General features: G+C 70.2%; 56 protein-coding genes, 1 tRNA gene and 1 riboswitch (2 of these 58 cut by a window edge). Of the genes, 31 read left to right on the top strand and 26 right to left on the bottom strand.

Annotated features, from left to right (window positions below):
* Nucleotides 1-124, bottom strand: a riboswitch (FMN riboswitch) (it extends 26 nt beyond the left edge of the window).
* A gap of 40 nt (nucleotides 125-164) precedes the next feature.
* The 3 genes from IEY14_RS14725 to IEY14_RS14715 all read right to left on the bottom strand — a co-directional run bounded on the left by IEY14_RS14725 (nucleotide 165) and on the right by IEY14_RS14715 (nucleotide 5237).
* Nucleotides 165-1826 (bottom strand): flavin monoamine oxidase family protein, encoded by a 1662-nt coding sequence (locus IEY14_RS14725; RefSeq protein ID WP_188909733.1) that lies wholly within the window; start codon nucleotides 1824-1826, stop codon nucleotides 165-167.
* A 215-nt stretch (nucleotides 1827-2041) separates the two neighbouring features.
* Nucleotides 2042-4186, bottom strand: coding sequence for a methyl-accepting chemotaxis protein (locus IEY14_RS14720; protein WP_188909731.1), 2145 nt, complete (start codon nucleotides 4184-4186; stop codon nucleotides 2042-2044).
* A 40-nt stretch (nucleotides 4187-4226) separates the two neighbouring features.
* Nucleotides 4227-5237, bottom strand: a complete 1011-nt coding sequence (locus IEY14_RS14715; protein ID WP_188909729.1) for a substrate-binding domain-containing protein — start codon at nucleotides 5235-5237, stop codon at nucleotides 4227-4229.
* Nucleotides 5238-5429: 192 nt separating this feature from the next.
* Between IEY14_RS14715 and IEY14_RS14710 the strand changes: the two genes are divergently transcribed.
* Both IEY14_RS14710 and ppa read left to right on the top strand, forming a co-directional pair.
* A complete protein-coding gene (locus IEY14_RS14710) occupies nucleotides 5430-5936 on the top strand; it encodes a GNAT family N-acetyltransferase (protein ID WP_188909727.1) in 507 nt (168 codons plus the stop codon).
* 134 nt (nucleotides 5937-6070) lie between these two features.
* Nucleotides 6071-6613 carry an inorganic diphosphatase gene (gene ppa, locus IEY14_RS14705; RefSeq protein WP_188909725.1) on the top strand — a complete coding sequence of 181 codons (543 nt, stop codon included), beginning with the start codon at nucleotides 6071-6073 and terminating at the stop codon, nucleotides 6611-6613.
* Nucleotides 6614-6685: 72 nt separating this feature from the next.
* Here ppa and IEY14_RS14700 read toward each other — a convergent pair whose 3' ends face one another.
* Complete coding sequence (locus tag IEY14_RS14700) at nucleotides 6686-6964, bottom strand: DUF167 family protein (RefSeq protein ID WP_280515050.1); 279 nt, start codon at nucleotides 6962-6964, stop codon at nucleotides 6686-6688.
* Between the two features lie 50 nt (nucleotides 6965-7014).
* Nucleotides 7015-7317: a YggT family protein gene (locus IEY14_RS14695; RefSeq protein ID WP_188909723.1), complete on the bottom strand. Its 303-nt coding sequence runs from the start codon at nucleotides 7315-7317 to the stop codon at nucleotides 7015-7017.
* Between the two features lie 222 nt (nucleotides 7318-7539).
* Between IEY14_RS14695 and IEY14_RS14690 the strand changes: the two genes are divergently transcribed.
* The 10 genes from IEY14_RS14690 (at nucleotide 7540) to IEY14_RS14645 (ending at nucleotide 18008) form a co-directional block, all read left to right on the top strand.
* A tRNA-Ala gene (locus tag IEY14_RS14690) sits at nucleotides 7540-7615 on the top strand.
* A 354-nt stretch (nucleotides 7616-7969) separates the two neighbouring features.
* Nucleotides 7970-8599, top strand: coding sequence for a DUF2939 domain-containing protein (locus tag IEY14_RS14685; protein WP_188909721.1), 630 nt, complete (start codon nucleotides 7970-7972; stop codon nucleotides 8597-8599).
* Nucleotides 8600-8766: 167 nt separating this feature from the next.
* Nucleotides 8767-11106, top strand: a complete 2340-nt coding sequence (locus IEY14_RS14680; RefSeq protein WP_188909719.1) for a PAS domain-containing protein — start codon at nucleotides 8767-8769, stop codon at nucleotides 11104-11106.
* Entirely contained in the window at nucleotides 11099-11449 is a 351-nt protein-coding gene (locus IEY14_RS14675) for a response regulator (RefSeq protein WP_188909717.1), read from the top strand. Before IEY14_RS14680 ends, IEY14_RS14675 begins: the two co-directional genes overlap by 8 nt.
* A 116-nt stretch (nucleotides 11450-11565) precedes the next feature.
* On the top strand, nucleotides 11566-12387 hold the full coding sequence (locus IEY14_RS14670; RefSeq protein ID WP_188909714.1) for a DeoR/GlpR family DNA-binding transcription regulator: 822 nt from the start codon (nucleotides 11566-11568) through the stop codon (nucleotides 12385-12387).
* Nucleotides 12388-12473: 86 nt separating this feature from the next.
* A complete protein-coding gene (gene glpD, locus IEY14_RS14665; protein WP_188909712.1) occupies nucleotides 12474-13979 on the top strand; it encodes a glycerol-3-phosphate dehydrogenase in 1506 nt (501 codons plus the stop codon).
* 72 nt (nucleotides 13980-14051) lie between these two features.
* The gene (locus IEY14_RS14660) at nucleotides 14052-15131 is read left to right on the top strand and encodes an ABC transporter ATP-binding protein (RefSeq protein WP_188909710.1); all 1080 of its coding nucleotides are present in this window, start codon (nucleotides 14052-14054) and stop codon (nucleotides 15129-15131) included.
* 10 nt (nucleotides 15132-15141) lie between these two features.
* Nucleotides 15142-16221, top strand: coding sequence for an ABC transporter ATP-binding protein (locus IEY14_RS14655; RefSeq protein ID WP_188909708.1), 1080 nt, complete (start codon nucleotides 15142-15144; stop codon nucleotides 16219-16221).
* A 1-nt stretch (nucleotide 16222) separates the two neighbouring features.
* A complete protein-coding gene (locus IEY14_RS14650) occupies nucleotides 16223-17110 on the top strand; it encodes a carbohydrate ABC transporter permease (RefSeq protein WP_188909706.1) in 888 nt (295 codons plus the stop codon).
* Nucleotides 17111-17195: 85 nt separating this feature from the next.
* Nucleotides 17196-18008 (top strand): carbohydrate ABC transporter permease, encoded by an 813-nt coding sequence (locus IEY14_RS14645; protein ID WP_244639506.1) that lies wholly within the window; start codon nucleotides 17196-17198, stop codon nucleotides 18006-18008.
* A gap of 59 nt (nucleotides 18009-18067) precedes the next feature.
* On the opposite strand, the gene IEY14_RS14640 is transcribed toward IEY14_RS14645, so the two are convergent.
* On the bottom strand, nucleotides 18068-18424 hold the full coding sequence (locus tag IEY14_RS14640; protein WP_188909702.1) for a helix-turn-helix transcriptional regulator: 357 nt from the start codon (nucleotides 18422-18424) through the stop codon (nucleotides 18068-18070).
* A 9-nt stretch (nucleotides 18425-18433) separates the two neighbouring features.
* Nucleotides 18434-18676: a type II toxin-antitoxin system RelE family toxin gene (locus IEY14_RS14635; protein WP_188909700.1), complete on the bottom strand. Its 243-nt coding sequence runs from the start codon at nucleotides 18674-18676 to the stop codon at nucleotides 18434-18436.
* 138 nt (nucleotides 18677-18814) lie between these two features.
* On the opposite strand from IEY14_RS14635, the gene IEY14_RS14630 reads away from it, so the two are divergent.
* The 3 genes from IEY14_RS14630 to glpK all read left to right on the top strand — a co-directional run bounded on the left by IEY14_RS14630 (nucleotide 18815) and on the right by glpK (nucleotide 22761).
* Nucleotides 18815-19105: a DUF2160 domain-containing protein gene (locus tag IEY14_RS14630; protein WP_188909698.1), complete on the top strand. Its 291-nt coding sequence runs from the start codon at nucleotides 18815-18817 to the stop codon at nucleotides 19103-19105.
* A 126-nt stretch (nucleotides 19106-19231) separates the two neighbouring features.
* Entirely contained in the window at nucleotides 19232-21004 is a 1773-nt protein-coding gene (locus IEY14_RS14625) for an ABC transporter substrate-binding protein (protein ID WP_188909696.1), read from the top strand.
* A gap of 254 nt (nucleotides 21005-21258) precedes the next feature.
* Nucleotides 21259-22761: a glycerol kinase GlpK gene (gene glpK / locus IEY14_RS14620; protein WP_188909694.1), complete on the top strand. Its 1503-nt coding sequence runs from the start codon at nucleotides 21259-21261 to the stop codon at nucleotides 22759-22761.
* 13 nt (nucleotides 22762-22774) lie between these two features.
* On the opposite strand, the gene IEY14_RS14615 is transcribed toward glpK, so the two are convergent.
* Complete coding sequence (locus tag IEY14_RS14615) at nucleotides 22775-23410, bottom strand: hypothetical protein (protein WP_188909692.1); 636 nt, start codon at nucleotides 23408-23410, stop codon at nucleotides 22775-22777.
* Nucleotides 23411-23640: 230 nt separating this feature from the next.
* On the opposite strand from IEY14_RS14615, the gene IEY14_RS14610 reads away from it, so the two are divergent.
* Both IEY14_RS14610 and IEY14_RS14605 read left to right on the top strand, forming a co-directional pair.
* Nucleotides 23641-24381 carry a response regulator transcription factor gene (locus IEY14_RS14610; protein WP_188909690.1) on the top strand — a complete coding sequence of 247 codons (741 nt, stop codon included), beginning with the start codon at nucleotides 23641-23643 and terminating at the stop codon, nucleotides 24379-24381.
* Nucleotides 24378-25598: an ATP-binding protein gene (locus IEY14_RS14605; protein WP_188909688.1), complete on the top strand. Its 1221-nt coding sequence runs from the start codon at nucleotides 24378-24380 to the stop codon at nucleotides 25596-25598. Before IEY14_RS14610 ends, IEY14_RS14605 begins: the two co-directional genes overlap by 4 nt.
* A gap of 79 nt (nucleotides 25599-25677) precedes the next feature.
* Here IEY14_RS14605 and IEY14_RS14600 read toward each other — a convergent pair whose 3' ends face one another.
* Together IEY14_RS14600 and IEY14_RS14595 are read right to left on the bottom strand one after the other, a co-directional pair.
* Nucleotides 25678-28077, bottom strand: a complete 2400-nt coding sequence (locus IEY14_RS14600) for an EAL domain-containing protein (RefSeq protein ID WP_188909686.1) — start codon at nucleotides 28075-28077, stop codon at nucleotides 25678-25680.
* A gap of 112 nt (nucleotides 28078-28189) precedes the next feature.
* Nucleotides 28190-28417 carry a hypothetical protein gene (locus IEY14_RS14595; protein ID WP_188909685.1) on the bottom strand — a complete coding sequence of 76 codons (228 nt, stop codon included), beginning with the start codon at nucleotides 28415-28417 and terminating at the stop codon, nucleotides 28190-28192.
* 132 nt (nucleotides 28418-28549) lie between these two features.
* Here IEY14_RS14595 and IEY14_RS14590 point away from each other — a divergent pair, with 132 nt between their 5' ends.
* Both IEY14_RS14590 and IEY14_RS14585 read left to right on the top strand, forming a co-directional pair.
* Entirely contained in the window at nucleotides 28550-28726 is a 177-nt protein-coding gene (locus IEY14_RS14590; protein ID WP_188909683.1) for a hypothetical protein, read from the top strand.
* A gap of 202 nt (nucleotides 28727-28928) precedes the next feature.
* Nucleotides 28929-30209, top strand: a complete 1281-nt coding sequence (locus IEY14_RS14585; protein ID WP_188909681.1) for an MFS transporter — start codon at nucleotides 28929-28931, stop codon at nucleotides 30207-30209.
* On the opposite strand, the gene IEY14_RS14580 is transcribed toward IEY14_RS14585, so the two are convergent.
* From IEY14_RS14580 to hemC, 7 genes are all read right to left on the bottom strand, one after another.
* Nucleotides 30203-30910, bottom strand: coding sequence for an HAD family hydrolase (locus tag IEY14_RS14580; protein ID WP_188909679.1), 708 nt, complete (start codon nucleotides 30908-30910; stop codon nucleotides 30203-30205). The genes IEY14_RS14585 and IEY14_RS14580 overlap by 7 nt on opposite strands.
* Nucleotides 30907-31653 (bottom strand): glutamine amidotransferase, encoded by a 747-nt coding sequence (locus tag IEY14_RS14575; RefSeq protein ID WP_188909677.1) that lies wholly within the window; start codon nucleotides 31651-31653, stop codon nucleotides 30907-30909. The genes IEY14_RS14580 and IEY14_RS14575 overlap by 4 nt, the downstream gene beginning before the upstream one ends.
* Nucleotides 31650-32132: a tellurite resistance TerB family protein gene (locus tag IEY14_RS14570; protein ID WP_188909675.1), complete on the bottom strand. Its 483-nt coding sequence runs from the start codon at nucleotides 32130-32132 to the stop codon at nucleotides 31650-31652. The genes IEY14_RS14575 and IEY14_RS14570 overlap by 4 nt, the downstream gene beginning before the upstream one ends.
* Before the next feature lie 22 nt (nucleotides 32133-32154).
* On the bottom strand, nucleotides 32155-33702 hold the full coding sequence (locus tag IEY14_RS14565; RefSeq protein ID WP_188909673.1) for a heme biosynthesis protein HemY: 1548 nt from the start codon (nucleotides 33700-33702) through the stop codon (nucleotides 32155-32157).
* On the bottom strand, nucleotides 33702-35423 hold the full coding sequence (locus IEY14_RS14560) for a hypothetical protein (RefSeq protein WP_188909672.1): 1722 nt from the start codon (nucleotides 35421-35423) through the stop codon (nucleotides 33702-33704). The genes IEY14_RS14565 and IEY14_RS14560 overlap by 1 nt, the downstream gene beginning before the upstream one ends.
* A gap of 74 nt (nucleotides 35424-35497) precedes the next feature.
* On the bottom strand, nucleotides 35498-36193 hold the full coding sequence (locus IEY14_RS14555; protein WP_188909670.1) for a uroporphyrinogen-III synthase: 696 nt from the start codon (nucleotides 36191-36193) through the stop codon (nucleotides 35498-35500).
* Nucleotides 36193-37146 (bottom strand): hydroxymethylbilane synthase, encoded by a 954-nt coding sequence (gene hemC / locus IEY14_RS14550; protein WP_188909668.1) that lies wholly within the window; start codon nucleotides 37144-37146, stop codon nucleotides 36193-36195. Before hemC ends, IEY14_RS14555 begins: the two co-directional genes overlap by 1 nt.
* A 109-nt stretch (nucleotides 37147-37255) precedes the next feature.
* Between hemC and tsaD the strand changes: the two genes are divergently transcribed.
* From tsaD to IEY14_RS14520, 6 genes are all read left to right on the top strand, one after another.
* Nucleotides 37256-38350, top strand: a complete 1095-nt coding sequence (gene tsaD, locus IEY14_RS14545; RefSeq protein WP_188909666.1) for a tRNA (adenosine(37)-N6)-threonylcarbamoyltransferase complex transferase subunit TsaD — start codon at nucleotides 37256-37258, stop codon at nucleotides 38348-38350.
* Nucleotides 38347-39327: an NAD(P)H-dependent glycerol-3-phosphate dehydrogenase gene (locus tag IEY14_RS14540; RefSeq protein WP_188909664.1), complete on the top strand. Its 981-nt coding sequence runs from the start codon at nucleotides 38347-38349 to the stop codon at nucleotides 39325-39327. Before tsaD ends, IEY14_RS14540 begins: the two co-directional genes overlap by 4 nt.
* A gap of 57 nt (nucleotides 39328-39384) precedes the next feature.
* Nucleotides 39385-39672: a YciI-like protein gene (locus IEY14_RS14535; RefSeq protein ID WP_188909662.1), complete on the top strand. Its 288-nt coding sequence runs from the start codon at nucleotides 39385-39387 to the stop codon at nucleotides 39670-39672.
* A 4-nt stretch (nucleotides 39673-39676) separates the two neighbouring features.
* On the top strand, nucleotides 39677-40111 hold the full coding sequence (locus tag IEY14_RS14530; RefSeq protein WP_188909660.1) for an EVE domain-containing protein: 435 nt from the start codon (nucleotides 39677-39679) through the stop codon (nucleotides 40109-40111).
* 121 nt (nucleotides 40112-40232) lie between these two features.
* On the top strand, nucleotides 40233-40460 hold the full coding sequence (locus IEY14_RS14525; protein WP_188909658.1) for a DUF3072 domain-containing protein: 228 nt from the start codon (nucleotides 40233-40235) through the stop codon (nucleotides 40458-40460).
* Between the two features lie 96 nt (nucleotides 40461-40556).
* Nucleotides 40557-42212, top strand: coding sequence for a GGDEF domain-containing protein (locus IEY14_RS14520; protein WP_188909656.1), 1656 nt, complete (start codon nucleotides 40557-40559; stop codon nucleotides 42210-42212).
* A gap of 13 nt (nucleotides 42213-42225) precedes the next feature.
* Here the strand turns inward: IEY14_RS14520 and IEY14_RS14515 are convergent, their stop codons facing one another.
* Both IEY14_RS14515 and IEY14_RS14510 read right to left on the bottom strand, forming a co-directional pair.
* Nucleotides 42226-44535 (bottom strand): FdhF/YdeP family oxidoreductase, encoded by a 2310-nt coding sequence (locus IEY14_RS14515; protein WP_188909654.1) that lies wholly within the window; start codon nucleotides 44533-44535, stop codon nucleotides 42226-42228.
* Between the two features lie 69 nt (nucleotides 44536-44604).
* A complete protein-coding gene (locus IEY14_RS14510) occupies nucleotides 44605-45141 on the bottom strand; it encodes a L,D-transpeptidase family protein (RefSeq protein ID WP_188909652.1) in 537 nt (178 codons plus the stop codon).
* 117 nt (nucleotides 45142-45258) lie between these two features.
* Here IEY14_RS14510 and IEY14_RS14505 point away from each other — a divergent pair, with 117 nt between their 5' ends.
* From IEY14_RS14505 to IEY14_RS14490, 4 genes are all read left to right on the top strand, one after another.
* Nucleotides 45259-45942 (top strand): response regulator transcription factor, encoded by a 684-nt coding sequence (locus IEY14_RS14505; protein ID WP_188909650.1) that lies wholly within the window; start codon nucleotides 45259-45261, stop codon nucleotides 45940-45942.
* A 198-nt stretch (nucleotides 45943-46140) separates the two neighbouring features.
* Nucleotides 46141-46596, top strand: coding sequence for a cyclic nucleotide-binding domain-containing protein (locus IEY14_RS14500; protein WP_188909648.1), 456 nt, complete (start codon nucleotides 46141-46143; stop codon nucleotides 46594-46596).
* Between the two features lie 183 nt (nucleotides 46597-46779).
* The gene (locus tag IEY14_RS14495; protein WP_188909645.1) at nucleotides 46780-47481 is read left to right on the top strand and encodes a YiaD family glycine zipper/OmpA-like lipoprotein; all 702 of its coding nucleotides are present in this window, start codon (nucleotides 46780-46782) and stop codon (nucleotides 47479-47481) included.
* Nucleotides 47482-47679: 198 nt separating this feature from the next.
* Nucleotides 47680-48588: a LysR substrate-binding domain-containing protein gene (locus IEY14_RS14490; protein WP_188909644.1), complete on the top strand. Its 909-nt coding sequence runs from the start codon at nucleotides 47680-47682 to the stop codon at nucleotides 48586-48588.
* Nucleotides 48589-48604: 16 nt separating this feature from the next.
* On the opposite strand, the gene IEY14_RS14485 is transcribed toward IEY14_RS14490, so the two are convergent.
* Nucleotides 48605-49399 (bottom strand): helix-turn-helix transcriptional regulator, encoded by a 795-nt coding sequence (locus IEY14_RS14485; RefSeq protein ID WP_188909642.1) that lies wholly within the window; start codon nucleotides 49397-49399, stop codon nucleotides 48605-48607.
* A gap of 86 nt (nucleotides 49400-49485) precedes the next feature.
* Here IEY14_RS14485 and IEY14_RS14480 point away from each other — a divergent pair, with 86 nt between their 5' ends.
* On the top strand, nucleotides 49486-50256 hold the full coding sequence (locus IEY14_RS14480) for a class I SAM-dependent methyltransferase (protein WP_188909640.1): 771 nt from the start codon (nucleotides 49486-49488) through the stop codon (nucleotides 50254-50256).
* Here IEY14_RS14480 and IEY14_RS14475 read toward each other — a convergent pair whose 3' ends face one another.
* The 5 genes from IEY14_RS14475 to IEY14_RS14455 are packed head-to-tail and all read right to left on the bottom strand — an operon-like array spanning nucleotide 50257 to nucleotide 53159.
* Nucleotides 50257-51060, bottom strand: coding sequence for an exodeoxyribonuclease III (locus IEY14_RS14475; protein ID WP_188909638.1), 804 nt, complete (start codon nucleotides 51058-51060; stop codon nucleotides 50257-50259).
* Between the two features lie 58 nt (nucleotides 51061-51118).
* Entirely contained in the window at nucleotides 51119-51535 is a 417-nt protein-coding gene (locus tag IEY14_RS14470) for a type II toxin-antitoxin system VapC family toxin (protein WP_188909636.1), read from the bottom strand.
* A complete protein-coding gene (locus tag IEY14_RS14465) occupies nucleotides 51535-51786 on the bottom strand; it encodes a type II toxin-antitoxin system Phd/YefM family antitoxin (RefSeq protein ID WP_188909635.1) in 252 nt (83 codons plus the stop codon). The genes IEY14_RS14470 and IEY14_RS14465 overlap by 1 nt, the downstream gene beginning before the upstream one ends.
* 54 nt (nucleotides 51787-51840) lie before the next feature.
* Nucleotides 51841-52509 carry a class I SAM-dependent methyltransferase gene (locus tag IEY14_RS14460; protein ID WP_188909633.1) on the bottom strand — a complete coding sequence of 223 codons (669 nt, stop codon included), beginning with the start codon at nucleotides 52507-52509 and terminating at the stop codon, nucleotides 51841-51843.
* Entirely contained in the window at nucleotides 52506-53159 is a 654-nt protein-coding gene (locus IEY14_RS14455) for an outer-membrane lipoprotein carrier protein LolA (protein WP_188909631.1), read from the bottom strand. Before IEY14_RS14455 ends, IEY14_RS14460 begins: the two co-directional genes overlap by 4 nt.
* 244 nt (nucleotides 53160-53403) lie before the next feature.
* On the opposite strand from IEY14_RS14455, the gene IEY14_RS14450 reads away from it, so the two are divergent.
* The gene (locus IEY14_RS14450; protein WP_188909629.1) at nucleotides 53404-53580 is read left to right on the top strand and encodes a hypothetical protein; all 177 of its coding nucleotides are present in this window, start codon (nucleotides 53404-53406) and stop codon (nucleotides 53578-53580) included.
* Between the two features lie 43 nt (nucleotides 53581-53623).
* Here the strand turns inward: IEY14_RS14450 and IEY14_RS14445 are convergent, their stop codons facing one another.
* On the bottom strand, nucleotides 53624-54476 hold the end of the coding sequence (locus IEY14_RS14445) for a DNA translocase FtsK (protein WP_188909627.1). 2108 nt of this gene lie beyond the right edge of the window; the window shows 853 of its 2961 coding nt (coding positions 2109-2961); its start codon lies beyond the right edge, outside the window — the gene reads right to left on this strand; it ends in the stop codon at nucleotides 53624-53626.

Here is a 54476-nt window from a genome sequence, read left to right as displayed (position 1 = left end):
ACCGTCGGCCCAGGCATTCGACCTGGTCTGCCCGCCCCCGCCGAAGGCGAGGCCCGAGCTCGCGGGCTCGCGGCCGAGGCCGCCTACCGCCGGTGGGGACTTCCACCCCGCCCTGAGAACGCGAGAAGGCTAGCGGCGACGCGGCTGGAACGCAACCGCCTCCCTCACTCGCCGAGGGCGACCGGCTTCAGCCGGTCCCAGACATCGCCGGGGCCGGGATTGTCGGCCGGGCTGCGGCCGCCGAAATGGGCCATGATGCCCCAGACGGCGTTCAGCGCCGTCTGCACCGCGCCCTCCACCCAGGCCGGCGTCCAGGAGACGTCGTCGCCGGCGAGGAAGATGCCGCGCTCCGTCGCCGGCAGGTCCTTCTGCATGAAATGCGAATACATGCGGTGATTGTAGCGGTAATGGCCGGGCAGCGCTCCCTTGAAGGCGCCGAGGAAGTTGGGATCCGCCTCCCAGGACACGGTGATCGGATCGCCGACGATATGCGAGGCGATGTCGAGCGTCGGATAGACCTGTCTCAGTGCCGACAGCGCCAGCCGCACCCGCTGGTCCACCGGCAGCGGCAGCATCTTCAGCGCGTCCGACATCCAGGAATAGGTCAGGCAGATCACGCCCGGCTGGTCCGGGCCGTTGTCGAAGAGATAGGTGCCGCGCGTCAGCCGGTCGGTCAGCGTCATCGACATCGCGTCGCGGCCGGTCAGCGGGTCCTTGTCGCGCCAGAAGGGCCGGTCGACCATCACGAAGGTCTTGGAAGACTGCATGTAGCGCGTGCGGTCGAGCGCCATCCAGAGCTTGTGGCTGAACAGGCTCTCGTCGGTGGCGATGGACGTGGTGAGGAGCCAGCTCTGGCAGGTGGCGAGCACGGCGGCGAAGGCCTGGCGCCGGCCCCAGCGGTCCGTCACCTCGATGCGCCCGTCCGGCAGGCGCTTCAGCGCCGCGACGCCCGGGCGCGGCGCGCCCCGGTGCAGGCTGGCGAGCGAGGTGCCCTTCGGCCAATGCGCCATCCGTTCGGGCGTCGCGCGCCAGAGGCCGTGCGGCACCTGCCCGACGCCGCCGACGACGAGATGCTGGTCCGTGTCGAATTCGAGCGCGTTGACGCGCAGGATCTCCAGCATGGAATTCGGAAAGTCCGAATCCCAGCCGCCGGTGCCGAAGCCGACCTGGCCGAAGACCTCGCGATGGTGGAAGGACAGGCGCTGGAAGGCGTCGGAATTGGTGACGAAGTCGTAGAAGGTGCGCTCGTCCCAGAGATGCACGAGCGGCTCCCAGAGGGCGCGCACGGCCTCGGCATCGCGGGCGCGGATGGCGCGGCGCATGGCGGCGAAGGAGAAGGCCTCTTCCAGCGCCGCCTCGTAGGCCTCGGCCACCTCGGAAAAGAGCGGCGGCAGGTCGGCGAGCGTCTCGGCATAATAGGTCCGGCCCTCGAGATCGATCACCGTCGAGCCGGCCGCCGGGGTCAGTGGATTGGGAAAGGGCTTGGTCGCGAGGCCGAGCCCGTCGACATAATGGAAGAAAGCCGTGGAGGAGCGCGGGAAGCGCATGCCGCCGAGCTCGGCGACGATGCCCTCCGCGCCCTGGAAGGCCTGGCTGCGCAGCCGGCCGCCGAGCAGCCCCGCCTCGTAGAGCACCGGCTTCAGGCCGAGCCGCATCAGCTCGTAGCCCGCGACGATGCCGGAAATGCCGGCGCCGACGATCGCCACCTCCTCGCCATGGCGCTCGGGCGGCACGGCGCCGAGCCCGGCGGGATGGCGCAGCCAGCCCTCGAAGTCGAAGGGAAAGTCGGGGCCGAAGCCGACGCCGGGTTCCGGAAGCACGGTCATGGGCAAGGCTTACGATCCGGCGCGGCGCCGGGCAACGGCGTAAGAACCCGCCTCCGCCCCTTTCGACCGGGGCGCGTCACGCCCGGAAGGGCGCGGCCTCGGCGAGAAGGCGGCCGCGAGGCTCGGTCATGGATCGGTCCCGGCGAGCCGTCGCCGGGCGGTTCCGCCCTTTCCGGCGCTTGCGGCCGGCCGAGGCCGCGATCGTCCCGTTGTCGTCAGGCGGCCCGCGCATAGGCGGCCGGCGCCGCCTCAACGCGGAAGCGGTCGACCATGTCGCTGAGATTTCTCGCCTCGCCGATGAGCGCGCGCGTTGCGGCCGTCGTCTCCTCCACCATGGCCGCGTTCTGCTGGGTGACCTTGTCCATCTGGTCGACGGCCTCGTTGACCTCGGCGAGCCCGCTCGCCTGGTCGCGGGCGGAGGCGGCGATGCCGGACACGATCTCATTGATCCGCATGACGCGGCCGGCGATGCGGGTCAGCGCCTCGCCCGCCTGGTGGACCAGCGCGACGCCGTTCCCGACCTCGCGCGAGGCGGTGGAGATGAGGCCCTTGATCTCCTTCGAGGCCTCGGCCGAGCGCTGGGCCAGGGCGCGCACTTCCTGCGCGACGACCGCGAAGCCGCGTCCCGCCTCGCCGGCCCGCGCGGCTTCCACGCCGGCATTCAACGCGAGAAGGTTGGTCTGGAAGGCGATCTCGTCGATCACCCCGATGATGCGCTCGATCTTGCCGGACGAGGCCTCGATCTCGGCCATGGCGGCGACGGCGCTCGAAACGGTGCCGCCCGAGGCCTCGGCATCGGCCTTCGCCTCGCCGACGGCGGCCTGGGCGACGCGCGCGCTTTCGGAGGTCTGGCGCACGGCCTCGGTGATGCCGCTCAAGGTCGCCGCCGTCTCCTCCAGGCTCGCCGCCTGCGTCTCGGTGCGGCGCGACAGGTCGCCCGCCGCCTGACCGATCTCGCGCGAGCCGGACGCGATGCCCCCCGCCCCGGCCGCGACGCCGGCCACGGCCGCCTGCAGGGCGGCGATGGCGCTGTTGAAGTCCTGCCGCAGCGTCTCGTATTCGCCGGGCATCGTCTCGTCGAGCCGCATGGTCAGGTCGCCCTCGGCCAGGGCGTGCAGCCCGGCGCCGAGCTTGGCGGCGACGAAGGCGCGCTCGGCCGAGATGGCGCGGGCGGCGGCTTCCGCCTCGGCCCGGCGCCGGTCCTCCTCCTCGCGGCGGCGCGCGTCCTCGGCGCTGGCGGCGAGATCGCGCCGCTCGATCGCGGCGGTCTTGAACACCTGCATCGCGCCGGCCATCGCGCCGATCTCGTCGCGGCGGGCCGTGCCGGGGATCGCGACGGCGAGATCGCCCGCCGCCAGTTGGCGCATCGCGCCGGTCATGGCCCGGATCGGGCGCACGATGCCGCGACCGATGAGCAGCGCCACGGCGATGCCGAAGAACAGCGCGACGCCGGCGACGATCACCGTCGTCTGGCGCGAGCCCTCGGCGATCGCCCCGGCGGAGCGCTTGGTCTCTTCCATCCGCGCCGCCTCGGCCCCGCGCATGGCGCCGATCTCCGTGGCGAGCGCCGCGTCGAGCCGGGTCTGTTCGGCGACGGCCGCTTCGCGCTTCCCCACGGCGGCGCGCATGTTCTTCAGCGTCGCGAACAGCGTCGCCAGGTTCTTGCGCCCGTCGGTGACGAGCGGATGGTTGGCGATGTCGCCCATGCGGCGGAATTGATCGAACTTGCGCTCGGCGTCGCGCAGCGCCGCCTGCGCCTCCGCCGCGTCGTCGTCATTGCCGGAGGTGATGAAGCCGCGCATCAGCATGCGCGCCGTCAGCACCTTGTCCTGGATGGTGGCGATGGCCGAGACGTCGCCGAACTCGGCGCTCCGGCGCACCATGGCGGCGACCGTGTCGGACATGGCGCCGACCGAACTCGCGGCCACCGCCGCCGCCTTGTCCGCCGCGGCCTGCGATGTCTCGATGCCGATGCCGCTCTTCAGCGTGCGGTCGTAGCCCTCGACGATGCGGTCGCGCAGCGCCGTCCAGCCGGCGCGCCGCTCCGGGTCGGCCGCCGCGATCTGGCGCTCGACGCTCTGCTTCACCGCCTCGTAGCCCGCGTCGAGCTCGCGCAGATTGGCGACCGAATCGGCCGCCAGGAACCGGCCGATCGCCAGCCGCAGGTCCAGGAGGCGGCCGGTGAGGTCGTCGGCGCCTGCGGCGGCGTCCGCCTGCTGGCCGAAGCCGGCGAAGGCGTCCTTCATGAGATCGATGCGGCTGACCGAATGGGCGGCCATCGCGACGAGGATGAAGAGCACCGCGCCGAAGCCGAGCGACAGACGGGCGCCGATGCCGGAAAGGAGACGGTTCGCGTTCATGACGATCCGAACAGGGCTGGAAAGAGGAAGGGGACCGGCGTCACTGCGTCGGCTCGGCATAGTCTTCGAGGCTCTTCTGGGTCATCATCGCCTGCGGCGAGACGATCCAGGGCGGGATGGCCTGGCAGGCGAGGAGCCGCAGCCCGGTCTGCACGGCGAGCTCGCCTTCCTTCACCGGGAACTGGGCGGCCGTGCCCTTCATGGCGCGCGTCTTCAGCGCGGCGCGCGCCTCGGGAATCGCGTCGGTGCCGACGATGGCGACGTCGTTCAGGCGGCCGAGCGATTTCAGCGCGTCGACCGCGCCGAGCGCCATCGTGTCGTTATTGGCGTAGAGGCCCTGGATCTCGGGATGTTCGGCGACGAGGGCCAGCGTCGCGTCCCGCGCCTTTTCCCGGCTCCAGTCGGCCGCCCGGCTGCCGACGAGCGTCAGGCTCGGATAGAAGGCGAGCCCCTCGGCGAAGCCCTTCACGCGGTCGATGCGATAGGGCGAATCGACCGGCCCCTCGATCTCGGCGACGCTCGCGCCGGCGGGATAGAGCTCGTGCAGGAATTCCGCCGCCATCGCGCCGAGCCGCACGTGATCGGTGCCGATGAAGCTGCGCGCCCCCTCCGTCGCCATGTTGATCGCGACCGTCGGGATGCCCTTGGCATTGGCCTCGTCGAGGACCGGCTTCAGGTTGCCGGCGGTGATCGGCGTGACGAGGAGGACGTCCGGCGGATCGGCGAGGACCTGTTTCGCCACCTCGATCTGCTGCGGCTCGGACAGGCGGTCGGCGGGGGCCACGGCCTTCACGGCGATGCCGAGCCGCGCGCCTTCCGCCTCGATCCCGGCGATGATCTGGCGCCAGAAGGCATCTTCCGTCGACTGCGTGACATAGACGAAGCGCAGCGGCTTTTCCGGCTTGTCGACCTTGCCGAACAGCGTGTCGAGATCGGCGGAGCGCACCCGCGCCCCGACCGGAAACTTCTTGACCGGGCAGGACGCCGCCTCCGCCTGCGTCAGGCCGGCCGAAGCGGTCAGAAGGGCCAGGGCGAGAGCGCGGAGGACCATGGAGGGGCCGTTTTTTCGCTGGAGAAACAAGGAAGTCCCGGGACCCGAATCATGGGGAGCCAGCCATTAACGGCGCCCTAAGCGGCGCCTCGGCGGCGGGCGGCGCCGGAAACAGCCTTGCCGTTTCGTTAAGGCGCGGATTTTTCACCCACCGGGACGGATCGCGCCGGGCGGCTTCGTGGTTAAGGCGGAATGAAGACGGTGGCCGCCGATATCCGCTTCGCGGAGGACCGGGATGCCGCGGCACTTGCCGCCATCCATGCCGATGCCTGGCAGGGGGCCTATGCCGGCATCATTCCCTATCCGGCGCTCCGGGCGATGATCCGCCGCCGCGATCCGTCCTGGTGGCGGGAGGCGGTGCGGCGCCGCGCCGCGATCCTCCTCCTCGAATTCGACGGCGCGCCGGTCGGCTATGCGACGCTCGGGCGCAACCGGATGCCGGCGCTCGCGGTCGGCGGCGAGATCTACGAGATCTATCTCCTGCCGGCCTTCCAGGGGGTCGGCCTTGGCCGGCGCCTGTTCGGCGCGGCGCGCGGCCTCCTCGCCGAGCGCGGCCTCGCGGGGACGACGGTCTGGGCGCTGGCGGAGAACCGGAACGCCGTCGCCTTCTACCGGGGCCTCGGCGGCGTCAATGTCGCGGAAGGACGCGAGAGCTTCGGCAGCGTGGCGGTGAAGAAGCTCGCCTTCCTTTGGAGATGAAATCCCGGCCTTCCGAGCGAAGCCAAGCAACGGCCGCGTGGATTTACCGAGAATCCGCAAGGCTCGACATTGCGATTGCCGCCATCGTCACTTCCGGCTAAGCCAGCCCATCTGGAGCAACCGGACGAACCAAGATGCGCATCGACGCGATCCCCCGGGGCAAGAACCCGCCGGACGACATCAACGTCATCATCGAAGTGCCGATCGGCGGCCATCCGATCAAGTACGAGATGGACAAGGAAGCCGGTGCGCTGTTCGTCGACCGCTTTCTCTATACTCCGATGACCTATCCGGGAAATTACGGCTTCGTGCCGCACACGCTCTCGGACGACGGCGACCCGATCGACGTGCTGGTCGTCAACACGCGCCCGCTCTTTCCCGGCTGCGTCATCAACTGCCGCCCGATCGGCGTCCTCGTGATGGAGGACAACAAGGGCAAGGACGAGAAGGTGATCGCCGTCCCCTCGCCCGAGCTGACGCGCCGCTACGAAAAGGTGACGAATTACGACCAGCTGCCGGAGATCACGCTCCAGCAGATCGAGCACTTCTTCGAGCACTATAAGGATCTGGAGCCCGGCAAGTGGGTGAAGATCGGCGACTGGGGCAATGCCGAGATGGCGCGCGCCCTCATCGTCGAGGCCGTGGAACGCGCCGAGGCCGAGAAGGCCAAGGGCTGACGGCCGCCGTTCTTCGGCATGGAATCAGGGCGCCTTCGGGCGCCCTTTTCGTTTCGGGCGATGCGTTCGAAATCAGGCGGCGGTCGCGGCCCGCCGGAGCCGGTCGAGCGCCGCCGACAGGCGCTCCGGGCTCGCCTCGGCGGCGACCGTCTTCAGGCGGCCTTTCGCCCCGGCTTCCAGGCTGAGCGCGGTTTTCGGCAGATCCATCGCCGCCGCGAGGCATTTGAGGAGCGCCGCATTGGCCTCGCCCTCGCTCGGCGGCGCCCGCACCTTGACGAGAAGCGCCTCCTCCTCGCCGAAGGTGGCGAGCCCCGCGACCCGGTCAAGCGCCGACTTGGGCGTCAGCCGCAGGCGGACGAGAAGGCGCCCGCCGCGTAGCTCGGCGAAGGGCTTCGCCAGCGTCAGAGCCCGGCGCGATAGACGGCCGGAATCAGATAGATCGCGATGACCTGCTGCAGGAAGAAGATCAGCAGGAGCACGACGAGCGGCGACAGGTCGATGCCGCCGAGATCGGGCAGGAAGCGCCGGATCGGCCGATAGAGCGGCTCGGTGGCGCGATAAAGGAAATTGCCGATCGCGTCGACGAACTGGTTGCGCGAGTTCACGACGTTGAAGGCGTAGAGCCAGGACAGGATCGCCGACAGGATCACCAGCCACCAGACGATGTCGAGGACGAGGAGAACGACTTGGAGGACGGCGAGCATGGAGGTCTTTCGGCCTTCTTCGGGTCGCCGTCATGTAGCGAGCGCCGCCCGCGCCCGCAAGCGCCGGCCGGCGCGGCGCGCGCCCGCTCCCTGCCCGGCCCGCCCGCGAGGCGGCCAGTCCCGGAAACGACATTCCCCCGTCATTCGCCCGCAAGACGCGCTTGACAGGGGGGGCCTCGCCGCCCTAGAAGCTCCCTCGCACCGCAGGGTGCACCGGTGGACGGGGCTGTAGCTCAGTTGGGAGAGCGCGTCGTTCGCAATGACGAGGTCAGCGGTTCGATCCCGCTCAGCTCCACCAGGTTTTCCTTCACATCATCGGATCGTCGAAGCGCTTCGCGGCATGGCGAAGCGTCGGAGCGGATCGTCGCGCGGCGGAAGACGCGGTCGTGCGCGCCGCCGGCTTGACGCGCCCGCAAGCTCGGCCCAGAGGTTCGGGCTTGGACCGGGGTCGAGGATCGCCTCGCCTTCCGCGCGCCCGCCGATCCCGGCGGAAGCCGGGTCGGGCGGCGCGGCGTGAACGTCGTCCGGACGGGCGACGGAGGATGGAAAGGGCGGCGATCGGACCATCGGAGGGCAGGCTTTCCACCGCGCCGACGCGAGCGCGGCCGGCGCCGGCCCCTCGCATGGTTCCGGCGCCGGCGGAGCGAGATCGATGCGGAAATTCCTTCTGGTCGCGGCGGTGCTGGGGCTCGTCGCGATCGGCTATACGGCCTGGCCCTTCGTCGGCCTCGCCCAGCTTGCCCAGGCAGTGCGCGCCGGGGACGTCGCCGAGGCGGCGAGCCGGATCGACGCCACGGCCGTGCGCCGCTCGCTCCTGCGCCAGATCCTCGATGACGGCACGCGCGGCGGCGCGATCGACCGCAAGCTCGGCCAGCTCGGACGCAGCCTCGTCGTCGGCCTCGCCCAGTCGGCGCTCGACCAGGAATTCGCCCGCGTCCTCGACGACGCGGCGCTGCGGGCGCTGATCGCCGACGGGCGCCTGCCGGCGGCGCTCGAAGACGCGCTGCGCCGCGAGGCGCCGCAAGGCGCTCCGGGCGAGGGCAGCTTCAGCCTGCCCAGCCTGCCGAACAATCCCTTCCGCCATATCCGGGACTGGCGGTTCCGCTCGCCGAACACCTTCGTCGTCACGATCGGCGAGGACGACCGGCGCGAGAACTGGACGACGCTCCGCCTGCGCCTCACGCGCTGGACCTGGCGGCTCAACGCCGTCGAGCTCCCCTCCGCCCTCACCGCAAGGTTGCGGCCCATCGTCGAGGAGAGGCTGCATCAGGTGGGCCTCTGAAAACCTATCCCCCGAAGCGAACAGCGGAAGTTGATTTGAGCGACTGAACATTCCGTGGAAAGACGTACCGAGGGCCGATCGGAACGTCTCGCCTCCGCGACGGATTTCAGATACGACCTCTGATTGCCGAAAGGGAGGTCGACAATGCCGAGAACGGCTGGGGCGCCGTGATCTTTCGCGACCGAACCGAAAGGCGGGCGCTGGAGCGTGTCCTGCGCGAAAGCGATGCCCGCGCCCGCGCGCTGCTCGAAGGCCTGGCGCAGGCGACCTGGGAAACCGATGCCGAGGGCGTCGCCATCGCCGACAGTCCGAGCTGGCGCGCCTATACCGGCCAGCCGCTCGAGGAATGGCTCGGCCATGGCTGGATCGAGGCGGTGCATCCCGCCGACCGGGCCCATGCCGAGCGGGAATGGCGCGGCGCCCTCGCCGCCCAGCGCATCTTCAACGCCGAATTCCGCATCCGCTCGCCGGAAGGGCGCCACCGCTGGACGAATGTCCGCGCCATGCCGCTCCTCGACGAGCGGGGGGCGATCCGCAAATGGATCGGCCTCAACATGGATATCGACGCGCGCAAGACGGCCGAGGAGCGCATCCGGCGCAAGAACGCGGTGCTGGAGGGGATCAACCGCATCTTCCGCGAAGCGCTGAGCGCCCGCTCGGAGGAGGAGCTCGGCCAGCTCTGCCTGGAGATCGCCGAGGGAGTGACCGGCGCCGCCTTCAGCTTCATGGCGGAGGTCAACGGCGTGACCGGCCGGCTCGACGAGCTCTCGATCAGCCCCGGCGGCTGGGCCGCCTTCAGCATGGAGGATCCGGCCTATCCGCGCGGCAGGGCGCCGACGGGCCTTCCCGTCCACGGCATCTATGGCCGGGTGCTGAAGGAGGGGCGCGGCCGGATCGTCAACGATCCGGCGCATGATCCGGACCGGGTGGGCGTGCCGAAGGGTCATCCGCCGCTGCGCGCCTTTCTCGGCGTGCCCCTCCTGCATCAGGGCCGTACCGTCGGGATGATCGGCCTCGGCAACCGTCCCGGCGGCTTTCGGCCGGAGGATCTCGAAAGCGCCGAGGCCCTGGCGCCGGCGATCTGGCAGGCGCTGCTCGGCAAGCGGACGGCCGACGCGCTGCGCCGCAGCGAGGAACGGCTGCGCCTGTTCGGCGAGGCCTCCTCCGACATTCTCTGGATCCGCGACGCCGAAACGCTGCATCTGCACTATCTCACCCCGGCCTGCGAGGAGATCTACGGCATCACTCTCGCCGAGGCGCTCGCCGGCGACAATCACCGCCGCTGGCTCGACTTCGTCGTGCCGGCGGATCGTGCCCATGTCCTGGAAGCCCTGCGCCGCGTGCGCGAGGGCGCGCATGTCACCTTCGAATACCGGCTCCGGCGGGCGGCGGACGGCTCGCTGCGCTGGCTGCGCAGCACCGCCTTTCCCATCGCCGGCGAGGCGGGCGAGGTGCGGCTGATCGGCGGCATCGGGCGCGACATGACGAAGCGCCAGGAAACGGAACTGCGCCTGCGCAGCCTGATCGAGGGCATCCCGCAGCTCGTCTGGCGCACCGACGACGGCGGACGCTGGACCTGGGCCAGCCCGCAATGGACCAGCTATACCGGTCTTTCCGAGGCCGAGAGCGCCGGCCATGGCTGGCTGGCGGCGCTGCATCCGGAGGACCGGGAGCCCGCCCTCGCCTTCTGGCGCAGCGCGCCGGATTCCGGGCGGCTGGAGATGAACGGCCGGCTCCGGCGCGGCTCGGACGGCAGCTTCCGCTGGTTCCAGTCGCGCGCGACGGCGGTGCGCGACGCGCATGGGGCGATCCTGGAATGGCTCGGCACCTCGACCGATGTCGAGGATCTCCGGCAATTGCAGGAGCATCAGAGCGTCCTCATCCACGAGGTGCAGCATCGCACGCGCAATCTCATCGGCGTGGTGCGCTCGCTGGTCGACCGGACGCTGGAGGGCGCGGTCTCGCTGGAGGATTTCCACGCCCGCATCCGCGACCGCCTGGGAGCGCTCGCCCGCGTCAACAGCCTGCTGTCGCGGCTGGACGAGGGCGACAAGATCGCCTTCGACGAACTGCTCCAGGCCGAGCTCGCGGCCCACGGCGCGGTGCAGGACGGCGCGGGCCGGCAGCTGACGCTGGAAGGGCCGCCCGGCGTGCGCCTGCGCTCGACCACGGTGCAGATCTTCGCCCTCGCCCTGCACGAGCTCGCCACCAATGCGGTGAAATACGGGGCGCTCGCCACCGGCACCGGCCATCTCGCCATCCGCTGGCGCGTCGCGGTCGAAGACCGGCAGAAGCGGCTCGTCGTCGACTGGCGCGAGACCGGCGTCGCGGACATGCCGAGCGCCGGCGCCGCGCCCCAGGGCGGCGGCTTCGGACGCCAGCTGATCGAAAAGGCCCTGCCCTACCAGTTGAAAGCGCGGACCAGCTACGCACTTCAACCGGACGGCGTGCATTGCGTCCTCGACCTGCCGGTGGCCGCCGACCGCAAGGAGACGAAGGATGTCTGAGGTGAGCGGGCGTTCCATCCTCGTCGTGGAGGACGAGTACATGCTGGCCGAGGAGCTGGAGCGCGGCCTGGAACAGGCCGGCGCCGTCCCGGTCGGCCCCGCCCCGAATGTCGAGGAGGCCCTGTCGCTGATCGAGAGCCGGGTGCTCGACGGCGCCATCCTCGACGTCAATCTCGGCGACGAGAAGGCCTATTCCGTCGCCGACCGGCTGCGCCAGCTCGCCGTGCCCTTCGTCTTCGCCACCGGCTACGACGCGCTCGCCGTGCCCTCCTCCTATGACGACGTGCCCCGGCTCGAAAAGCCCGTCGATCTCTCGCAGGTCATGCGCTCGCTCTTCGGCTGAGCCTTCCGTCTTCACCCCGCCCCAATCATCCCCCCTCGTCATCGGCGGGAACGCGTCGCGTCGCGCTTGCGATCCGCTTTCGTTTTCGGCATCGTTCGCGCGTCAGGAGAAGACGCATGCTGTCCGAACGCCAGTCGCAGATCCTCGAACGCGCCAAGCGCTTCGGCCGGGTGACGGTCGAGGACCTCGCCGAGACCTATAGCGTCTCGCTGCAGACCATCCGCAAGGATCTCAACGATCTCTGCAACGCGCGGCTGCTCGCCCGCGTCCATGGCGGGGCGGTCCTCTCCTCCAGCGTCGAGAATGTCGGCTACGACGCGCGCCGGCTGATCGCGGCGGAGGAGAAGGCGGCGATCGGGCGGGCGGCGGCCGAGCTCATTCCCGACCGCGCCTCGCTCTTCATCAATATCGGCACGACGACGGAAGCCGTCGCCCAGGCGTTGTTGCGCAAGTCCGGGCTGATGGTGATCACCAACAACATCAACGTCGCCTCGCTGATGCGGCCCTATCCCGAGATCGAGATCGTCATCGCCGGCGGCGTCGTGCGGCGCTCGGACGGCGGCATCGTCGGCGAGGCCGCCGTCGACTTCATCCGCCAGTTCAAGGTCGACTTCGCCGTGATCGGCGTCTCGGCGATCGATGCCGACGGCTCGCTCCTCGACTACGACTATCGCGAGGTGCGCGTCGCGCAGGCCATCATCTCCAATGCCCGCCATGTCGTCCTCGCCTCGGACGGCTCGAAATTCGACCGCTCGGCGCCGGTGCGCGTCGGCCATCTGTCGCAGATCCACACCTTCGTCACCGACAGCGCCCGGCCCGGCATTCGCGCGGTCTGCAAGAGCCATGGCGTGCGCCTGATCGAGACGGCGAGCGAGCCGGCCAGCGCGCCGGACGAACCGGTGGAGACGGCGCGGATCTCGGCCGACGATTTCGTTTGATCTTCGCTTCGCTTTCGGTATAGCCTCATCGATATTCGCTCACGCATCAAAAATGGTGCAATGCGAAAGGGAGGCGAACGGGCGGCATGGAGGATTTCGACATTTTCGTCATCGGCGGCGGCGTCAACGGCTGCGGCATCGCGCGCGATGCCGCCGGTCGCGGCTATCGCGTCGGCCTGGCGGAGATGAACGACCTCGCCTCCGGCACCTCGTCCTGGTCGACCAAGCTGATCCATGGCGGGCTGCGCTATCTCGAACATTACGAATTCCGCCTGGTGCGCGAGGCGCTGATGGAGCGCGAGGTGCTCTGGGCCATCGCGCCGCATATCGTGCGGCCGCTGCGCTTCGTCCTGCCCTATCACCAGGGCCTGCGCCCGGCCTGGCTCCTGCGGCTCGGCCTTTTCCTCTACGACCATATCGGCGGGCGCCGGAAGCTGCCGGGCACCCGCACGGTCGATCTGTCCGGCCCGCTCGGCGCGCCGCTGAAGCCGGTCTTCAAGCGCGGCTTCGAATATTCCGACGCGCGGGTCGACGACGTGCGCCTCGTCGTCCTCAACGCCCGCGACGCCAAGGCGCGCGGCGCGACGATCATGACCGGCACGGAAGTGGTGGAGGCGCGGCGCGAGGGCGGGCTCTGGCGCATCCGCCTGCGCGAGCGCCAGGGCGGCGCCGAGCGCGGCGTCACCGCGCGCTTCCTCGTCAACAGCGCCGGCCCCTGGGTCGACAACGTCATCCGCCGGGCGCTCGGCCGCAACGAGGCGAAGAACATCCGCCTCGTGCAGGGCTCGCATATCGTGACGCGGAAGCTCTTCGACCACGACCGCGCCTATATCTTCCAGAACGCCGACAACCGCATCATCTTCGCGATCCCCTACGAGGAGGATTTCACCCTCGTCGGCACGACCGACCGCGACTATGCGGGCGACCCGTCCGAAGTGGCGATCACGCCGGAGGAGACGGACTATCTCCTCGCCGCCGCCTCGGACTATTTCGAGCGCCCGGTGCGGCGCGAGGACGTCGCCTGGAGCTTCTCGGGCGTGCGCCCGCTCTTCGACGACGGCGCCTCCAAGGCGCAGGAGGCGACGCGCGACTACGTGCTGAAGCTCGACGGCGATCCGGCGCGCGGCGAGGCCGCCGTGCTCAACGCCTTCGGCGGCAAAATCACCACCTATCGCAAGCTCGCCGAGGAGGCGCTGGAGCGGATCGGCGAGCGGATCGGCCGGCGCGGTGCGTCCTGGACCGGCGGCGCGCCGCTGCCGGGCGGCGATTTTCCGATCGACGGCGTCGCGGCGCTGGAGGGCGAGCTCGCCCGCGCCGCGCCGATGCTCAACGGCCGCACGGTGCGGCGCATGATCCGCGCCTATGGCCGCGACGCGCTCGCCATCGCGGCGGCGGGGCTCGGCCGCGATCTCGGTCACGGCCTCTTCGAGGGCGAGGTGCGCTGGCTGGTGGCGGAGGAATGGGCGCGCGGCGCCGAGGACATCCTCTGGCGCCGCTCGAAGCTCGGCCTGCGCTTCTCCGACGAGGAGGCGCGGGCGCTGGACGCCTATGTGGAAGGCATCACCATGACGCGGAGAACGGCCGCGGCCTGAGGACGGAAGGACGGCGCCGGGAAGCCGGCGCGCCGCCGAGGGCGAAATCCGTTGGGAGCCTGGGAGGGTTCGTTGCTGGAACTGATCGACGTCACCCGTGTGGTCGGCGCTGAAACCCATATCGACCGCGTGTCGCTGCGCCTGGAGCGCGGCTCGCTGAACGTGCTGCTCGGGCCGACGCTCGCCGGCAAGACCAGCCTGATGCGCCTGATGGCGGGCCTCGACCGGCCGAGCTCCGGCCGCATCGTCGCGAATGGCGAGGACGTGACGGGCGTTTCCGTGCGCCGGCGCAATGTCGCGATGGTCTATCAGCAGTTCATCAACTATCCGGCGCTGACGGTCTACGAGAACATCGCCTCGCCGCTGCGCGTCGCCGGGCGCTCCGCCGCCGAGATCGAGGCGGCCGTCGAGCGCGCGGCGCGGCTCCTGAAGCTCGAACCCTATCTGAAGCGCCTGCCGCTCAATCTCTCCGGCGGCCAGCAGCAGCGCACCGCCCTGGCGCGCGCCCTCGTCAAGGGCGCCGATCTCGTGCTTCTCGACGAGCCGCTCGCCAATCTCGACTACAAGCTGCGCGAGGAACTGCGCGAGGAGCTGCCCCGCATCTTCGCCGAGACGGGCGCCGTCTTCGTCTATGCGACCACCGAGCCGACCGAGGCCCTGCTTCTCGGCGGCAACACCGCCACGCTTTCGGAAGGGCGCGTCACGCAATTCGGTCCGACCGCCGCGATCTACCGCCATCCCGCCGATCTCCGGACGGCGCTGACCTTTTCCGATCCGCCGCTCAACGTCGTGGAGCTCACCAAGACGCGCGGCGAATTCGTCTCCGGCCTCGGCTTCGCGACGCCGGCCGCCGGCACGCAGGCGCGCCTGCCGGACGGCGCCTATCGCGCCGGCATCCGCCCGCATCACCTGTCGCTGGCCGAGCGCCCGGGCGCGGCGCGGCTGCGCGGCACCGTCGTCATCGCCGAGGTGACGGGCTCGGAGACCTTCATCCATGCCGAGGTCGCCGGCCAGCGGCTCGTCGCGCTGGTGCCGGGCGTGCAGCGCGTCCAGCCGGGCGATCCCGTGACTCTGTCCTTCGATCCCGCCGCGATGCTCGTCTTCGACGCCGACGGGCGCGCGGTCGAGACGTCCCCCCGTCTCGCGGCCTGAGGAGAAACCGATGGCCCGCATCCGTCTCGATCATATCCGCCACGCCTATACGCCGGAGCTGGCGCGCGCCGGCACCTATGCCCTGCGCGAGGTCGACCACACCTTCGAGGACGGGGGGGCCTATGCGCTGCTCGGGCCGTCCGGCTGCGGCAAGACCACGCTCCTCAACATCATTTCCGGCCTCCTGACCCCGTCCGAGGGCGAGATCCGCTTCGGCGACCGGGATGTGACGACGCTCTCGCCGGAAGAGCGCAACATCGCCCAGGTCTTCCAGTTTCCGGTGATCTACGACACGATGACGGTGGCGGAGAATCTCGCCTTCCCGCTGCGGAATCGTAAGGTGCCGAAGGCGGAGATCGAGACCCGCGTCGCCGACATGCTGCGCCGCCTCGGCCTGGAGGCCAAGGCGAAGCGCAAGGCGCAGGGGCTGACCGCCGACGAGAAGCAGAAGATCTCGCTCGGGCGCGGCCTCGTGCGCTCCGACGTCAACGCCATCCTGTTCGACGAGCCGCTCACCGTCATCGACCCGCATATGAAATGGCAGCTCCGCTCGGAGCTGAAGGAGCTGCACCGCCAGTTCCGCATGACCATGGTCTATGTGACGCACGATCAGACCGAGGCGCTGACCTTCGCCGAGAAGGTGGTGGTGATGACCGAGGGCCAGGTCGTGCAGATCGGCACGCCTGAGGAACTGTTCGAGCGGCCGCGCCATACCTTCGTCGGCTATTTCATCGGCTCGCCCGGCATGAACGTCCTTGCCTGCGAGCTCGACGGCGCCGAGGCCGTCCTGGCCGGCGCCCGCGTGCCGCTGCCCGCCGGCCTGTCGCCGGCGCGGGGCGGCGCGCGCACCGAGCTCGGCATCCGGCCGGAATTCGTCCGCCTCGTACCGCGCGGCCAGGGCATTCCGGTGCGGATCGCGCGGGTGGAGGATGTCGGCTCCGAGCGCATCGTGCGCGCCGAGCTGAACGGCCAGAAGATCGTCTCCGTCCTGCCGGAAGGCGAGGCGCTGCCGGCGGAGGCCGATGTCGTCTTCGCGCCGGGCGCGCTCAATCTCTACGCCGATTCCTGGCTGGTCGAGGGAAGGGCCTGACATGAACAAGACGCATGACAACCGCGCCTGGTTCATGGTCCTGCCGGTCCTGGTGCTCGTCGCCTTCTCGGCGGTGATCCCGCTGATGACGGTGGTGAACTATTCCGTCCAGGATTCCTTCGGCAACAACAAGTTCTTCTGGGCCGGCACGGAATGGTTCGGCGAGATCCTCACCTCGCCGCGCTTCCACGACGCGCTCTGGCGCAATCTCCTCTTCTCCGCGATCATCCTCGCCATCGAGGTGCCGCTCGGCATTCTCGTCGCCCTCGCCATGCCGAAGAAGGGCATCTGGGTGCCGGTCTGCCTCGTCCTGATGGCGCTGCCGCTGCTCATTCCCTGGAACGTCGTCGGCACGATCTGGCAGGTCTTCGGCCGCACCGATATCGGCCTTCTCGGCCATACGCTGGCGAGCCTCGGCATTCCCTACAACTATGTCCAGAATTCCTTCGACGCCTGGGCGACGCTGATCGTCATGGACGTCTGGCACTGGACGAGCCTCGTCGTGCTGCTTTGCTATGCCGGCCTCGTCTCGATCCCCGACGCCTATTACCAGGCGGCCAAGATCGACGGCGCCTCGCGCCTCGCCGTCTTCCGCTACATCCAGCTGCCGAAGATGGGCCGCGTGCTTTTGATCGCCGTGCTGCTGCGCTTCATGGACTCGTTCATGATCTATACCGAGCCCTTCGTCGTCACCGGCGGCGGCCCCGGCAATTCCACCACCTTCCTGTCGATCGACCTCGTGAAGATGGCCGTCGGCCAGTTCGATCTCGGCCCGGCGGCGGCGATGAGCCTGATCTACTTCCTGATCATCCTGCTCCTGTCCTGGGTCTTCTACACCGTGATGACCAATGCCGGCACCGACCGCCCGGCGCCGAAGGGAGACGCCTGAGATGAGCGCCACCGAGATCGGCACCGCCGCCGGAGCCCTGCCGCCGGCGCTCCATTCGGAAAGCGCGCTGAAGGCCCGCGCGCGCATGGCTTCCGGCCGGTTCCGGCCGAAGGCGCTCGTTCCGATCGTCTATATCCTCTTCCTGCTCCTGCCGATCTACTGGCTCGTCAACATGAGCTTCAAGACGAACCAGGAGATCATCGGCGCCTTCACCCTCGTCCCGGCCGAGCCGACGCTCGCCAACTACCGGACGATCTTCACCGATCCGTCCTGGTATTCGGGCTATGTCAACTCGATCATCTACGTGGTGATGAACATGGTGATCTCGGTGGCCGTCGCGCTGCCGGCCGCCTATGCCTTCTCGCGCTACCGCTTCCTCGGCGACAAGCACCTGTTCTTCTGGCTGCTCACCAACCGCATGGCGCCGCCGGCGGTCTTCGCCCTGCCCTTCTTCCAGCTCTATTCGGCCTTCGGCCTCATCGACACGCATATCGCGGTGGCGCTGGCGCATTGCCTGTTCAACGTGCCGCTCGCCGTCTGGATTCTCGAAGGCTTCATGTCGGGCGTGCCGAAGGAGATCGACGAGACCGCCTATATCGACGGCTATTCCTTTCCGCGCTTCTTCCTGAAGATCTTCACGCCGCTGATCGCGAGCGGCATCGGCGTCGCCGCCTTCTTCTGCTTCATGTTCTCCTGGGTGGAACTGCTCATCGCCCGCACGCTGACCGTGACGGCGGCCAAGCCCATCTCCGCCATCATGACGCGCACCGTCTCGGCCGCCGGCATGGACTGGGGCGTCCTCGCCGCCGCCGGCGTCCTGACCATCATCCCCGGCGCGATCGTCATCTGGTTCGTGCGCAACTACATCGCCAAGGGCTTCGCCCTGGGGAGGGTGTGATGGCGCGGATGCCGGGATTCACCACCAGGAGAAGCGCCCCGGCGCGGTGGGACGGGATGTCAGTCGACGATGTCCTCGATCCCGAGACCGAGGGCAGCCGCCAGCGCCCGCAGCGTCGAGAGGCGGGGGTCGATCTTGCCGCTCTCGATGTCGCTGACGGTCGCCGGCCGAAGCTTCGCCTTCGCCGCCAGCTCCGCCTGGCTGAGACCGACCGCCTTGCGCCAGGCGGCCAGCGGATGAAGCGTTCCGCTCCAGACCGCCTGGACCAGCTCGCTCGGCATGGCGGGGGCGCCGGCATCCTTGGACATGGCGTCGCGCGCCAGCGCGGCATCGCCGGCATCCTCGATCAGTTCGTCATATTCCGCGCGCGTCAGGACGATCAGAGGCTCGCCCTTCAAGGAAACCGCTTCGTTCATCGCACCGCCCTATCTCGCATAGGCCTCGCGCCGATGCGCGATCTTCACCACGACCACGTCGCCCGTCAGAATGAAGATGGCACGCCAATCTCCATGCCGCAGGCGATAGTGCTCCGTGCCGACCAGTTTCTTGACGTCGCCCTCCCCGGTCGCCGCGTAATGGCGCAGCTTGCGGTCCAGGGCGTGCCTGTCGCCGGCCGGCATCCGGTCGAGCGCGCGTCTCGCCGTCCGCTCATAGAGGACCTGCCTCACGGCATCCGCTCTGGCGTATCGCCAGCATACGGCATAGCGAATACTCCTTCAATCGTCTCCGAGACTCTCGACGGGCATCCGCGAAGCGGCACGCCGGAAAGATCCGGTGGACCGTATCAATCAACCGGGAGCTGTTGAATGCCCGACTTTTCCTGGATGGCCTGGACGCTGCCGACGGCCCTGTTCTTCGTCGCCATCGCGCTCCTCATCGCCCTGATGGGGCTTTGGGAATATGTCGCGCCGGGCGGCGGGCCGCGCTACGGGCTCCTGCGCTTCGAGACGACGCGCGGCGACCGCCTGTTCCTGTCGCTGCTCGGCTCGGCCTTCATCTGCCTCGGCTTCGTCGGGGTCGGCGGCGAGGATGCCAATCTCTGGTACGGGCTTCTCGCCTGCCTCGCCTACGCGCTTTTCGTCTTCCGCTTCGTCTGAAGGGTCCGGCCCGGCGCGGGACGGCGCCGGCGGATCGCGACAAGCGGCGCCACGGGTCCTCGCGTCTTCGGTCGATCGACGCGGAACGGCCCAGAACGATCGGCCAAGGTCTCTGGGAGGAGCAACATGAAACGACATTGGATGGCCTCGGCGGCGCTCGTCGCGCTGACGCTGGCGGCGGGCCCCGCCTTCGCCGACATGGATGCGGCGAAGAAGTTCCTCGATTCGGAGGTGAAGGATCTCTCCACCCTGCCGCGCGCCGATCAGGAGAAGGAGCTGCAATGGTTCATCGACGCGGCCAAGCCCTTCCAGGGCATGGAGATCAAGGTCGTCTCGGAAACGCTGACGACGCATGAATACGAGTCGAAGGTGCTGGCCCCGGCCTTCACCGCGATCACCGGCATCAAGGTGACGCACGACCTCATCGGCGAGGGCGACGTCATCGAGAAGCTCCAGACGCAGATGCAGTCGGGCGAGAACATCTACGACGCCTATGTCAACGATTCCGACCTCATCGGCACCCATTGGCGCTACCAGCAGGTGCGCAACCTGACCGACTGGATGGAAGGCGACGGCAAGGCGGTGACGAGCCCGACGCTCGACGTCGCCGACTTCATCGGCACGAGCTTCACCACCGCGCCGGACAAGAAGCTCTACCAGCTGCCCGACCAGCAGTTCGCCAATCTCTACTGGTTCCGCTACGACTGGTTCGCCGATCCGAAGAACAAGGCCGACTTCAAGGCGAAATACGGCTACGATCTCGGCGTGCCGGTCAACTGGTCGGCCTATGAGGACATCGCCGAATTCTTCACCGGCCGCGAGATCGGCGGCAAGAAGGTCTTCGGCCATATGGACTACGGCAAGAAGGACCCCTCGCTCGGCTGGCGCTTCACCGATGCCTGGCTCTCCATGGCCGGCAACGGCGACAAGGGCCTGCCGAACGGCCTGCCGGTGGACGAATGGGGCATCCGCGTCAACGACAAGTCGCAGCCGGTCGGCTCCTGCGTCGCCAGGGGCGGCGACACCAACGGCCCGGCCGCCGTCTATTCCATCGAGAAATATCTCGAATGGCTGAAGAAATACGCGCCCCCGACGGCCCAGGGCATGAACTTCTCCGAAAGCGGCCCGGTGCCGGCCCAGGGCGAGGTCGCCCAGCAGATCTTCTGGTACACCGCCTTCACGGCGGATGCCGTGAAGAAGGGCCTGCCGGTGGTGAACGAGGACGGCACGCCGAAATGGCGCATGGCCCCCTCGCCGCACGGCGTCTACTGGGTGGACGGCATGAAGCTCGGCTATCAGGACGTCGGCTCCTGGACGCTGATGAAGTCGACGCCGGTCGACCGCGCCAAGGCCGCCTGGCTCTATGCGCAGTTCGTCACCTCCAAGACCGTCGACGTGAAGAAGAGCCATGTCGGCCTGACCTTCGTCCGCGAGTCGACGATCCGCGACAAGAGCTTCACCGAACGGGCGAAGAATCTCGGCGGCCTCGTCGAGTTCTACCGCTCGCCGGCCCGCAAGCAGTGGTCGCCGACCGGCACGAACGTGCCCGACTATCCGAAGCTGGCGCAGCTCTGGTGGCAGGCCGTGGGCGACGCCGCCGCCGGCAACAAGACGCCGCAGGAGGCGATGGACACGCTCTGCGCCGACCAGGAAAAGGTCATGGCGCGCATCGAGCGCTCGGGCGTCCAGGGCGACAAGGGTCCGAAGCTCAACAAGGAGCACGACATGGACTACTGGGTCGCCGAGGCCAAGAAGGACGGCACCATCGCGCCCCAGCCCAAGAAGGCGAACGAGAAGGAGAAGCCGGTGACCGTCGACTATGACGAGCTGGTGAAGAGCTGGGCCGACGCCAACGGCTCGACCGGCTCCGTCACCCCGGTCGCCGCTCCGGCGAACTGAGCCGGCTCGGACGAGGAAGGGCCGGGATCGATCCCGGCCCTTCCTTATCGTGCCTATCAAGGGCGCGGCATCGCCGCCGCCTCCTTCTCCCGAGTCGGGAGAAGGTGCCGGCAGGCGGATGAGGGAGCGCGGGACACAGGCGTTTCCGCCCTGCGGCTCCCTCACCCGGTTCGCTGGCGCGAACCACCCTCTCCCGACTCGGGAGAGGGAGGGCGCGAGCCCGCCGCCGACAGTTTGCGAAACAGGAGTTCCCCATGGCCGGCTACGTCCTCGCGATCGATCAGGGCACGACATCCTCGCGCGCGATCGTCTTCGACGGCGCCTTCCGCATCGCCGGTGTCGGCCAGCAGGAATTTCCGCAGCTCTTCCCGCGTTCGGGATGGGTGGAGCACGATCCGGAGGCGATCTGGGCCTCCGTCGTCGACACCTGCCGCGCCGCGCTCGCCAAGGCCTCGCTCTCGGCCTCGGACATCGCGGCCATCGGCATCACCAACCAGCGCGAGACGGCGGTGATCTGGGACCGGGCGACCGGCGCGCCGATCCACAACGCCATCGTCTGGCAGGACCGCCGCACCGCCGATCTCTGCCGGCGCCTCGTGGAGGAGGGCGCGGCCGAGACCATCGCGGCGAAGACGGGCCTCGTGGTCGATCCCTATTTCTCGGCGACGAAGATCGCCTGGCTTCTCGACAACGTGCCGGGGGCGCGCCGCCGCGCGGAAGCCGGCGAGCTCGCCTTCGGCACCGTCGATTCCTTCCTGCTCTGGCGGCTCACCGGCGGGCGTGTCCATGCGACGGACGCGACCAATGCCTGCCGCACCATGCTCTTCGACATCGAGGCGAACGAATGGGACGAGGAGCTCCTGCGCCTTCTCGGCGTGCCGCGCGCCCTTCTGCCGGAGGTGAAGGACTGCGCCGCCGAGTTCGGCACGACCGATCCGGCGCTCTTCGGCACGCCGATCCCGATCCTCGGCATGGCCGGCGACCAGCACGCGGCGACGCTCGGCCAGGCCTGCTTCACGCCCGGCATGACGAAGTCCACCTATGGCACCGGCTGTTTCGCGGTGCTGAACACCGGCACGACGCGCTGCCATTCGAAGAACCGGCTGCTCTCGACCATCGCCTACCGGCTCGACGGCGTGACGACCTATGCGCTGGAAGGCTCGATCTTCATCGCCGGCGCCGCCGTGCAATGGCTGCGCGACGGGCTGAAGCTGATGGAGCGGGCGGAGCAGTCCGGCCCGATGGCGGCCTCCGCCGACGAGGCGCAGGACGTCGTCCTGGTGCCGGCCTTCGTCGGGCTCGGCGCGCCGCATTGGGACGCGGAGGCGCGCGGCGCGATCTACGGGCTGACACGCAACAGCGGCCCGAACGAATTCGCCCGCGCCGCGCTGGAGGCGGTCTGCTTCCAGACGGCCGACCTTCTCGACGCGATGCGCCGCGACTGGCGGGGCGAGGCCTCGATGGTGCTGCGCGTCGATGGTGGCATGGTCGCCTCGGACTGGACGATGCAGCGCCTCGCCGACATTCTCGCCGCGCCGGTGGACCGGCCGGTCGTCCTGGAAACGACGGCGCTCGGCGCCGCCTGGCTCGCCGGGCACAAGGCCGGCGTCTGGCCGGGTCGCGAGGGCTTCGCGGCGAGCTGGCACCTGGAGCGCCGCTTCGAGCCGCAGATGTCCCCCGTCGAGCGCGGGCGCAAGCTCGGCGCCTGGGCCGATGCGGTGCGGCGCACCCGCAGCACCCATTCCCCGCTCGGCTGAGGCCGCCCCGGCGTCACCAGGGCGAGAGATGGCCGAGCCCGGCATCGATCACCCGGACGCCCGGCCGCGCCAGGGTCTCCATCCCGGCATAGACCGTCTCGACCAGATCGCCGACGGGCGAAGCCTCGGGCTCGGGCGCATCCGCGACCGTCGCCGGGTCGAATTCGTCCATCGCGGCCGGCGGCGCCACGGGTTCGAGCGGCGCCGCCGGCACGCTGGCGAAACGGCCCGGAAGACGCGGGTCGCGCGATTCGCAGGCCGGCCGGCAGCGATCGAAATGGACGACCTTCGCGCGCGCTCCGGCCGGGGCGGCCTCGGCCGGGCGCGGCTTCGGCAGCGGCGCCGCCGCGACGGGCGCCGCGCTCCCCGGCGCCCTGTCCGAAGCCGGCAAGGGCGTCAGCGCGGCGACCTCGCGCGGGGCCGAGTCGGCGGCGGACGAGGCCTCGGAAGCGGGCGGGCCCGCCTCGGCTGGGACGGCGCGGACCGCCTCCGGCGGCGCGGCCGGCAGGCTCATCGGCGCCTCCCCATGTTCGGTGGCGGAGAGCACATGCAGGACCGTGAGCGCCAGGAGGGAGGCGGCGAGCCGCCGGCCGAGACGGCGCAGGAACACGGGGCGGGAAACGAAGGTCGGTCGCTCGTCGATTCGCATCGGGGGCCTCGGCTGTTGCGGACGCGGCAAGATGTGCCGGACGATCCGGCGCATTTCCCGACCCTCCCGTGGCAAAGCGGCGACGGAATGTAACCGGACATGCCGGCGAATCGCGGCAGGCCGGCAAAGGCGTCCGCGACATGGCCGCCACGTCATGTTTTGTTACAAGATCGGCGCTGCGGCGGGGTCGCGCCGCGCTCTATCTTGCGGCCCGTCAGGAGGGAGGCGGCATGGACAGGCGGGTGCGGGTTCTGGTGGTCGACGACGACAAGGAGATCCGCCAGCTTCTCGGGCGCTATCTCGCCGAGCAGGGCTTCGAGACGGACCTCGCCGGCAGCCGGGCGGAATGCGAGGCGCGCATCGCGGCCGCCCCGCCCGACATCGTCGTGCTCGACGTGATGCTGCCGGACGGCTCCGGTCTCGACATCTGCGGCGCGATCAAGGACCGCGCCCCCAATATCGCGGTTCTCCTCCTGACCGCGCTGAAGGAGGATGTCGACCGGATCATCGGCCTGGAGATCGGCGCCGACGACTATCTCGGCAAGCCCTTCAATCCGCGCGAGCTCGCCGCCCGCATCCGCGCCGTTTTGCGCCGGGGCGCCGCCCTCGCCAGCGCCGAGCCGGAGGCGGAGGCGACGGGCGCCCTGTTCCGCTTCGAGGGCTACGAGGCCGACACGCTGCGCCGCCGCGTCACCGACGCGGGCGGCGCTGAGATGGAGCTGACGGCGACGGAATTCGATCTCCTGCGCATATTTCTCGAACGGCCGGGCCGGGTCCTGTCGCGCGACACGCTGCTCAATCTCCTGCATGGCCGCGTCTCGATCGATCCGCTCGACCGGACGATCGACGTCGCCATGAGCCGGCTGCGACGCCGCTTCGGCGACAACGGCGCCTTCCGCCTGTTCAAGACGGTGCGCAACGGCGGCTACCAGTTCGCCGCGCCGGTCGAGCGCGGCGCGCCCCGGCCATGATCACGCTGCGCCTGCGCCTGGCGCTCGTCTTCGTCGCGGCGATCGTGACCGTGGTGGTGGTCGCCGTCTTCATGACCTTCCAGTTCGTGCGGGGTCCGCATGACGGAACGCTGGAACGCGCCCTCGTCGACGACGCGACGACCATCGCGCGGCTCCTCGACCATTCGCCGGACCGGGCGCGGGCGGCCGGCATCGCCGTCGTCCCGGCGCCCGATCCCCGCCTCGCCGACCGGGAATCGATGCGCGGCACCGTCTGGCGCGAGGACGTGATGGTGCTCGCCGGCCCGAAGGAGGAGCGGCGCCTGCTCATCCGTCTCACCGACCGGGAATGGGCCGAACTGCCCTATCCGACACGGCCGCCCTCGCCAATCCTCACCCTTTCCGCCTATCTCTCGATGGTGGTCGTCGGCACGACGGCGATCGCCTTTCTCGTCGCCGCCCGCCTCATGGGGCCGATGCGTCTTCTCGAAGGCGCGCTCGCCTCCATCCGGCCGGACGGCACGCTGCCGCGCGTGCCCGAGCGCGGGCCGCCGGAGGTGAGGGCGACGGCCCGGGTGCTGAACGCCCTGTCCGACCGGCTGAAGGCGGCGATGGAAAGCCGCATGCGCCTCATCGCCGCCGCCGGCCACGACCTGCGCACGCCGATGACGCGGTTGCGGCTCAGGGCCGAATTCCTGCCGGAGGGCGAACGCGCCACCTGGCTCGGCGATCTCGACGAGCTCGACCATATCGCCGACAGCGCCATCCGCCTGGTGCGCGAGGAAGCGGACGAGACGACCTTCGCCCTCTTGCCGCTCGGCGCCCTCGCGGCCTGCGTTGTGGCGGAGATCGGCGAGATCGGGCTGCCGGCGCGCTTCGAGGGCGGCCCGGAGGTCGCGGCCCATGCCCAGCCCCTCGCTTTGAAGCGGGCGCTGCGCAATCTGGTCGAGAACGCGGCGCGGCATGGCGGCGGCGCCGTCGTCCGCCTGGAGCGCCGCGACGACCGGGCGCTGGTGGTGATCGAGGATCGCGGTCCCGGCATTCCCGAGGCGCTGCTCGACCGCGTGTTCGAACCGTTCTTCCGGGTCGACGCCGCCCGGCGCAAGCTGCATCCCGGCGCCGGTCTCGGCCTCGCCATCGCCCATGAGATCGTCGAGCGCCATCGCGGCACGCTCGCCATCCGCAACCGGACCGAGGGGGGCCTGCGCCAGGAGATGAGCCTGCCTGCCGCCGGATGAGTGAGGCTCTGGAGCAGGTCCGTCGCCGGCATCGGGAAGGGAGCCTTCAACGGCGGCCGGCGGCGGCGCGGGGCGGCGTTCAGGCGCTTCGCCGCTCGTCCGCCTCCCGCGTCTTATCGGCGGCCGGGAGATAGGTGCCGCCGCGCAGGGCCGTCGCGCCGAAGCGTTCCGGCCGGCCGATCAGATAGCCCTGCACCGCGCCGCAGCCGAGATCGCGCAGCATCCGCATCTGTTCCGGCGTTTCCACGCCTTCGGCCAGCGTCGCGATCGCCATGTCGCGGCCCATCTGGGTGATCGCCTTCAGCACCGCCAGCGAATGGGGATCGTCCAGGGCGCGCGAGACGAAGCTGCGGTCGATCTTGATGCGGTCGAGCGGAAAGTCGCGGATATGCACGAGCGAGGAATAGCCGGTGCCGAAATCGTCCATCGCGACGCGGATGCCGAGGCTGCGCAGGTTCTCCAGCGCATGCGAGATCGCCTTGCCATCCTCCACCATGGCCGTTTCGGTCAGCTCGACCTCCAGGCGCTGGGCCGGCAGCCCGCTCGCGGCCAGCGCGGCGGTGATGTCGGCGAGCAGCAGCGGCGAGCGGAACTGCACGGGCGAGACGTTCACCGCCACATGGCGCTGGTCCGGCCAGGTCGCGGCCTCGCGGCAGGCCTCGCGCAGCACCCAGCGGCCGATCGGCACGATCTGGCCCGTTTCCTCGGCCATCGGCACGAATTCCGCCGGCGAGACCGGGCCGCGCGTCGGATGGTCCCAGCGGATCAGCGCCTCGTAGCCGATGATGCGCTCGTCCTCCAGCGACAGGACCGGCTGGTAGGCGAGATGGAACTCGCCGCGCTCGATCGCCCGATCGAGGTCCTTCTCCAGATGATGGCGCGCGGTGATCCGTTCCTGCAGCTGCGGCTCGTAGGCGGAGATCCGGTCGCCGACCTTGCGCTTGGCCTCGTAAAGGGCGAGTTCGGCGCGCTGCATCAGCTCCGCCGCGCCGGGCGCCTCCGTCACATGGCAGAGGCCGATGCCGCAGCCGAGGGCGAAGCTCGTTTCGCCGATCGCGAAGGGCCAGCTGAGCGCGCCGGCAAGGGCGGTGGCGAAGACGCGGCATTCGTCCGGGGCGCCGCGCGCCAGGACCGCCATCTCGTCGGCGCCGAGCCGCGCGATGAAGACATCGTCGCCGGCCGCCGCCCGCAGCCGCGCCGCGACCTCGATCAGGAGTTGGTCGCCGACCGCGTGGCCGAACATGTTGTTGACGTTCTGGAAGCGGTCGAGATCGATCAGGATCAGGGCCTGCGGCGCTCCGGAGGCGACCACCGCTTCGAGCTCCGCCTGCAGCGCGGCGCGGTTGGCGAGGCCGGTCAGCGGATCGATCAGCGTCAGCTGCTGCATCTGGCGGCGCGCCTGCCGGTCGGCCGTCACATCGTCGATGAGGTAGGCGATGCCGCCGCCGCGCAGCGGCCGCGTCTCGAACAGGATGATCCGCCCGTCGAAGGCCGTCCAGTCCGCCACCTGCACGCTCTTCGCCGCCAGGCGGGCCAGGATGGCGGCCTCGACACGGGCGCGCCAGGCCGCGTCCCAGCCGCAGGCGGCGCCGATGGCGTCCAGAAGGGCATCCAGCGACATTCCGGCCCGGAGCCGATCCTCGCCGAGACGGCAGAGTTCGCGATAGCGATCGTTGAAGAGTTCGAGCCGGCCGCTGCCGTCGAAGACGGCGAGGCCGTGCGACATGTTCTCGAGGGCGAGCGACAGGACGCCCGCATGCTCGCGCTCCTGCGTCTCGAAGCGCTTGAGGGCCACGAGGCTGAGCAGGGTGTTGACGAACAGGAAGCCCGGCGAGGCCGCGATCAGGAGACCGAGGATCAGGTCCTCCGGGATCGAGCGGTGTGCCCCGGCGAGGCTCTGGAGCGTCGTGCCGGAAATCGCGGTGAAATGCGCCCCGCAGACGGCGCAGGTGATGAGAAGGCAGGCGACCGGGCGGGAGCGGTGGCGCGGCGGCAGGCCGCGCGCCAGCATCATGAAGGCGGCGCCAACGACGCAGCCGGCGAGGCTGGCCGTGAGCGACTGCGTGCGCAGGCAGCCGCTGAGCGCCGCCATGCCGGTCGCATGCATCGCGCCGATGCCGAGCCCGGCGAGCCCGGCGAGCACGAGCCGCGCCCCCGCCCGCGACACGGTTGCCGACACCGCCAGGGGCAGGCCGACGGCCAGCACCGCGATGGTGGCGGAGGCGAAGGTGATGGCGGGATCGTATTCGACGGCGACATCCGGCCGGTAGCCCAGCATCGCGACGAAATGCGTCGTCCAGACGCCGAGTCCCGCGACCATGGCCGTCGCGACCAGGCGGTAGGGTTGGCGGCGAGGCCAAGCCTCCTCCATCTGGGTGAGGAGCGAGGCGAGGAACCAGCCGGTCGTCAGGCAAATCACGGCGGCCCCGGCGACGAAGCTCGGCGAATGCGCGACAGCGAGGGTGAACAGCGTCTCCATGCCTCTCCCTGCTACCAGGGGAGGCGTGAAAATTCCTTCAATCGAAAGTGGAGATGCACGGCACCGGGCTTGATTTCGCCATGATTGCCGTGAGCCCGTTCCCTCTGAAGAATCAGGCCTCCGTGGCGCCGCGCCGTCGCTCGCGGTCGTCCTGATCGTCGATGCCCACCGTGTCGTCGTCCCTCACTCCGAGGGGACCATCGTCCGAATCGGCCGCATCCTCCGCATCCGATTCGTCCTCGGTTGGTTCGTCCGGCGCGTCGCCGAGAATCGTCGCATCCTCGTCCCGGAGCATGCCGGGAATGGCGGGGGTGCGTTTCGGCTCGGGATCGTCCTGCATCGTCGTCGCCTTCTGCTTGACCTGTCGGGAGAAGCGGGCGGGCGGCGCCTTGGTTCCGAGGCGGCGAGCCCCGCCATGCCGGCAGCCTTTCGCCGCCTGCGCCGTTATCTCGGCGAACAGGAGAGGATCCCGATGAGCGACATCACCCGAAAGCCGGAAGGCGGCGCGCCCGACCCGGACGTCCAGGAGCTCGCGGCGCGGCAGAACATCCCGCTGGAAGAGGCCGAACGCCTGATCCGCGAGCGCGGCAACGATCCGGCCGTGGTGGATGCCGCGGCACAACGGGAAAAACTGCGCGACGCGCCCTGAAGCGAGGGTCGGCGCCCGTCCAAGTCGTTGACCATGCGGGCGAAGCGGGACTAAGAGCCCCGGACGGAACCTTCGGGCGGAGGACGGGCGAAACGATCCGGCCCGCCGACTTCTCGGGTTTCGTCAGGGGCTCCAAGAGCCGAGCGTTTTCCTGCCGGGCCTTTTCCTTCGGGAAGTCCCGCTTCTGTCCGCAAGGTATTCCATGACGATCGAGGACCCGCAGAGTGCTCCGGCGCAGGCGGAGCCGCCCTCGCCCGTGCTGCCGACGGAGGACCGCTTCGCCGTCTTCCGCAATTCCCGCTTCCTGCGCTACTGGCTCGCCCGCTTCTTCGGCGCCTTCGCCACCCAGATCGTCGCCGTCTCGGTCGGCTGGCAGATCTATGCCCTGACCGGAAGCACCTTCGATCTCGGCATGATCGGGCTCAGCCAGTTCCTGCCCTCGCTCCTCCTCGTCCTGGTGACGGGCACGGCGGCGGATCGCTATCCGCGCCGCTGGATCATGGGTCTCGCGACCGGCATCGAGGCGCTGGCCGTCGGCACGCTCCTCCTTCTCACCTGGCACGGCCTCGCCTCGCCGGTGCCGGTCTTCGCGATCCTGGCGGTGATCGGCGTCGCCCGCGCCTTCTTCGGCCCGGCCGCCTCTTCGCTCGTCGTCAATCTGGTCAGCCGCGAGGAGCTGCCGGGCGCCATCGCCTGGAACTCCTCCTCCTGGCAGGTCGCCTCGATCCTCGGGCCGGTGGCGGGCGGCATCCTCTACGGCGTGTCGCCCTATGTCGCCTATGTCACGGCGACGCTGCTCTTCGCCGTCTCGACGGTGCTCGTCCTTTCCATCGCGGCGCCGGCGGTGCGGACCTCGAAGGAGCCCGCGAGCCTGGAAACCGTCGTCGCCGGCTTCCGCTTCATCTGGCGGGAGCGGATCGTCCTCGGCGCCATCTCGCTCGATCTCTTCGCCGTCCTCCTCGGCGGCGCCGTGGCGCTGATGCCGGTCTTCGCCACCGACATCCTGGCCGTCGGCCCCTGGGGCCTCGGCCTCCTGCGCGCCGCGCCCGGCATCGGCGCGATCCTCACCGTCGTCTGGCTGACCCGCCATCCGATCCGCGACCATGCCGGCCTCGTGATGTTCCTGTTCGTCGGCCTGTTCGGCGCCTTCACCGTGGTCTTCGGCCTGTCGCGCCTGCCCTGGCTGTCGATCCTGGCGCTCGGCCTGATGGGCGCGGCCGACATGATCAGCGTCTATGTGCGCGAGACGCTGCTCCAGCTCTGGACGCCGGACGAGGTGCGCGGGCGGGTGAACGCGGTGAATTCCATCTTCGTCGGCGCTTCCAACGAGCTCGGCGAGTTCCGGGCCGGCATCATGGCCGCTTGGATCGGCACCGTGCCGGCGGTCGTCCTCGGCGGCGTCGCGACGATCGGCGTGGCGCTGGTCTGGTCACGGCTCTTTCCGGGCCTGCGCAAGGCCAGGACGCTCGATGGGCGTCACTGAGCGGCGAGAAGCTCCGCGATCGCCGCGTCCAGCCCGGAAAGATCCGCGATCGCGCGAAAGCGCGGATGGTCCGCCGGCGCCTCGGCCCGCTCGTAGTCCCAGGTCAGCTCGTGCGGGACATGGACGGCGAAGGCGCCGGCCGCCAGCGCCGGCAGGATGTCCGATTTCAGCGAGTTGCCGACCATCAGCGCCCGCCCGGCGCCCTCGCCATGGCGGCGGAAGATCCGCTCGTAGGTCGCCGGCAGCTTGTCGCTGACGATCTCCACCGCGTCGAAGAATTCGCCGAGACCGGAGGCGGCGAGCTTGCGCTCCTGGTCGAAGAGGTCGCCCTTGGTGACGAGGATCAGCCGGACGCGGCCCTTCAGCCCCTCCAGCACCTCGCGGGCATAGGGCAGCGTCTCCACCGGATGGTCCAGCATCTCGCGGCCGAAATCGAGGATCGCCCGGATCGCCGCCCCGTCCACCCGCCCCTCGGTCACGTCGAGCGCCGTCTCGATCATCGAGAGGGTGAAGCCCTTGATGCCGAAACCGTAATACCGAAGGTTGCGGATCTCCGCCTCCAGGAGGCGGCGCGACAGGACGGGCCCCTCGCCATGCGCTTCGAGCAGCGCGACGAAGCGCGCCTCGGTCAGGCGGAAGAAGCGCTCGTTCTGCCAGAGCGTGTCGTCGGCATCGAAGCCGATGGCGGCGAGGCCATTCATGCCGGGGCGCGCTCCTCGCCGAAGACCCGCGTCAGGAACTCGACCAGCCAGCGGCGGATCGGCGCGTCATAGGCGGCGCGGCCCTCGAAATGCGCCCGTCGTGCCTGGGCGCCGGGCAGGCTCAGCCGCTCGTGGCCGCGCGTCGTCCAGCGATAAAGCATGGCGAGCGTCAGTTCGGCGTGGAACTGCACGCCGAAAGCCTGCTCGCCATAGCGATAGGCCTGGTTCGGGAAGCGCTCCCCCTCGGCGAGCAGCACCATGTCGCGCGGCAGGTCGAAGCCCTCGCGATGCCATTGATAGACGACGTCCGGCCAGTGCGGCATGAAGGCCCGCCCCGCCGCCGTAGCCTTCAGGTCGTAATAGCCGACCTCGACGAGACCTTCGGGATGCGGCGCGACGGTGCCGCCGAGATGCTTCACCAGCATCTGCGCGCCGAGGCAGATGCCGAGAAAGGGCCGGTTCTCGCGCAAGGGCACGTCCAGCCAGTCGACCTCGTCGCGCAAATAGGCTTCCGCGTCGTTGGCGCTCGGCGGGCCGCCGAAGACGATCGCGCCGCGATGCTTCTCCAGCGTCGAGGGGAGCGCCTCGCCGATCACCGGGCGGCGGATGTCGAGGGCAATGCCCGCCTCATTCAGGATCTGGCCGATGCGGCCGGGCGAGGAGCTTTCCTGATGGAGGACCACCAGAACCGGGCGCGGATCGCGCGCGGCGTCCAGGACCCGCGAGGGCAGGCCGGCGGTCATCCGTCGGCGTCGGCGTCGGCGGGGAACGGCGCCTCGGCCGCGGCGGCCTGCTTCGCCAGCATGCGCTCGCGGGCCGAGACGCCGAGAAGTTCGGCGATGCGCCAGATGGTGTTGTCCTCCAGTTCGTGCACCCGCCCGTCGGCATAGACGACGTCCCAGAGGAGGCCGACGAAGCGGATGCGCTCCTCCGCCGACAGGGCGGCGAGAAGGACGCTCGTGAACTGGAAGAGATCGACGGCCTCCGCGTCCGCCGCCCGGCCGGCGCGCAGCACGGTTTCCGTCTCGGCCGGGGCGAGGCCGAATTCCGTGCTAAGCCCGGCGCGCAACAGGTCGAGCTCGGCCTCCGTCACCGCGCCGTCGGCCTCCGCCACATGGCAGAGAAGGGCGGCGGCGGCGACGCGCGGGTCGCGGCCCGAGGGCATCGCCCCGCCGTCCTCGAAGCCCAGGCCGCGCAGGAAGTCCTTCAGCGCCTCGAACATGCCGCCCGCCGCCGCCTCTCGATCAGAAGAGCCGCAGCCCGGCGCCCTCGCCCTTCGCCGGCTCGGCCGGCATCGCGATGGCGCGGTCGGGCGCGCCATGGGCGCCGCCGGGAGCGGCCGTGGCGCTCGGCCCCGAGGCCGCCGCGACGGGCGCCGCCGGCCCGGCGACGCGGCCATGGCCGCCGTTACCGTTGCGGTTCGGGCCGGTCTCGGCGGGACGGGCGGCGAGACGCTCGCGGGCGCTCGGGCGCTCGCCTTCGATCACCGCGCCATGGGCGTCGACATGCTGGGCCGGCACCTTCCATTCGAAGGCGTCGAGCCGGCCGGTGACGGGCGAGACGGGCGCCCAGTCCTCGGCCACGATGCCGTCCGCCGTCCAGGCCGGATCGCGCGGCGCGCGCACCGCCCGGCCGAGCCATTCGCGCACGGCGCCTTCCGAGCCGCCTTCCGCCTCTTCGAGATCGGCGAGAAGCAGGAAGACCCCCTCGCGCGGCTCCTTGCGCAGGGCGGCCGTCGCCTCGATGCGGGCGAGCGTCAGGTCGCCGGCATCGATCGCCGCATTGGCGAGCATCAGATGCGTCTCGACATGGGTCGGCTGGAGCGAGGCGAGCGTGCGCGCCCGCTTCAGCCGCTCCTCCGCCGAATCGCCGGCCCGGGCATGGATATAGGTCGAGGCGAGCTCGGGATGGACGGTCTTTTCCCAGGCGCGCTCGATGACGTTCGAGCCCTTGCGCACGTCGCCGAGGCGGAACATGGCGCGCGCCGCCGTGACGGCGGCGGGCACGAGGGTCGGGGCGAGCGACACCGCCTCGAGCGCCGCCTTGCGGGCCTGCGCCGGATCGCGGTCGAGCAGCGTCTTCGCCTTGGCGGTGAGGAGCACGGCGCGCAGGCGGGAGGATTCCGCCTTCTCGATCAGGCGCGCGTCGCGCTGCGCCTCGAGGATCGCCAGCGCCCCGTCATAGTCGCCCTCGATCGTCTTCGATTCGAGCACGGCGCCGCCGGCCCAGGGCACGTGCGGCGCGATGCGGGCGGCGCGTTCGGCATAATGGCGGGCGGCGGCGGCATCGCCCAGCCGCTCGGCCTCCAGATAAAGGCCGCGCATGGCGAGAAGCCGGGTCTCCGGCTCGTTCTCCATCGACTGGAACACGGCGCGGGCGCGCTCGTGATCGCCCTCGATCATCGCCGTCTGCGCGTCGAGGAAGCGCACCAGCGGCTCCTTGCGCGCGGCGAGCAGCTTCTGGCTGCGCTTGGTCATGCGCCGGGCCAAGGCCGCGTCGCCGGCGCCGGCGGCGATGATGCCGGAGGACAGGGCATGGTAGCCCTTGTCGCGGCGGCGGGTGGAGAAGAAGCGGCCGACGCGGTCCGGCGCCTTGAAGAAGCTGCGCACCAGCCAGACGACCAGGCAGACGATGCCGAGAAGCAGGAGTTCCAGGACGACGAAGACGGTGAAGCTCGTCTCCATCACCGCATTGCCGAGGGTCAGGGAAACGGCGCCCGGATGGTCCTGGAGCCAGGAGAAGCCGAGAGCCGCCGCGAGGACGATCAGCAGAAAGGCAAGGATGCGCAACATCAGCCGGCTTTCCCGATGGAGTTCACGACCTGGCCGAGGGCCTGGCTGAGGACGCGCTGGGCCTCGGCCCGCGCGTCGACACGCTTCTGGAAGTCGGCGCTCGCGTCCTTGGCCGCCTGCGGCAGCTTCTGCCACTCGGCGTTCCAGCCGTCGAGATTGCCGGCCTCCAGCGCGGCGTCGAGCCGGGCGATGCCGGCGTCCGGCCCGGTGGCGGAGGCGGCCGCCTGGCCGGAGGGGCGCACGGCGACGAGGCCGCTGAGACCCGACAGGATCTGCTGGCCGACGCCGGCATTGGCGTCCTGCGGCTGGAGCGCCTTCAGCATGGCGGTGCGCGAGGCGGGCCAGGCCGATTGCAGTTCGGCCAGGGTCGGCACGCCCTCGGCGGCATAGTTGCGCAGCGCGTCGACGACCGGCGAGCCGCCGGCCGCCTTGGCATAGGATTCGAGCTCGGACATGAACGGCCCGCCCCGATCGACGGCGGCCTTGAGGCCCGCCGCCGCGATGGCGACGGCGGCCTGCTTGTTCGCCTCCTCCACCGAGCCGATGCGGCCCTGGATCTCGGCGATCGCCTGCCGGTTGGTGTTGGTCGCGTCCATCGCGCCATTGGCGGCCTGCTGGGCGACACCCGCCGCCTGCTGGGCCGTCGCGGCGGTCTGCTGGGCGGTGGCCGCCGTCTGGCGCGCCTCGTCGGCGCGGGCCTGGGCCGCTTCCGCCGCCTGCTGCGCCCGGCTCGCCGCCTCCGTCGCGCCGCTGACGACGTTCGGATCGATGGCGGGCTGCGGATTGCCGGAGCCGACGCGGCCCTCGAGCGCCGTCACGCGGTCGGTCAGCGCGGCGAAATCCGTCGCCGCCGGGCCGTTGCCGCCGACGCCGCCGGCCGAGAGGGTCGATTGGAGCTGGGCGACCTCGTTGCGCACGGTGTTGATGTCGGTGGTGAGCTGCTGCACGTCGCCGGTGCGGGCGAACTGCTGGCTGAGCTGGGCGACGTCCACCTGGCCGACGGCCGGGATGACGCCCGCATATTGCAGGAGACCGCCGGCGATCAGCGCCACGGCGCCGCCGAGGATCGCGGCGCCGAACAGCCCGCCGGCGCCGGGGCCGTGGGCGCCGTGCTGCACGGGCGTCTCGTGATAGTTGAGATTGGGGCGCGGCGGCTCGGCCGGCTGCGGCTCAGCGGCGGCGAGGATCGTCTCGGCGTCGAGCTCCTCGTGGCGGAGGTCGTCCGGCCGGCGGGTGGGGTCGAGCCCCTCCTCGGCGGCGAAGCCGGCTTCGGCGCTGGGCTCGCCCTCGCGCCGATCGGCCTCGCGCGGCTCGGCCGTCTCGTCCGTCGCCTCGCTCGGGGAACCGGCCATCGCGGCGGGCGCCGCCGAATCACCGGGTTCCGGCTCGCCGAGAACGCTGACGCCCTCCGGCCTGGCGGCTTCCGCCTCGGCGCCGGCCAGCGCCCCCGGCAGCGCGTCGTCAGGGGCCGGGCCGGCGAGCGGCGCGGTGCTCTTCATCGGATCGCTCAAACGCTCCTCGCTCGCGGTCGGCGCGTCCGCCGGGCTCCCCGCCTCGCCGAGGCGGGTTTCGGGATCGGCGGCCAGCGCCGGGTCGGCATCGCCCTTGCCGGGCGCGTCGGCCGTCTGCGGCTCGGGAGGCGCGGCCTCGATCCGTTCGGCGGTGAGGTCGATCGTCTCGCCCGGTTTCTTCGGGCGCGATCGGCGCGGCGGATTGGTCATCTCGACAGGTCCCGTCGTTCGCATGGGCGTGCCGGAGGGGCGGCCGGCAGAGCATATGGCTCGTGGAAACTATGCTAGGCAAGGCCCGCGAGAAGCGAGGAGACATCCCGCCGGGGCGAAATGGTGGCGAAAGGCCGAAGTTCCTCGGGAAGCCGCGCGGCGATCCGGGCCGAAAGGCAGAAAAGCCGGGGCATCGGCCGGAAGAATTCGCCATGCGCCGCCAGAAGCGCCGCGAAGCCCTCGGCTTGAGTCGCGGACAGAAGCAGCGCGGCCTCCGGTCTTCCCGCCGCGAAGAGCGCCGCGATCTCCGCAATCTCCGGCCGGCGCGGCCGGGTCTCATAGGTCTCCCAGACGGTGAAGGGCGCGTTCCGCGCCGCCAGCCCGGTTTCGAGATCGGCGCTGCGGCTTCGCCCGAGGGCGAGAAGCAGCGGCAGGCCGGCGCGGCCGGCAAGCTCGGCGGCGGGCGAAACGAGGCTCGCCGCGGCGCCCTCGCCCGTCACCGCGATGGCGAAGCCCGCGCCGCGCAGCCGCGCGGCCGTCGCCGCGCCGACGGCGAGAAGCGGCAGGTCCGTGCCGGAGAGATGGCGCGAGAGGGCCGGCAGCGCGTTGCGGCTCGTCACCACGAGGGCGGCGAAGCGGCCCGGCGGCGGCGGCGCGCCGAGCGGCACGATCGCCTGCAAGGGCAGGCGCAGCGGCTCGTGGCCGAGCGCCGCCAGCGCCCCGGCCGTTTCCTCGGCCGCCTCCGGCTCGCGCAGGATCAGGACCCGCATCAGGGCCGGCGGTGCGCGCCCGCCCAGCCGGCGAAGAAATCCGCCCCGGCCTCGGCGAGAAGCGCCTTCGCCGCCGCTTCGCCGAGCCGGGCGGCCTCCGCGACCGGCCCCGTCTCGTTGCGGCGATGCGCCCTGGCGCCGTCCGGCGTCAGGATCATGCCGGAGAAGCGGAGGTCCGCGCCGTCGAGCCGCGACAGGGCGGCGATCGGCGTGCGGCAGGAGCCGTCGAGCACCGCCAGGAAGGCGCGCTCGGCCGTCAGCATCGCCCGCGTCGGCGCGTGGTCGATGGCACCGACGAGCGCGGCGGTCGCGGCGTCGCCGCTGCGGCTCTCGACGCAGATCGCGCCCTGGCCGGGCGCCGGCATGAAGTCCTCCGCGTCGAGAATCTCGCCCGCGACCGAGGCGTCGAGGGCCAGCCGCTTCAGCCCGGCGAGCGCCAGAAGCGTGCCCTCCACCTCGCCCGCCTCCAGTTTGCGCAGACGGGACGGCACGTTGCCGCGAAAGTTCACGACGTCGAGATCGGGCCGCAGCCGCAGGAGCTGCGCCTGACGCCGCAGGGAAGCGCTGCCGATCCGCGCGCCCTGCGGCAGGTCGGCGAGGCGCCGGCCGCCCCGGCCGATGAAGACGTCGCGCACGTCCTCGCGCGGCAGGAAGGCGGAGAGATGGAGCCCCTCCGGCAGCACGGTCGCGACGTCCTTGGCGGAATGGACGGCGAGATCGAGCCGCCCGTCGAGCAGCGCCGCCTCGATCTCGAAGGTGAAGAGGCCCTTGCCGCCGACCTCCGCGAGCGGCCGGTCCTGGATGCGGTCGCCGGCCGTCGACATCACCTCGATCGCGAAATCCGCTTCGGTGAGACCATGCGCCGCCATCAGCCGGGCCCGAAGCTCCGAGGCCTGGGCCAGGGCGAGCTGGCTGCCGCGCGTGCCGATGCGGATGGGGCGCCGTCCCGTCATCGTGCGAATGTCTCCTGCCATCCTCGTGTTTCGCGGCTTGCGGTAGCGCAATCGACGCCGCCTCGCTATCTCCGTTTGCGAATGCGGAAAAAGGACTCGGGCGACAGGCGTGCAGGACAAGGCTCCCCTCATCCTCGGCATCGAGACGAGCTGCGACGAGACGGCCGCCGCCGTGGTGACGCGCGGGCCGGAGGGGCGCCCGCTCATCCTGTCGAACATCGTCTTCAGCCAGGTGGAGGAGCACGCGGCCTTCGGCGGCGTCGTGCCGGAAATCGCGGCCCGCGCCCATGTGGAGGCGCTGGACGGCATCGTACGCGCGGCGCTCCAGGACGCGGCCCTAGCCGTTTCCGATCTTGCGGCGGTCGCGGCGACGAGCGGGCCCGGCCTCATCGGGGCGCTGATCGTCGGCGCGATGACCGGCAAGGCGATCGCCGGGGCGGCGGGCCTGCCCTTTCTCGCGATCAACCATCTCGAAGGCCATGCGCTGACGCCGCGCCTCACCGACGGCGTCGCCTATCCCTATCTGATGCTGCTCGCCTCCGGCGGCCATACGCAGATCCTCCTCGTGCGCGGGCTCGGGCGCTACGAGCGCTGGGGCACGACGATCGACGACGCGCTGGGCGAGGCCTTCGACAAGACGGCCAAGCTGCTCGGCCTCGGCCATCCGGGCGGCCCGAATGTCGAGAAGGCGGCGGCGGACGGCGATGCGCGGCGCTTCCCCCTGCCCCGGCCGATGCGCGGCGAGAAGCGGCTCGACTTCTCCTTTTCCGGCCTGAAGACGGCGGTGCGGCAGGCGGCGGAAGCGGCGGCGCCACTGGCGCCTCAGGACGTCGCCGATCTCTGCGCCGGCTTCCAGGCGGCGGCGGCCGACAGCGTCGCCGATCGCGTCGCGCGGGCCCTCGCGAGATTCCGCGCCGAGTTTCCCGATCTGGAAGCGCCGGTCCTGGCGGTGGCCGGCGGCGTCGCGGCCAACCGCACGATCCGCGCCGCCTTGGAGGCGGCGAGCCGGACGGCGGGCGTCGCGCTCGTCGCCCCGCCCTTGGCGCTTTGCACCGACAATGCCGCGATGATCGCCCATGCCGGGCTCGAACGCTTCGAGGCGGGCCTTCGCGACGGGTTGGACGCGCCGGTCCGGCCGCGCTGGCCGCTGGACGAGACGGCGCCGCCGCTCGTCGGCTTCGGCCGCCGGGGCGCCAAGGCATGAGCCGGATCGCGGTGATCGGCGGCGGCGCCTGGGGCACGGCGCTGGCGGCGCTGGAAGCGCGGGCCGGACGGGAGACGGTTCTCTATGCCCGCGATCCGGCGACGGTCGCCGACATCACGGAGACCCGGCGCAACCGGCGCTATCTGCCCGGGCTGGACCTGCCACCCGCCCTCCGGGCGACGAGCGATCTCGGCGCGGCGCTGGCGGGCGCGGCGATCGTCCTCCTCGTCACCCCGGCCCAGACGCTGCGCGAGATCCTGCCCGCCCTTGCGGCGGCCTGCCCGGCCGAGGCTCCCCTCGTCCTCTGCGCCAAGGGCATCGAGCGCGGCACCGGCCGCTTCGCCAGCGAGATCGCCGCCGAGCATCTCGGCGGTGCCCGCATCGCCGTCCTGTCGGGGCCGAGCTTCGCCGCCGACGTCGCGGCCGGGCTGCCGACGGCGGTGACGCTGGCGGCGGCGGCGCCGGACGCGGCCGACCGCCTCGCCCTCGCGCTCTCCACCGAGACCTTCCGTATCTATGCCTCGACCGACATTCTCGGCGTCGAGGCGGGCGGCGCCCTGAAGAACGTGCTGGCCATCGCCGCCGGCATCGTCGCCGGGCGCGGCCTCGGCGCCTCGGCCGGCGCGGCGGTGGTGACGCGCGGTCTCGGCGAATTGCGCCGGCTCGGCGAGGCGCTCGGCGCCCGGCCGGAAACGATGACGGGCCTCTCCGGCCTCGGCGATCTCGTTCTCACCTGTTCCGGCCCGCAATCGCGCAACTTCGCCTATGGCCTCGCCCTCGGGCGCGGCGCGGATCTCGCCGGGCTGAAGCTCGCCGAGGGCGTCTTCTCCGCCGCGATGGCCGCCGATCTCGCCCGCCGCCACGGCATCGACGCGCCGCTCATCGCGACGGTCGCCGCGATCCTCGCCGACGAGCTTTCGGTGGACGAGGCGGCCCGGCGCCTGCTTTCGCGCCCGCTGAAGCGTGAATCCGATTGAAAGCGGCGGCGCCCGCCGCTAACCGCAGAGGAGGAGCGCTTCACGGGACGGGACACGATGCTTTTCGCCATTCTCTGCGAGGACAAGCCGAATTCGCTGGAGCTGCGGCTCGCGACCCGCACCGATCATCTCGCCCATCTGAAGGCGCTGGGCGAGCGGCTGAAATTCGCCGGCCCCTTCCTCGGCGCGGACGAAAAGCCGGTCGGCAGCCTGCTCGTGGTCGATACCGGCGACGAGGGCGAGGCCCGCGCCATCGCCGATGCCGATCCCTATGCCAAGGCCGGCCTCTTCGAGAGCGTCGCGGTGCGCCGCTGGAACTGGACCGTCAACAATCCGGACGCCTGAGCCGATGGCCTATTGGCTGTTCAAGTCCGAGCCCTCGTCCTGGTCCTGGGAGAAGCAGAAGGCCAAGGGCGAGGCCGGGCAGGAATGGGACGGCGTGCGCAACTATCAGGCCCGCAACCTGATGCGCGCGATGAAGCGCGGCGAGCGCGGATTCTTCTACCATTCCAACGAGGGGAAGGCCGTGGTCGGGCTGGTCGAGGTGGCGACGGAAGCCCATCCCGATTCCACCGCCGAGGGCGGACCCTGGGACTGCGTCGACCTAAAGGCGCTCGCCGACCTGCCGCGACCGGTGACGCTGGAGGAGATCAAGGCCGAGCCCTCCCTCGCCGAGATGGTGCTCGCCAAGAATTCCCGTCTCTCGGTCCAGCCGGTCACGGAGGAGGAATTCCGCATCGTCTGCCGCATGGGCGGCCTCGACCCGGAGACGCTCGGTCTCTGACACTATCTCCGGCATCCCGAAGGGCTCCGCCGGAGACGAGACCCGAGCCTTGCGACTTCCCGCCGCCGGAACTTCGGCGCTGCATGAACATTACCGGAACATTCCGCGATGGGATGAACCGATGACCGACAATCCGAAGAATGCCGCTCCGTCCAATGCCGAGAAGGACCCGTCCGACTGGACCACCGGCGACGAGCCGATGACGGGCGCCCAGGCCTCCTATCTCAAGACGCTCTGCGAGGAGACTGGCCGCGAATTCGACGATTCCCTCACCAAGGCCGACGCCTCGCGCCTGATCGACGAATTGCAGGGCAAGAGCAAGCGGTTGGAAGGCGCGGAGAAATCCTGATCCAAGGCGTCGGCGCCTCGGCCCGAGAGCAAAGCCTTACGTCGCGTTAAGCTTTTCGCCGTAGGCTCGTCACAAGAAAAATCAAGGGCCGGAACCGTGCTCAGCGATATCGCTTTTCCAGCACGTTTCCGCACCCGGCTGAAGGCGGCCTGGGCGCTGGGCCGCCGTGGCGAGCCGGATCGCGCCGCGTCGCTCGCCAAGCGGATCCTGGAGCGCGCACGCGGCGCGGCGGATCGCGAGACGATCGCCTTCGCGCATCAGCAACTCGCCTGGTTCGGCTTCCAGACCTCGCGCCTCGAAGAGGGCAGCGCCCATATCCATGCGGCGCGGCAGATCTGGCAGGACCTGCGCCAGGCCGACGGCCTCGCCTGGACGGCGGCGATGCAGGCTTGGCTGCTGCTCGAAGCCGGGCTGACCGACGAAGCCGGGCAAGGCGGCGTCGAGGCCCTGCGGCTCGCCCGGGAGCCGGGCGTGCGCCCGTCCACCCTCTGCTTCGCCACCAATGTTCTCGGCGTCGTCTTCTGGTACAGCAGCCAGCTCGAACGCGCGCTCGAACTCTGCGAGCAGGCGGTGGCGCAGGCGCGCGACCTCGGCGATCCGATCGTGCTCGGCTGGTGGCTGATCAATCTCGCCGGCGTCCATGCGGACCGCGCCATACGCGCCAGGCGGGAGGGCGACGCGGCTCTCCAGGGGCAGGCGACGGAACTCGCCCTCACCCTCAACGACGAGGCCATCGCCCTGGCCGAAACGGCCGGCGACGCCTGGGGCCTGCGGCTCGGTCTCTGCAACGCCGCCGAATATCTCTGCACGGCGGAGCGGACGGAGGAGGCCCTCCGCTATCTGGGACGCCACGAACAGGCCGGCGGCGAGCTCGGGCCGCGATCGCTCGGGCATTTCCTCTACACGAAGGCGCAGGTGCTCATCCAGATGTGCCGCTTCGAAGAGGCCCTTCACGTCTGCGAGGCGGCGCTCGTCGTGGCGGAGCGGACGGAGAACGTCACTTCCGCCCATTTCGCGCTCCGCTATCTGTCGGAAATCCACGAGCTGAACGGGCGCCACGACCTCGCCCTCGCTTATTTCAAGCGCTTCCACGAGGCCTTCGGTCTCTTCACCTCGGAGAAGGCGCAGCGCCGGGCGCGGATCGCCGAGATCCATTACGAGACGAACCGCTATCGCGAGCTCGCCGACAAGGCCGAGGCGCAGGTGGCGGCGCTGGCGCGCACCCTGCTTCTCGATCCCCTGACCGGGATCGCCAATCGCCGCGCCTTCGACGAGCTGATGACAGCCTGCGCCGCCCGCGAGCGCGGCTTCGCCATCGCCATGGTCGATCTCGATCACTTCAAGCAGATCAACGACCGCTTCTCGCATCTCGTCGGCGACGAGGTCCTGCGGCGCGTCGCCGACATTCTCAGCGCGAGCTGCGGGCCGGGCGACCATGCGGCCCGGCTCGGCGGCGAGGAATTCGCGCTCGTCATCGACAGCGAGGATCCCGCCGGAACGCGCCGTCTCTGCGAGACCGTCCGCCAGCGGATCGAAGGCGCCGACTGGGCGGCGATCCATCCCGATCTGCGCGTGACGATGAGCATCGGGCTGGCCGATTGTCCGCCGCGCGAGGATGTCCAGGCCGGCATCGCCCGGGCCGACGCCCGGCTCTATGCCGCCAAGGCCGCCGGACGGAACCGCGTCGTCTGGCTGGACGGGCTCGACCGGCGGGAGGCCGAGCGCCGCCGGCGCCAAAGCCACGCCGCCTGACGGGGCAACGCGCTCAACTCGACCGGCGCAGGATCTCGACCGGAACCGATTTCGCCGCCGGCGTATGGGCCTGCGAATCGTGGTGCCAGAGCGGGATCAGCGGGTTGAGCTCCGGATAGTAGCCCGCCACCGCCCCGCGCGGGATGGAGAAGGCGTGGACGCGATAGTCCTCCACCTTTCGCTCCACGCCGTCGTCGGCATGAGTGCGCAGATCCACCCGGTCCTCGTCCTTCAGCCCCAGCCGCGCCATGTCCTCGGCATTCATCAGGATGATCATGCGCGAGCCCTTAATGCCGCGCAGCCGGTCGTCATAGCCGTAGACCGTCGTGTTGAACTGGTCGTTGGAGCGGATGGTCAGGAGCGACAGGACATGCTTGCCGTCGACCTCGATGTCGGGATTGACGTCGAAGCCGTCCGGCACGATGAAATTCGCCTTGCCGCTTTCCGTCTTCCATTCGCGCCGGCAGGCGGCGAGATCGCGGTGGAAGCCGCCGGGCTTCAGGAAGCGCGCGTTGAAGTCGTGGAAGTCCGGCCAGATCCGGGCCATCGCGTCGCGGATCTTCGAATAGTCGCCGACCCATTCGTCCCAGGGCACGGTGGAGCGGCCAGGCACCGTCGCCTTGGCGAGTTCGGCGATGATCCTCGGCTCGGACAGGAGTTCCGGCGAGGCCGGCTTGCGCCAGCCGATCGAGCCGTGGATGCAAGCCGTCGAATCCTCCATCGAGACATGCTGCGGGCCGCCGGCCTGCATGTCCTCCTCGATGCGACCGAGACAGGGCAGGAGATAGGTGACCTCGCCCGGCAGGAGGTGGTTGCGGTTGAGCTTCGTCGCGATCTGCACCGACAGGCGCAGCTTGCGCCAGGCGGCCTCGATCTTCTCGGTTTCCGGCACGGCGCGGGCGAAATTGCCGCCGAGCGCGATGAAGCCCTTTACCGAGCCGTCGAGAAGGCCCTCGCAGGCCTCGACCGTCGCCTTGCCCTTCTCGCGCGGCGGCTCGAAGCCGTAGATCTCGGCGAACTTGTCGAGCGGGGCGAGTTCCGGCTTCTCGGTGATGCCGACGGTGCGCTGGCCCTGGACGTTGGAATGGCCGCGGATCGGGGAGACGCCGGCGCCCGGCTTGCCGATATTGCCGCGCATCAGGAGAAGGTTGCACAACATCTGGACGTTCTGGACGCCGTGGCGATGCTGGGTGAGGCCCATGCCGTAATTGGCGATCACCGCCTTGGCCTTGGCATATTGCGCCCCGACCCGTTCGAGATCGGCGCGCGCGATGCCGGAGACGCGCTCGATCTCGGCCCAGTCGGCCGCGCGCACGAAGGCCTCGAACGCCTCGAAGTCGTGGCAATGCTCGGCGATGAAGGCGACATCGAGCGCCCGCTCGCCGCCGGTCGCCTTGGCCGCGTCGTCGAGCTCCAGCACCGCCTTGGCGATGCCGGTCATCGCCGCGATGTCGCCGCCGGAGCGCACCTGGAAGAAGTCGCTCGACATCTTCACGCCCTCGTCGGGCGACAGCATCTCGATCGGCGATTGCGGGTCCTTGAAGCGGACGAGCCCGCGCTCCGGCAAGGGATTGAAGGTGACGACCGGCACGCCGCGCTTGCGCGCGTCATGCACCTGATGCAGGAGGCGCGGCGCGTTGGTGCCGGTGTTGTGGCCGAAGAAGAACATCATGTCGCATTGCTCGAAATCCTCGAGCTGCACGGTGCCGACCGGCACGCCGATCGACTTCGGCAGGCCGACCGACGTCGATTCGTGGCACATGTTCGAGGAATCGGGCAGGTTGTTCGTGCCGTAGATGCGGGCGAGAAGCTGCCACATATGCGAGGCTTCGAGCGAGGCGCGGCCGGAGGCGTAGAAGATCACCGATTTCGGATCGAGCCGGTTGAGCTCCGCGCCGATCTCGCGGAAGGCGTCCTCCCATTTCACCGGAATATACTGGTCGAGCGAGGCGTCGTAGCGCATCGGCGTGGTGAGGCGGCCCTGCTTCTCCAATTCGTGGTCGGTCCAGTCGAGAAGCTCCGAGACGCGATGCGTGGCGAAGAAGTCGCGGTCGCAGCGCTTGCGCGTCACTTCCCAGACGGTCGCCTTGGCGCCGTTCTCGCAGAATTCGGCGAGATGCGGCTCGGCGGGCTTGGCCCAGGAACAGGAGACGCACATGTAGCCGTCCGCCTTGTTCTGCTTGGTCAGCATCTGCGCCATGGTCTCGACGGACAGACCCTCGGCGAGCGTCTTCTCCGTCACGGATTTCAGCGATCCCCAGCCTCCGGACGGATGGCTGTAGGGCACGACGGTCGGATGGTCGGTGATTTCGCTGCGCTTCATGGATGGAACTCCGGACCGGGCGGATGGCGCGCCTTCCCGGCAAACGAGCGGAGCCCGCGAGGCGTTCCCCTAGCCGAGGACGCGCAGCCGCGTGCCGCGCTTCAGGAAAGGCGCGAGGCGGCGCATGTCGGCCGGGGACAGGGCGACGCAGCCGGCGGTCGGCTGATAGCCCTCCTTGGCGATGTGCAGGAAGATGGCGCTACCGCGCCCGCGCGCCCGGCGCCGCAGGTTCCAGTCCAGCACCACGACGAAGTCGTAGAGCCGGTCGCTCCGCCGCATCGTCTCGGCGCTCGCCGGATGGGGCAGGCGCACGGGCCGGTTATAGGCGGGATGGTCCGGCGCGTCGCACCAGCCGTCGCAGTCGCGGGCGAGACGCAGCGGCAGGCCGGAGCGCAGCCCGGGCATGCGGCCCGGCCGGCGCCAGGCGGAGAGAAGCGCCATCGTGCCGAGCGGCGTCACGCCGTCGCCCTCGCGCTTGCCCGTGCCGATGCCGCTGCGGCCGAGCGCCGCCGGCAGCCGCAACGGCCCGGCCTGGAGAATGCCGCGCGTCGGCGAGGACGGCGACCGGCGGACGAGAATCGTGGCGCTTGACGGGACGGAAGGCATGACGTTCAGGAGAAGCGACCTATTTTGGCCCAAGACATCGGAATTTGAGACACCGGAGCGTCGCCCTTTCGAACCGGCGGCGGAACGTACACCCCCGGGACGAGGCGAAACGAGAGTATGAGCGCGCGCAGCATCCTGATCGTGGACGATGACGACGATCTGAGGCAGACCCTCGCCGAGCAGCTATCCCTGCACGAGGAATTCACCGTCTCGCAAGAGGCGACCGCGACGAAGGGCATCGCGGCGGCCCGCGCCGGTCTCGTCGATCTCGTCTGCATGGATGTCGGCCTGCCGGACATGGACGGACGCGAGGCGGTGAAGGTGCTGCGCAAGTCCGGCTTCAAGGCGCCGATCATCATCCTCACCGGCCACGACACCGATTCGGACACGATCCTCGGCCTGGAGGCGGGCGCCAACGACTATGTGACGAAGCCCTTCCGCTTCGCGGTGCTGCTCGCCCGCATCCGCGCGCAGCTGCGCCAGCACGAGCAGAGCGAGGACGCCACCTTCCAGGTCGGCCCCTATATCTTCAAGCCGAGCCAGAAGGTGCTGCTCGACGAGCGCGGCGGCAAGATCCGCCTCACCGAGAAGGAAACGGCGATCATCCGCTACCTCTACCGGGCCGACCGGCGGGTCATCACCCGCGACGTGCTCCTGGAGGAGGTCTGGGGCTACAATTCCGGCGTCACCACGCACACGCTGGAAACCCATGTCTATCGCCTGCGCCAGAAGATCGAGCCGGATCCCGGCAATGCGCGCCTCATCGTGACGGAGGCCGGCGGCTACAAACTGATGCCGTGACGCCACGCCGGCGGAGAAGGCTTGCGCCGGCCTGACGCGCGACGCGTGCGGCATCGACGCCCGCATTTCCTTGGGTTCCGGTTGGAGCTATAGAATCACCCGGCCGCCATTCGCGACGATGGCGGCGAAGGGATTCGTAATGGGTTCGGCCGGAGCGCCAGGGATGCGTGCCGCCGGAAGGGGAGTGAACGGCGCCGGATGAGCCTCGAAAGCGACATCGCGGTGCTGGCCTCGGTTCCCCTGTTCGAGGGCCTGTCGGGCGACCAGCTCCGCATGCTCGCCTTCGGGGCGGAGCATCGGCGCCTGCGCAAGGGCGAGACGCTGTTCCGCCTCGCCGCCCGTTCCGACGCGGGCTTCGTCCTCAAGGCCGGCGAGGTGGAGCTGTTCCGCCAGCACGGACGCGCGTCGGTCTCGGCCGGCACCTGCGGCCCGGGCGCGCTTCTCGGCGAAATGGCGCTCCTCACCGAAACGCGCCGCCCGGTCACCGTCGTCACGCTGACCGATTGCGACTTCATCCGCATCACCCGCCAGCTCTTCCGGCGCATGCTAGAGGAATATCCCGAGATCGCCTTCCAGCTGCACGAGAAGATCGCCGCCGATCTCGCCCAAATGACGGCGGAGATCCTGGCCGCCGGCGAGAAATTCGAGCGCTGAGGCGGACGCCCCGCGTCACCCGGCGGCAACAGGCCGGCGCCGAATGCACGGAAACGGCGATTTAACGAAAACTCAACTCGATTTGGTCACGCTTTGCCAAGAAACGGCGCGGCAGCCGGCGGCGCTCGCCGTCGGCGCCCGTCCGCCGTCGCCGTTCCGGCCGCCGCACCCTTCGAGGACCCGATGAAGAAGCTGCTCCTCAGCCTCGCCATGCTCAGCCTGCTCGCGGGCTGCACCACCGATCCCTATACCGGCGAATCGAAGCTCTCGAACACGGCCGGCGGCGCCGGCCTCGGCGCGGCCGGCGGCGCGCTCGGCGGCTATCTGATCGGCCGCGCGACGGGGGTCAATTCCGGCACGGCGGCGCTGGTCGGCGCGGGCGTCGGCGCGCTCGCCGGCGGCGGCATCGGCGCCTATCTCGACAACCAGGAGGCGGAGCTGCGCGGCCAGCTGCGCGGCACCGGCGTGTCGGTGACGCGCACCGGCAACAGCATCGTCCTCAACATGCCCTCCAACATCACCTTCCCGACCGATGGCGACCAGATCCTGCCGGCCTTCGGCCCGGTGCTGAACTCGGTGGCGATCGTCCTACGCAAATACGACCGTTCCCTGGTCGAGGTCGCCGGCCATACCGACAATGTCGGCTCGCCCTCCTACAATCTCGATCTGTCGCGCCGCCGCGCCTTGTCCGTCGCGGACTACCTGTCCGGCCAGGGCATCGACGGCCGCCGCCTCGACGTGCGCGGCTACGGCATGACCCGGCCGGTGGCCGAGAACCGTTCGGAATCCGGCCGCGCCGAGAACCGCCGCGTCGAGATCACCATCATCCCGAACGACGGCGGCGGCGCGGGCGACGGCTACGGCCGTCCGGTCGCGGCCTACTGACGGCCGTCCCGATCCCCGGCGCCGGCTCCCGCGGCGGCGCCGGGCGCTCGCGCGGCTGAAAGCTCAGAAGCCGTATCACGTCGAACAGGATATCCATGAGATCCGCCATGGCCGCGTCTCCTTCGCGGCCATTCGATCCGGCTTGAGCCCTCGCCTCAAACGAGCTTATCGTCCGTCTCGGATGACTTGAGGTTATGGATGAAACGCGGCCGGCTTCCGCTCACGGCGCTCCGCAGCTTCGAGGCCGCCGGGCGCCTGCAAAGCTTCACGCTCGCCGCCGACGAGCTCGCCGTCTCGCAGGCGGCCGTCAGCCGGCAGATCCGGGATCTGGAGACGGATCTCGGCCGGCGCCTCTTCGACCGGCGGCACCGCCATGTCGAACTGACGGCGGAGGGCGCCGAGCTTCTCGGCGTCCTGACGGAGAGCTTCGCCGCGATCGAGGCGCGGCTGGCGGGGCTCGCGGCCCGTCCGTCGCGCGGGGAAGCGCGGCTCAGCTGCGAACCCTCCTTCGCCGCCTGCTGGCTGGTGCCGAGGCTCGCCCAGTTCCGCGAGCAGCATCCCGAGATCGACCCGGTCATCGATTCCGACGCGCGCCTCATCGCCTTTCGCCGGAGCGAGCCGGAACTCGCCGTCCGCTCCGGGGTCGTGGCCCGGTCCTGGCCCGGCCTCGACGTACGGCCCCTGATGGAGACCCGCATGGTCGCTGTCGCCGCGCCGGAGCTCCTCGCGCGGATCGGACCGCCCCGGCAACCCGCCGAGCTTCTCGCGGAGGTTCTCCTGCACGAGGAGAGCCGCGACGGCTGGCGACGCTGGTTCGAGGCGGCGGGACTGGCGCACGTGGAGGCGATCCGGGGGCCGGTCTATGCCGATGGCGGGTTGCTGTTGCAGGCGGTGCTGCGCGGCCAGGGCATCGCCCTCCTCGACATCGCCTTCGCCCGGCCCGAGATCGCGGCGGGCCGGCTGGTGCAACTCTTCGCGACCGACATTCCCTGGGGCGGCTATTTCCTCGTCGCGCGCGATTTCCGGCGCCTGTCCGAGCCGGCCAGGATCTTCGCCGCCTGGATCGAGGCGGCGATGACGCGCGAGAACGGCGCCGCGCCCGGCTGACTGACCCGAACGCCGCTCAGCCCGCTCCCTCCCCTTCCAGCAGCAGCACGAACTTCAGCTCCGGCTCCTCGGCCGGCAGCAGCGTCACCTGCCGGAAGGCGAGCCGGCCGCGCGAGGGATGGGCGAAGAGCCGGAGGCCCCCTTCCCGGCCCAGCACATGCTGCTCGGCCCAGGCGGCGCAGAAGAGCGGCGAGCCCTGGCGCAGCTCGCCGATCAGCGCCTGGCGCGCCGCATCGTCCGGCCCCGCCGCGCGATCGGCGCGGAACTCGGCGACGAGCCGGCGCGCCCGCGCGTCCCAGTCGACGATGAAGTCGCGCGCCGCCGGATCGAAGAAGACATAGCGCAGGAGATTGCGCTCGGCCCCGCCCAGCCAGCCGGCGAAGAGCGCCTCGGCCGAAGCGTTCCAGGCGACGGCCGTCCAGAGGCGGTCGATCAGATAGGCCGGGCCGGACAGCGCCGCGACGGTTTCGAGAAGATCCGGGGCGGGCGCCGTGTCGCCATGCAGAACGGCGGCCGGATCGTGCCGGGCCGCGAGGGCGAAGAGATGGGCGCGCTCCACCCGTCCGAGCCGCAGCCCCTCGGCGAGGCGGACGAGCGCCGCCGGCGAGGGCGCGACCTCGCGTCCCTGCTCGATCCGCGCGTACCAGACGGCGCTGATGCCGGCGAGATCGGCGAGTTCCTCCCGCCGAAGGCCCGGCGTGCGCCGCCGTCCGCCGCCGGGCAAGCCGACGGCCTCGGCCCGCGTCGCCTCGCGGCGCGCCCGAAGGAAATCGCCGAGCTGGCGGCGGCGCGAGGCGTCGGGATCGGTCATGACAACACTTATACCAGGATAACCACATTCTTGTCCGAGGCTTCGCGCCATGAAACGAAGAGGCATCGCAGCGAGAGGATAAAGCGATGACACGGGATCATGGAAGCGTCGTCGAGGCGCAGTTCGGGGCGCGGGCGTCGGCCTATGTGACGAGCGCGGTGCATGCGACGGGCGCCGACCTTGACTGGATCGAGGCGCGGGTCGCGGGGGCCGGGCTCGGCGAGGTGCTGGATCTCGGCTGCGGCGGCGGCCATGTCGCCTATCGCCTGGCGAAACACGCGGCGCGCGTCACCGCCTGCGATCTGTCGCCCGAGATGCTGGCGGCGGTGGCGCAGACGGGCGCCGAGCGCGGCCTCGCCAATATCGCGACGGTCGAGGCGCGGGCCGAGCGCCTGCCCTTCGCGGAGGCGAGCTTCGATGCGGTCGCGACGCGCTTTTCCGCCCATCACTGGAGCGATGCGGGCCTTGGCCTGCGCGAGGCGGCGCGGGTGCTGAAGCCCGGCGCGCCTCTCCTGGCGGTCGACGTCGTCGCCCCCGGCACGCCGCTCTTCGACACGCATCTCCAGGCGGTGGAAGTGCTGCGCGATCCGAGCCATGTCCGCGACTATGGCGCGGCCGAATGGCTGGCGATGCTGGACGAGGCGGGGCTGGAGACACGCCGTCTTGAGCGCCATCGCCTGCGCATGGATTTTCCGGTCTGGATCGCCCGCATGCGGACGCCCGAGACCGCCGCGCAGGCGATCCGCTATCTCCAGGACGCCCTGCCCGCCGAGGCGCGCCGCCATTTCGCCGTCGAGGCGGATGGCAGCTTCACCCTCGACACGATCTGGATCGAGGCGGTGAAGCCGGATCTCTGATCAGAGATCGAGCGTCACCGAGAGCGGCACATGGTCGGACGGGCGGTCCCAGCCCCGCGCGTCCTTCAGGATCGAATGGCCGAGAAGGCGCGGGACGAGATCGCCCGAGCCCCAGATATGGTCGAGCCGCCGGCCCTTGTCGGCGGCCAGCCAGTCCTTCGCCCGGTAGCTCCACCAGGTATAGACCTTCTCCTCCATCGGCACGCGGGCGCGGATGAGATCGGCCCAGGCGCCGTCCTGCATGGCGACGAGCAGCCCTTCCGTCTCGACCGGCGTATGCGAGACGATCTTCAGCAGCTGCTTGTGCGACCAGACATCCGTCTCGTAGGGCGCGATGTTGAGATCGCCGACGAGGATGGCGGAGGTTTCCGGCTCGGCGAAGCTCGTCACCCGCCGCATCTCCTCGATGAAGTCGAGCTTGTGCTTGAACTTGTCGTTGATCGCCGGGTCCGGCTCGTCGCCGCCGGCCGGCACGTAGAAGTTATGCAGCCGCAGCGGCCGGCCGTTGACCTCCAGCCGCACCGAGAGATGGCGCGCATGTTCGATGCCGCAGAAGGTCTGCCGCACGACGTCGCCGAAGGGCAGCTTCGAGATGACGGCGACGCCGTGATAGCCCTTCTGCCCGTGGATCGCGACATGGCCATAGCCGAGCGCCTCGAAGGCCTCGCGCGGAAAGAGCTCGTCCGGGCACTTGGTCTCCTGCAGGCAGAGGACGTCCGGCGCATGCTCGCCGAGATAGCGCTGGACGAGGTCGAGGCGCAGGCGGACGGAATTGATGTTCCAGGTGGCGACGGTGAAGGGCATGGGCGCGTCCGGATGAGGCTCCGCCCTTATGCGGAGCCCGGCGCTTCGGCGCAAGATTTCACGGCGTTTCCCACGGGTTGAGCAGCGGCACGCCGAGACCCTCGAAGTCCCGGACATTGCGGGTGACGACGGTCATGCCGTGGACGAGCGCCGTGGCGGCGATGAAGGCGTCGCGTTCGGGGCGAGGATCGGGAACATGCAGAGCCGCGGCGCACCGAGCCACGGCGGCGTCGACGGACAGGAATCGGGGAGAGAAAGCCGGCACCACCTCTCGATCGATCCAATTCCGCAGGATCGCCCCTTGCGCCGGATCGCGCCGCGACATCAGTCCGGCACCGCGTTCCAGTTCGAACAGGGTGACCGCCGACAGGAACAGATCGAACTCGTCGGCGCCCGCAGCCCAGCGCTTGACGTTCGGCTCCATCCTGTCGAGCCTGCGAAAGGCCGATATGACATTCGTGTCGAGCAGGAACATCAATCGAGATCGGCCGGCTTCGAGCGAAAATCGAGCTTCGGAGGATCGAAGTCGAAATCGCCGCCGTTCCAGCGCTCTGCCATTTCCAAGAGGGTCCGCGACCGCCGAAGTTTGTTGTAGACCTCCACGCTGAGAAGAACATGCGTCGCTTGGCCTTCTTCATCGATGAAGACGGGGCCTTCCTTCGCGGCTTCCTTCGCCTGCACGAGATTTTCGCCGAACGCGCGGCTGGTCATCCGGTGAACCGTCATCGAGCATCTCCCTTGCCGGTTGCGACGATCCTAGCACGATCCGGCTGGCTTGCCTCAACGACCCCAGCGCCAGACGGTGGTGCGCTTGACCTCGGCGTCCTCCAGGGCCCGTGTCACCGGCACCTGATATTCGGCCATGCGGACGAGCCGGTCCTTCGGCAGATAGGCGCGGCCGGGATCGCCGACGAGGATCGTGGTGCCCGCCGCCGCCAGCCCGTCGAACCAAGGCAGGATCGCCGCCGCCATCGCGCGGTCGAAGAACACGTCGCCGGCGAGCAGCAGGTCCGCCGCGACGGGCGCGCCGACGCGATCCTCGACGCGGATGTCGAGGGAGACGCCGTTCAGCGCGGCGTTCAGCGCCATCGCCTCGCCGGCGAAGGGATCGATATCGACCGCCGCGACGCCGGCGGCGCCCGCCAGCGCCGCCGCGATGGCGACGAGGCCGGAGCCGCTGGCGAAATCGAGGACGCGCTTCCCCTTCACCTTTGCCGGATGATCGAGCACGAAGCGCGCCAGCCCCTGCCCGCCGGCCCAGGCGAAGGCCCAGAAGGGCGGCGGCAGGCCGATCTCGGCCAGCTCCTCCTCCGTCCGCCGCCAGAGGTCATGCGCCTCGTCGGCGAGGCGCAGCCGGATCTCGGGCACATGCGGCGGGGCGTGGACGGCGGTGTTGTCGAGGACGAAGCGGCGCGCCCGCTCCGGCGCGAGGCGGAGCGCGGCGCTCACCGGTTGCCGGTCTGGCCCTGGCTGATCGCCGTATAGGGGATCTTGAACAGCGCGTCTTTGGCGGGAGCGCCGCTCTGGACATTGCTGATCATCACGGTCGTGTCCTTGCCCTGCGCGTCGCGGATCGTCCATTGCCGCAGGTCGTAGGTCTTCGGATCGAACATCATGGTGATGCGCGAATTGCCGAAGAGCGAACGGTCGCCCATCACGATGGTGGTGAGGTCCTTTTCCTGCTTCACGTCCTGGATATTGGCGCCGGACAGGTCGATCCGCGTGTCGAGCAGAAGCTTCATCGGCGTCTTCGACAAAGGATAGAGGTCCCAAGTGTTCAGCTTGCGGTTGTTCACCGCCACATTGCTGCCGTCGGCGATGACGCGGACCGGCGTTCCGGCATATTCGAAGCGGATGCGGCCGGGGCGCTCGATATAGAACTTGCCCTCCGACTGACGGCCCTTGTCGTCGAACTGCATAAAGTCGCCGGACATGGACTTGATCGAGGAGAAATGGTCGGCGACGGCCTGGGCGGCGGCCATGTCGCTCGTCTGCGCCCGGGCGGGCGCCGGGCCGCCGGAAAGGCCGAGCGCGAGGACGCTCGCGAACAGCGCCCCGGAAAACCCGCGGAATATCGTGGTCTGGCGGTGGTTCATCATGTCCTCTTGGGCCGGATCGCCATGGCACGGGCCGCCGCCGCCGGGGCGGGGCGCCGCGTGCCGTCTCGCGTCTCTATTGGTGGCACGGCTCTCGGGCTTCAATAGGGCGGCGCGGGCGGGGAGGCGACGAAAGCGCCGCGAAACCGCGACGCCAGGGAACGCTTTGCCCGCTTCCGCGCTTTCCCGGCACCTGCGAGTTGCGGATGGCAGCGCCACGAACCGGATCGGCAAGAAGGAGCGAGGCATGGCCAGGAACGGCGCCACACCCTCCCTCGACCATCGCGTCCTCTCGGATGTCCGCAAGGCCATCCGCCATCTGCCGAACTGGCAGGTGGAGTATATCCTGCCGCAGCATCTGGCGGAAAAGCTCGCCGAGCTCGACCGCGTGACCGGTCCGCTCCGCCGGAACGAGGAGGCGTGAGGCGGCGCCCCTGACGCGACCCGCCCCGCCCTACCGCCCGCCGTCAGGCCTTCTCGGCTTCGGTCGGCACCAGGATCTCGCGCTTGCCGGCATGGTTGGCCGGGCCGACGATGCCCTCGCGCTCCATCCGCTCGATGATCGAGGCGGCGCGGTTGTAGCCGATCTGCAGGCGGCGCTGGACATAGGAGGTGGAGGCCTTGCCGTCGCGCAGGACCACGGCCACGGCCTGGTCGTAGAGATCGGCCGATTCCTCGAGCCCCCCGACATCGCCCTCGCCGGCGGAGCCGCCCTTGCCGCCGGAGGCCGGGGCGCCGTCCTCGTCCTCCTCTTCCAGGATCGCGTCGAGATAGTCCGGCACGCCCTGGCGCTTCAGATGCTTGACGATCTCCTCGACCTCGTCGTCGGCGACGAAGGGGCCGTGGACGCGCTGGATGCGCCCGCCGCCGGCCATGAACAGCATGTCGCCCTGGCCGAGCAGCTGCTCGGCGCCCTGTTCCTGCAGGATGGTGCGGGAATCGATCTTCGAGGTCACCTGGAAGGAGATGCGGGTCGGGAAGTTCGCCTTGATCGTGCCGGTGATGACGTCGACCGAGGGGCGCTGCGTCGCCATGATCACGTGGATGCCGGCGGCGCGCGCCATCTGGGCGAGGCGCTGCACCGTGCCTTCGATCTCCTTGCCGGCGACCATCATCAGGTCGGCCATCTCGTCGATGACGACGACGATATAGGGCAGCGGCTGGAGGTCGAACTCCTCCGATTCGAAGATCGGCTCGCCCGTCTCGCGGTCGAAGCCGGTCTGCACGGTGCGCGAGATCGTCTCGCCCTTCTCCATCGCCGTGGCGAGGCGCTGGTTGAAGCCGTCGATATTGCGCACGCCGAGCTTCGACATCTTGCGG

The sequence above is a fragment of the Aureimonas endophytica genome (assembly GCF_014642635.1).
Classification (GTDB): Bacteria; Pseudomonadota; Alphaproteobacteria; order Rhizobiales; family Rhizobiaceae; genus Plantimonas; species Plantimonas endophytica.
The sequence above is the reverse complement of the archived record's forward strand: the minus strand, read 5'-3'. Positions and strand labels throughout refer to the sequence as shown.

Coding starts and splice junctions, on each gene's coding strand:
- glpD (WP_188909712.1), top strand. CDS start 12,474: ATGGAGGATTTCGACATTTTCGTCATCGGCGGCGGCGTCAACGGCTGC.
- IEY14_RS14570 (WP_188909675.1), bottom strand. CDS start 32,132: ATGTTCGAGGCGCTGAAGGACTTCCTGCGCGGCCTGGGCTTCGAGGAC.
- IEY14_RS14525 (WP_188909658.1), top strand. CDS start 40,233: ATGACCGACAATCCGAAGAATGCCGCTCCGTCCAATGCCGAGAAGGAC.
- IEY14_RS14595 (WP_188909685.1), bottom strand. CDS start 28,417: ATGCAGGACGATCCCGAGCCGAAACGCACCCCCGCCATTCCCGGCATG.
- IEY14_RS14585 (WP_188909681.1), top strand. CDS start 28,929: ATGACGATCGAGGACCCGCAGAGTGCTCCGGCGCAGGCGGAGCCGCCC.
- IEY14_RS14590 (WP_188909683.1), top strand. CDS start 28,550: ATGAGCGACATCACCCGAAAGCCGGAAGGCGGCGCGCCCGACCCGGAC.
- IEY14_RS14640 (WP_188909702.1), bottom strand. CDS start 18,424: ATGAACGAAGCGGTTTCCTTGAAGGGCGAGCCTCTGATCGTCCTGACG.
- IEY14_RS14600 (WP_188909686.1), bottom strand. CDS start 28,077: ATGGAGACGCTGTTCACCCTCGCTGTCGCGCATTCGCCGAGCTTCGTC.
- IEY14_RS14720 (WP_188909731.1), bottom strand. CDS start 4,186: ATGAACGCGAACCGTCTCCTTTCCGGCATCGGCGCCCGTCTGTCGCTC.
- glpK (WP_188909694.1), top strand. CDS start 21,259: ATGGCCGGCTACGTCCTCGCGATCGATCAGGGCACGACATCCTCGCGC.
- IEY14_RS14475 (WP_188909638.1), bottom strand. CDS start 51,060: ATGCCCTTCACCGTCGCCACCTGGAACATCAATTCCGTCCGCCTGCGC.
- IEY14_RS14500 (WP_188909648.1), top strand. CDS start 46,141: ATGAGCCTCGAAAGCGACATCGCGGTGCTGGCCTCGGTTCCCCTGTTC.
- IEY14_RS14725 (WP_188909733.1), bottom strand. CDS start 1,826: ATGACCGTGCTTCCGGAACCCGGCGTCGGCTTCGGCCCCGACTTTCCC.
- IEY14_RS14555 (WP_188909670.1), bottom strand. CDS start 36,193: ATGCGGGTCCTGATCCTGCGCGAGCCGGAGGCGGCCGAGGAAACGGCC.
- IEY14_RS14580 (WP_188909679.1), bottom strand. CDS start 30,910: ATGAATGGCCTCGCCGCCATCGGCTTCGATGCCGACGACACGCTCTGG.
- IEY14_RS14685 (WP_188909721.1), top strand. CDS start 7,970: ATGCGGAAATTCCTTCTGGTCGCGGCGGTGCTGGGGCTCGTCGCGATC.
- IEY14_RS14655 (WP_188909708.1), top strand. CDS start 15,142: ATGGCCCGCATCCGTCTCGATCATATCCGCCACGCCTATACGCCGGAG.
- IEY14_RS14715 (WP_188909729.1), bottom strand. CDS start 5,237: ATGGTCCTCCGCGCTCTCGCCCTGGCCCTTCTGACCGCTTCGGCCGGC.
- IEY14_RS14675 (WP_188909717.1), top strand. CDS start 11,099: ATGTCTGAGGTGAGCGGGCGTTCCATCCTCGTCGTGGAGGACGAGTAC.
- IEY14_RS14505 (WP_188909650.1), top strand. CDS start 45,259: ATGAGCGCGCGCAGCATCCTGATCGTGGACGATGACGACGATCTGAGG.
- IEY14_RS14650 (WP_188909706.1), top strand. CDS start 16,223: ATGAACAAGACGCATGACAACCGCGCCTGGTTCATGGTCCTGCCGGTC.
- IEY14_RS14540 (WP_188909664.1), top strand. CDS start 38,347: ATGAGCCGGATCGCGGTGATCGGCGGCGGCGCCTGGGGCACGGCGCTG.
- IEY14_RS14610 (WP_188909690.1), top strand. CDS start 23,641: ATGGACAGGCGGGTGCGGGTTCTGGTGGTCGACGACGACAAGGAGATC.
- hemC (WP_188909668.1), bottom strand. CDS start 37,146: ATGACGGGACGGCGCCCCATCCGCATCGGCACGCGCGGCAGCCAGCTC.
- IEY14_RS14490 (WP_188909644.1), top strand. CDS start 47,680: ATGAAACGCGGCCGGCTTCCGCTCACGGCGCTCCGCAGCTTCGAGGCC.
- IEY14_RS14565 (WP_188909673.1), bottom strand. CDS start 33,702: ATGTTGCGCATCCTTGCCTTTCTGCTGATCGTCCTCGCGGCGGCTCTC.
- IEY14_RS14670 (WP_188909714.1), top strand. CDS start 11,566: ATGCTGTCCGAACGCCAGTCGCAGATCCTCGAACGCGCCAAGCGCTTC.
- IEY14_RS14630 (WP_188909698.1), top strand. CDS start 18,815: ATGCCCGACTTTTCCTGGATGGCCTGGACGCTGCCGACGGCCCTGTTC.
- IEY14_RS14615 (WP_188909692.1), bottom strand. CDS start 23,410: ATGCGAATCGACGAGCGACCGACCTTCGTTTCCCGCCCCGTGTTCCTG.
- IEY14_RS14495 (WP_188909645.1), top strand. CDS start 46,780: ATGAAGAAGCTGCTCCTCAGCCTCGCCATGCTCAGCCTGCTCGCGGGC.
- IEY14_RS14515 (WP_188909654.1), bottom strand. CDS start 44,535: ATGAAGCGCAGCGAAATCACCGACCATCCGACCGTCGTGCCCTACAGC.
- IEY14_RS14535 (WP_188909662.1), top strand. CDS start 39,385: ATGCTTTTCGCCATTCTCTGCGAGGACAAGCCGAATTCGCTGGAGCTG.
- IEY14_RS14510 (WP_188909652.1), bottom strand. CDS start 45,141: ATGCCTTCCGTCCCGTCAAGCGCCACGATTCTCGTCCGCCGGTCGCCG.
- IEY14_RS14530 (WP_188909660.1), top strand. CDS start 39,677: ATGGCCTATTGGCTGTTCAAGTCCGAGCCCTCGTCCTGGTCCTGGGAG.
- IEY14_RS14645 (WP_244639506.1), top strand. CDS start 17,196: ATGGCTTCCGGCCGGTTCCGGCCGAAGGCGCTCGTTCCGATCGTCTAT.
- ppa (WP_188909725.1), top strand. CDS start 6,071: ATGCGCATCGACGCGATCCCCCGGGGCAAGAACCCGCCGGACGACATC.
- IEY14_RS14470 (WP_188909636.1), bottom strand. CDS start 51,535: ATGTTCCTGCTCGACACGAATGTCATATCGGCCTTTCGCAGGCTCGAC.
- IEY14_RS14485 (WP_188909642.1), bottom strand. CDS start 49,399: ATGACCGATCCCGACGCCTCGCGCCGCCGCCAGCTCGGCGATTTCCTT.
- IEY14_RS14575 (WP_188909677.1), bottom strand. CDS start 31,653: ATGACCGCCGGCCTGCCCTCGCGGGTCCTGGACGCCGCGCGCGATCCG.
- IEY14_RS14480 (WP_188909640.1), top strand. CDS start 49,486: ATGACACGGGATCATGGAAGCGTCGTCGAGGCGCAGTTCGGGGCGCGG.
- IEY14_RS14465 (WP_188909635.1), bottom strand. CDS start 51,786: ATGACGGTTCACCGGATGACCAGCCGCGCGTTCGGCGAAAATCTCGTG.
- IEY14_RS14695 (WP_188909723.1), bottom strand. CDS start 7,317: ATGCTCGCCGTCCTCCAAGTCGTTCTCCTCGTCCTCGACATCGTCTGG.
- IEY14_RS14605 (WP_188909688.1), top strand. CDS start 24,378: ATGATCACGCTGCGCCTGCGCCTGGCGCTCGTCTTCGTCGCGGCGATC.
- IEY14_RS14455 (WP_188909631.1), bottom strand. CDS start 53,159: ATGATGAACCACCGCCAGACCACGATATTCCGCGGGTTTTCCGGGGCG.
- IEY14_RS14560 (WP_188909672.1), bottom strand. CDS start 35,423: ATGACCAATCCGCCGCGCCGATCGCGCCCGAAGAAACCGGGCGAGACG.
- IEY14_RS14450 (WP_188909629.1), top strand. CDS start 53,404: ATGGCCAGGAACGGCGCCACACCCTCCCTCGACCATCGCGTCCTCTCG.
- IEY14_RS14710 (WP_188909727.1), top strand. CDS start 5,430: ATGAAGACGGTGGCCGCCGATATCCGCTTCGCGGAGGACCGGGATGCC.
- IEY14_RS14625 (WP_188909696.1), top strand. CDS start 19,232: ATGAAACGACATTGGATGGCCTCGGCGGCGCTCGTCGCGCTGACGCTG.